At 66.4% G+C, this 57091-nt stretch carries 52 protein-coding genes, 1 tRNA gene and 1 pseudogene (2 of these 54 only partly in view); 20 read left to right on the top strand and 34 right to left on the bottom strand.

The window, feature by feature from the left end:
* Nucleotides 1–1119 carry the 5' portion of a histidinol dehydrogenase gene (gene hisD, locus LWE61_RS03055; RefSeq protein WP_234148522.1) on the bottom strand. It extends 180 nt beyond the left edge of the window, so 1119 of the gene's 1299 nt are visible here — the first part of the coding sequence; the start codon lies at nucleotides 1117–1119; its stop codon lies off the left edge, out of view.
* Nucleotides 1109–1783, bottom strand: a complete 675-nt coding sequence (gene hisG, locus LWE61_RS03050; protein WP_234148521.1) for an ATP phosphoribosyltransferase — start codon at nucleotides 1781–1783, stop codon at nucleotides 1109–1111. The genes hisD and hisG overlap by 11 nt, the downstream gene beginning before the upstream one ends.
* Here hisG and LWE61_RS03045 point away from each other — a divergent pair.
* Nucleotides 1782–1976: an ABC transporter permease gene (locus tag LWE61_RS03045; protein ID WP_234148520.1), complete on the top strand. Its 195-nt coding sequence runs from the start codon at nucleotides 1782–1784 to the stop codon at nucleotides 1974–1976. The genes hisG and LWE61_RS03045 overlap by 2 nt on opposite strands.
* Nucleotides 1977–2379: 403 nt before the next feature.
* The gene (locus LWE61_RS03040) at nucleotides 2380–4788 is read left to right on the top strand and encodes a ligase-associated DNA damage response DEXH box helicase (protein WP_326490595.1); all 2409 of its coding nucleotides are present in this window, start codon (nucleotides 2380–2382) and stop codon (nucleotides 4786–4788) included.
* A 40-nt stretch (nucleotides 4789–4828) separates the two neighbouring features.
* Here LWE61_RS03040 and LWE61_RS03035 read toward each other — a convergent pair whose 3' ends face one another.
* The 6 genes from LWE61_RS03035 to LWE61_RS03010 form a co-directional block, all read right to left on the bottom strand.
* The gene (locus tag LWE61_RS03035; protein ID WP_234148519.1) at nucleotides 4829–5356 is read right to left on the bottom strand and encodes a L,D-transpeptidase family protein; all 528 of its coding nucleotides are present in this window, start codon (nucleotides 5354–5356) and stop codon (nucleotides 4829–4831) included.
* Between the two features lie 2 nt (nucleotides 5357–5358).
* Entirely contained in the window at nucleotides 5359–6444 is a 1086-nt protein-coding gene (ribA, locus tag LWE61_RS03030) for a GTP cyclohydrolase II (RefSeq protein WP_234148518.1), read from the bottom strand.
* Nucleotides 6441–7247 carry an exodeoxyribonuclease III gene (locus LWE61_RS03025; protein ID WP_234148517.1) on the bottom strand — a complete coding sequence of 269 codons (807 nt, stop codon included), beginning with the start codon at nucleotides 7245–7247 and terminating at the stop codon, nucleotides 6441–6443. Before LWE61_RS03025 ends, ribA begins: the two co-directional genes overlap by 4 nt.
* Nucleotides 7248–7702: 455 nt before the next feature.
* Nucleotides 7703–9109, bottom strand: a complete 1407-nt coding sequence (gene pgmG / locus LWE61_RS03020; RefSeq protein ID WP_234148516.1) for a phosphoglucomutase/phosphomannomutase PgmG — start codon at nucleotides 9107–9109, stop codon at nucleotides 7703–7705.
* A 55-nt stretch (nucleotides 9110–9164) separates the two neighbouring features.
* Nucleotides 9165–9599, bottom strand: coding sequence for a J domain-containing protein (locus tag LWE61_RS03015; protein ID WP_234148515.1), 435 nt, complete (start codon nucleotides 9597–9599; stop codon nucleotides 9165–9167).
* A gap of 3 nt (nucleotides 9600–9602) precedes the next feature.
* Nucleotides 9603–10418 carry a division plane positioning ATPase MipZ gene (locus LWE61_RS03010; RefSeq protein ID WP_234148514.1) on the bottom strand — a complete coding sequence of 272 codons (816 nt, stop codon included), beginning with the start codon at nucleotides 10416–10418 and terminating at the stop codon, nucleotides 9603–9605.
* Nucleotides 10419–10534: 116 nt separating this feature from the next.
* Here LWE61_RS03010 and panC point away from each other — a divergent pair, with 116 nt between their 5' ends.
* Together panC and LWE61_RS03000 are read left to right on the top strand one after the other, a co-directional pair.
* The gene (gene panC, locus LWE61_RS03005; protein WP_234148513.1) at nucleotides 10535–11398 is read left to right on the top strand and encodes a pantoate--beta-alanine ligase; all 864 of its coding nucleotides are present in this window, start codon (nucleotides 10535–10537) and stop codon (nucleotides 11396–11398) included.
* Nucleotides 11399–11522: 124 nt separating this feature from the next.
* Nucleotides 11523–11819: an SEL1-like repeat protein gene (locus tag LWE61_RS03000; protein ID WP_234148512.1), complete on the top strand. Its 297-nt coding sequence runs from the start codon at nucleotides 11523–11525 to the stop codon at nucleotides 11817–11819.
* Between the two features lie 10 nt (nucleotides 11820–11829).
* Here the strand turns inward: LWE61_RS03000 and LWE61_RS02995 are convergent, their stop codons facing one another.
* From LWE61_RS02995 to LWE61_RS02975, 5 genes are all read right to left on the bottom strand, one after another.
* A complete protein-coding gene (locus LWE61_RS02995) occupies nucleotides 11830–12969 on the bottom strand; it encodes a GNAT family N-acetyltransferase (RefSeq protein ID WP_234148599.1) in 1140 nt (379 codons plus the stop codon).
* 171 nt (nucleotides 12970–13140) lie between these two features.
* The gene (locus LWE61_RS02990; RefSeq protein ID WP_234148511.1) at nucleotides 13141–13872 is read right to left on the bottom strand and encodes a glycerophosphodiester phosphodiesterase family protein; all 732 of its coding nucleotides are present in this window, start codon (nucleotides 13870–13872) and stop codon (nucleotides 13141–13143) included.
* A 441-nt stretch (nucleotides 13873–14313) separates the two neighbouring features.
* Nucleotides 14314–14781 (bottom strand): RidA family protein, encoded by a 468-nt coding sequence (locus tag LWE61_RS02985; protein ID WP_234148510.1) that lies wholly within the window; start codon nucleotides 14779–14781, stop codon nucleotides 14314–14316.
* Between the two features lie 82 nt (nucleotides 14782–14863).
* Nucleotides 14864–15478: an HAD family hydrolase gene (locus LWE61_RS02980; protein ID WP_234148509.1), complete on the bottom strand. Its 615-nt coding sequence runs from the start codon at nucleotides 15476–15478 to the stop codon at nucleotides 14864–14866.
* Nucleotides 15478–15750, bottom strand: coding sequence for a DUF3572 domain-containing protein (locus LWE61_RS02975; protein ID WP_234148508.1), 273 nt, complete (start codon nucleotides 15748–15750; stop codon nucleotides 15478–15480). Before LWE61_RS02975 ends, LWE61_RS02980 begins: the two co-directional genes overlap by 1 nt.
* A gap of 61 nt (nucleotides 15751–15811) precedes the next feature.
* Between LWE61_RS02975 and LWE61_RS02970 the strand changes: the two are divergent.
* Nucleotides 15812–16168, top strand: a pseudogene (locus tag LWE61_RS02970) (response regulator); the annotation flags it as partial.
* Nucleotides 16169–16436: 268 nt separating this feature from the next.
* On the opposite strand, the gene LWE61_RS02965 reads toward LWE61_RS02970, so the two are convergent.
* From LWE61_RS02965 to petA, 3 genes are read right to left on the bottom strand one after another with little or no spacing between them, the layout of a single operon-like run.
* The gene (locus LWE61_RS02965) at nucleotides 16437–17282 is read right to left on the bottom strand and encodes a cytochrome c1 (protein ID WP_234148507.1); all 846 of its coding nucleotides are present in this window, start codon (nucleotides 17280–17282) and stop codon (nucleotides 16437–16439) included.
* A 14-nt stretch (nucleotides 17283–17296) separates the two neighbouring features.
* Entirely contained in the window at nucleotides 17297–18571 is a 1275-nt protein-coding gene (locus LWE61_RS02960) for a cytochrome b (RefSeq protein WP_234148506.1), read from the bottom strand.
* A 10-nt stretch (nucleotides 18572–18581) separates the two neighbouring features.
* A complete protein-coding gene (petA, locus tag LWE61_RS02955; RefSeq protein WP_234148505.1) occupies nucleotides 18582–19151 on the bottom strand; it encodes a ubiquinol-cytochrome c reductase iron-sulfur subunit in 570 nt (189 codons plus the stop codon).
* Between the two features lie 236 nt (nucleotides 19152–19387).
* Between petA and LWE61_RS02950 the strand changes: the two genes are divergently transcribed.
* Both LWE61_RS02950 and hemF read left to right on the top strand, forming a co-directional pair.
* Nucleotides 19388–19864 carry a tRNA (cytidine(34)-2'-O)-methyltransferase gene (locus LWE61_RS02950; protein WP_234148504.1) on the top strand — a complete coding sequence of 159 codons (477 nt, stop codon included), beginning with the start codon at nucleotides 19388–19390 and terminating at the stop codon, nucleotides 19862–19864.
* Nucleotides 19861–20703 (top strand): oxygen-dependent coproporphyrinogen oxidase, encoded by an 843-nt coding sequence (gene hemF, locus LWE61_RS02945; RefSeq protein WP_234148503.1) that lies wholly within the window; start codon nucleotides 19861–19863, stop codon nucleotides 20701–20703. Before LWE61_RS02950 ends, hemF begins: the two co-directional genes overlap by 4 nt.
* Nucleotides 20704–20742: 39 nt before the next feature.
* Here the strand turns inward: hemF and LWE61_RS02940 are convergent, their stop codons facing one another.
* On the bottom strand, nucleotides 20743–21462 hold the full coding sequence (locus tag LWE61_RS02940; protein ID WP_234148502.1) for a hypothetical protein: 720 nt from the start codon (nucleotides 21460–21462) through the stop codon (nucleotides 20743–20745).
* A gap of 170 nt (nucleotides 21463–21632) precedes the next feature.
* Here LWE61_RS02940 and lipB point away from each other — a divergent pair, with 170 nt between their 5' ends.
* The 3 genes from lipB (at nucleotide 21633) to LWE61_RS02925 (ending at nucleotide 23537) form a co-directional block, all read left to right on the top strand.
* Nucleotides 21633–22364: a lipoyl(octanoyl) transferase LipB gene (gene lipB / locus LWE61_RS02935; RefSeq protein ID WP_407696178.1), complete on the top strand. Its 732-nt coding sequence runs from the start codon at nucleotides 21633–21635 to the stop codon at nucleotides 22362–22364.
* Between the two features lie 87 nt (nucleotides 22365–22451).
* Nucleotides 22452–22778, top strand: coding sequence for a hypothetical protein (locus tag LWE61_RS02930; protein ID WP_234148501.1), 327 nt, complete (start codon nucleotides 22452–22454; stop codon nucleotides 22776–22778).
* A 78-nt stretch (nucleotides 22779–22856) separates the two neighbouring features.
* Entirely contained in the window at nucleotides 22857–23537 is a 681-nt protein-coding gene (locus LWE61_RS02925) for a hypothetical protein (RefSeq protein ID WP_234148500.1), read from the top strand.
* Between the two features lie 33 nt (nucleotides 23538–23570).
* On the opposite strand, the gene queE is transcribed toward LWE61_RS02925, so the two are convergent.
* The 5 genes from queE to LWE61_RS02900 form a co-directional block, all read right to left on the bottom strand.
* A complete protein-coding gene (gene queE / locus LWE61_RS02920) occupies nucleotides 23571–24212 on the bottom strand; it encodes a 7-carboxy-7-deazaguanine synthase (protein ID WP_234148499.1) in 642 nt (213 codons plus the stop codon).
* A gap of 17 nt (nucleotides 24213–24229) precedes the next feature.
* Nucleotides 24230–24994 (bottom strand): 7-cyano-7-deazaguanine synthase QueC, encoded by a 765-nt coding sequence (gene queC / locus LWE61_RS02915; protein WP_234148498.1) that lies wholly within the window; start codon nucleotides 24992–24994, stop codon nucleotides 24230–24232.
* 329 nt (nucleotides 24995–25323) lie between these two features.
* Entirely contained in the window at nucleotides 25324–25653 is a 330-nt protein-coding gene (gene clpS, locus LWE61_RS02910) for an ATP-dependent Clp protease adapter ClpS (protein WP_234148597.1), read from the bottom strand.
* Between the two features lie 354 nt (nucleotides 25654–26007).
* The gene (gene phaP, locus LWE61_RS20725; RefSeq protein ID WP_234148497.1) at nucleotides 26008–26811 is read right to left on the bottom strand and encodes a phasin family protein; all 804 of its coding nucleotides are present in this window, start codon (nucleotides 26809–26811) and stop codon (nucleotides 26008–26010) included.
* A 285-nt stretch (nucleotides 26812–27096) separates the two neighbouring features.
* Nucleotides 27097–28830 (bottom strand): PHA/PHB synthase family protein, encoded by a 1734-nt coding sequence (locus LWE61_RS02900; RefSeq protein ID WP_234148496.1) that lies wholly within the window; start codon nucleotides 28828–28830, stop codon nucleotides 27097–27099.
* Nucleotides 28831–29049: 219 nt separating this feature from the next.
* Here LWE61_RS02900 and LWE61_RS02895 point away from each other — a divergent pair, with 219 nt between their 5' ends.
* Complete coding sequence (locus tag LWE61_RS02895; protein ID WP_234148495.1) at nucleotides 29050–30270, top strand: LL-diaminopimelate aminotransferase; 1221 nt, start codon at nucleotides 29050–29052, stop codon at nucleotides 30268–30270.
* Nucleotides 30271–30352: 82 nt separating this feature from the next.
* The gene (locus LWE61_RS02890; protein WP_234148494.1) at nucleotides 30353–30847 is read left to right on the top strand and encodes a DUF2721 domain-containing protein; all 495 of its coding nucleotides are present in this window, start codon (nucleotides 30353–30355) and stop codon (nucleotides 30845–30847) included.
* Between the two features lie 46 nt (nucleotides 30848–30893).
* On the opposite strand, the gene LWE61_RS02885 is transcribed toward LWE61_RS02890, so the two are convergent.
* A complete protein-coding gene (locus LWE61_RS02885) occupies nucleotides 30894–32492 on the bottom strand; it encodes a sensor histidine kinase (protein WP_234148493.1) in 1599 nt (532 codons plus the stop codon).
* Between the two features lie 8 nt (nucleotides 32493–32500).
* The gene (locus tag LWE61_RS02880) at nucleotides 32501–32824 is read right to left on the bottom strand and encodes a NepR family anti-sigma factor (protein WP_234148492.1); all 324 of its coding nucleotides are present in this window, start codon (nucleotides 32822–32824) and stop codon (nucleotides 32501–32503) included.
* 270 nt (nucleotides 32825–33094) lie between these two features.
* Here LWE61_RS02880 and LWE61_RS02875 point away from each other — a divergent pair, with 270 nt between their 5' ends.
* Nucleotides 33095–33889 carry a response regulator gene (locus LWE61_RS02875; RefSeq protein ID WP_234148491.1) on the top strand — a complete coding sequence of 265 codons (795 nt, stop codon included), beginning with the start codon at nucleotides 33095–33097 and terminating at the stop codon, nucleotides 33887–33889.
* A gap of 161 nt (nucleotides 33890–34050) precedes the next feature.
* Nucleotides 34051–35208 (top strand): DUF418 domain-containing protein, encoded by a 1158-nt coding sequence (locus LWE61_RS02870; protein ID WP_234148490.1) that lies wholly within the window; start codon nucleotides 34051–34053, stop codon nucleotides 35206–35208.
* A gap of 164 nt (nucleotides 35209–35372) precedes the next feature.
* On the opposite strand, the gene LWE61_RS02865 is transcribed toward LWE61_RS02870, so the two are convergent.
* The gene (locus LWE61_RS02865) at nucleotides 35373–35867 is read right to left on the bottom strand and encodes a DoxX family protein (protein ID WP_326490594.1); all 495 of its coding nucleotides are present in this window, start codon (nucleotides 35865–35867) and stop codon (nucleotides 35373–35375) included.
* 191 nt (nucleotides 35868–36058) lie between these two features.
* Between LWE61_RS02865 and LWE61_RS02860 the strand changes: the two genes are divergently transcribed.
* Together LWE61_RS02860 and LWE61_RS02855 are read left to right on the top strand one after the other, a co-directional pair.
* On the top strand, nucleotides 36059–37324 hold the full coding sequence (locus tag LWE61_RS02860; protein ID WP_234148489.1) for a glutamate-5-semialdehyde dehydrogenase: 1266 nt from the start codon (nucleotides 36059–36061) through the stop codon (nucleotides 37322–37324).
* On the top strand, nucleotides 37321–37875 hold the full coding sequence (locus tag LWE61_RS02855) for a hypothetical protein (protein WP_234148488.1): 555 nt from the start codon (nucleotides 37321–37323) through the stop codon (nucleotides 37873–37875). Before LWE61_RS02860 ends, LWE61_RS02855 begins: the two co-directional genes overlap by 4 nt.
* 614 nt (nucleotides 37876–38489) lie before the next feature.
* On the opposite strand, the gene LWE61_RS02850 is transcribed toward LWE61_RS02855, so the two are convergent.
* The 3 genes from LWE61_RS02850 to LWE61_RS02840 all read right to left on the bottom strand — a co-directional run bounded on the left by LWE61_RS02850 (nucleotide 38490) and on the right by LWE61_RS02840 (nucleotide 45433).
* On the bottom strand, nucleotides 38490–38939 hold the full coding sequence (locus LWE61_RS02850; protein WP_234148487.1) for a YiiD C-terminal domain-containing protein: 450 nt from the start codon (nucleotides 38937–38939) through the stop codon (nucleotides 38490–38492).
* A 319-nt stretch (nucleotides 38940–39258) separates the two neighbouring features.
* Nucleotides 39259–43935 carry an NAD-glutamate dehydrogenase domain-containing protein gene (locus tag LWE61_RS02845; protein WP_234148486.1) on the bottom strand — a complete coding sequence of 1559 codons (4677 nt, stop codon included), beginning with the start codon at nucleotides 43933–43935 and terminating at the stop codon, nucleotides 39259–39261.
* 139 nt (nucleotides 43936–44074) lie between these two features.
* Nucleotides 44075–45433, bottom strand: a complete 1359-nt coding sequence (locus LWE61_RS02840) for a PAS domain-containing protein (RefSeq protein WP_234148485.1) — start codon at nucleotides 45431–45433, stop codon at nucleotides 44075–44077.
* A 211-nt stretch (nucleotides 45434–45644) separates the two neighbouring features.
* Between LWE61_RS02840 and LWE61_RS02835 the strand changes: the two genes are divergently transcribed.
* The 3 genes from LWE61_RS02835 to LWE61_RS02825 all read left to right on the top strand — a co-directional run bounded on the left by LWE61_RS02835 (nucleotide 45645) and on the right by LWE61_RS02825 (nucleotide 47255).
* Nucleotides 45645–45720 (top strand) — tRNA-Thr (locus LWE61_RS02835).
* 576 nt (nucleotides 45721–46296) lie between these two features.
* A complete protein-coding gene (locus LWE61_RS02830) occupies nucleotides 46297–46947 on the top strand; it encodes a hypothetical protein (RefSeq protein WP_234148484.1) in 651 nt (216 codons plus the stop codon).
* The gene (locus LWE61_RS02825) at nucleotides 46944–47255 is read left to right on the top strand and encodes a hypothetical protein (RefSeq protein ID WP_234148483.1); all 312 of its coding nucleotides are present in this window, start codon (nucleotides 46944–46946) and stop codon (nucleotides 47253–47255) included. The genes LWE61_RS02830 and LWE61_RS02825 overlap by 4 nt, the downstream gene beginning before the upstream one ends.
* Before the next feature lie 218 nt (nucleotides 47256–47473).
* Here the strand turns inward: LWE61_RS02825 and LWE61_RS02820 are convergent, their stop codons facing one another.
* The 5 genes from LWE61_RS02820 to polA form a co-directional block, all read right to left on the bottom strand.
* The gene (locus LWE61_RS02820) at nucleotides 47474–48187 is read right to left on the bottom strand and encodes a hypothetical protein (RefSeq protein WP_234148482.1); all 714 of its coding nucleotides are present in this window, start codon (nucleotides 48185–48187) and stop codon (nucleotides 47474–47476) included.
* A 290-nt stretch (nucleotides 48188–48477) separates the two neighbouring features.
* Nucleotides 48478–49011, bottom strand: coding sequence for a translation initiation factor IF-3 (gene infC / locus LWE61_RS02815; protein ID WP_234148481.1), 534 nt, complete (start codon nucleotides 49009–49011; stop codon nucleotides 48478–48480).
* Between the two features lie 266 nt (nucleotides 49012–49277).
* Nucleotides 49278–51278: a threonine--tRNA ligase gene (gene thrS, locus LWE61_RS02810; RefSeq protein WP_234148480.1), complete on the bottom strand. Its 2001-nt coding sequence runs from the start codon at nucleotides 51276–51278 to the stop codon at nucleotides 49278–49280.
* 75 nt (nucleotides 51279–51353) lie between these two features.
* Complete coding sequence (locus LWE61_RS02805) at nucleotides 51354–52337, bottom strand: M23 family metallopeptidase (RefSeq protein WP_234148479.1); 984 nt, start codon at nucleotides 52335–52337, stop codon at nucleotides 51354–51356.
* A gap of 38 nt (nucleotides 52338–52375) precedes the next feature.
* Nucleotides 52376–55186, bottom strand: a complete 2811-nt coding sequence (gene polA / locus LWE61_RS02800) for a DNA polymerase I (RefSeq protein ID WP_234148595.1) — start codon at nucleotides 55184–55186, stop codon at nucleotides 52376–52378.
* 531 nt (nucleotides 55187–55717) lie between these two features.
* Between polA and LWE61_RS02795 the strand changes: the two genes are divergently transcribed.
* On the top strand, nucleotides 55718–56470 hold the full coding sequence (locus LWE61_RS02795) for a hypothetical protein (RefSeq protein WP_234148478.1): 753 nt from the start codon (nucleotides 55718–55720) through the stop codon (nucleotides 56468–56470).
* Nucleotides 56471–56589: 119 nt separating this feature from the next.
* Here LWE61_RS02795 and LWE61_RS02790 read toward each other — a convergent pair whose 3' ends face one another.
* Nucleotides 56590–57091, bottom strand: the end of a protein-coding gene (locus LWE61_RS02790; RefSeq protein ID WP_234148477.1) for an ABC transporter permease. Its footprint extends 707 nt past the window's final position; the window shows 502 of its 1209 coding nt (coding positions 708–1209); the start codon falls outside the window, past its right edge; the stop codon is at nucleotides 56590–56592.

The following is a 57091-nucleotide window of genomic DNA, read 5'->3' as shown; positions in this document are numbered from 1 at the left end:
CCCGGTGGGCAGCACATGGTTCGGCCCGGCGACATAATCGCCCACCGCCTCCGGCGTCATCCGGCCGAGGAACACCGACCCCGCATGACGCACTTTCCGGAAGATCGGTTCCGGGTCCGCCGTCGCAATCTCCAGATGCTCCGGTGCGAGACGGTCGACCAGCGGCAGCGAATCCATCAGGTCGGCCACCACGATGATCGCGCCAAAATCCTGCCAGCTCAGCCGCGCGCGCGCGCCGGTGGCGAGGACGTCCAGTTGCGCCTCCACCGCCGCCGCGACGGCATCGGCAAAGGCGGCATCGTCGGTGATGAGGATGGACTGGCTGGTCGGGTCATGCTCCGCCTGGCTCAGCAGGTCGGCGGCGGTCCATTGCGGGTCGTTCAGTCCGTCCGCGACCACGACGATCTCCGACGGGCCGGCGACCATGTCGATGCCGACGACGCCGTAGAGCTGGCGCTTGGCCTCCGCCACCCAGGCGTTTCCGGGGCCGACGATGACATCCACGGGGGCGAGCCGCCCGGTGCCATAGGCGAGCGCGGCAATCGCCTGCGCCCCGCCGACGCGCCAGATTTCCGCGACGCCCGCAATCTCCGCCGCCGCGAGGACGAGGGGATTGACGACGCCGTCCGGCGTCGGCGTGACCATGGCGATGCGCCCGACGCCCGCAACCTTCGCCGGGATGGCGTTCATCAGCACGCTGGACGGATAGGCCGCATTGCCGCCGGGGACGTAGAGGCCCGCCGCATCCACCGCACCCCAGCGCGCACCGAGGCGGACGCCCGCGCTGTCGGTCGTGTCGCTGTCCTGCGGCCGCTGCTTCTCATGATAGGTGGCGATGCGGTCGGCGGCCAGTTCCAGCGCGGCGCGCAATTCCGGCTCCAACCCCGCCAGCGCCGCGTTGCGCTCCGCCTGCGTCACCTGCCAGCCGGTGGTGTCGAGGTCATGACGGTCGAACCGCTGCGTGAAGTCGGCGAGCGCGGTGTCACCGTCCGCCCGGATGCGCTGGATGATGCCGCGCACCGTGTCGGCGACGTCCGAGTCGCTTTCCCGCCGGGCGTTGACCAGCGCATCGAAGGCGGTCGCGAAATCCGCGTCGCGCGCGTCGAGCCTAAGCGGCATCGCTCGTCTCCACGGCGGTGCGGAAGCGTTCGACCAGCGGCACCAGTTCGGCGGCGCGCATCTTCATCGCCGCCCGGTTGACGACGAGGCGGGAGGTGATCTCCATGATCCGCGCCGTCTCGACCAGCCCGTTAGCCTTCAGCGTCGCGCCGGACGAAACAAGGTCCACGATCCGCCGCGAGAGACCCAGCGACGGGGCCAATTCCATCGCGCCGTTCAGCTTCACGCACTCCGCCTGAACCCCCTGCGCCTCATAATATTGGCGGGTGAGGTGGGGATATTTGGTAGCGACGCGCACATGGCTCAGCCCGGCCTGATCCTCCGCGTCCAGCCCGACCGGCTCCGCGACCGACAGGCGGCAATAGCCGATGCCAAGGTCGACGGGCGCGTAGAGTTCCGAATAATCGAACTCCGCGATCACGTCCGACCCGACGATGCCGATCTGCGCCGCGCCATGCGCGACGAAGGTCGCGACGTCGAAGGCGCGCACGCGGATGATCGACAGGCCCGGCACATTGGTCGCGAATTTCAGGGCACGGCTGCTCTTGGCATGGAATTCCGCCTCCGGCTCGATCCCGGCCTTGGCGAGCAACGGCAGCGCCTCTTCGAGGATACGGCCCTTGGGGATGGCAAAGATCAGCGGCTGGGGCGCGGGGTGAGTCATGGCGCGCGATTTAGGGCCTGAACGCCCAAAGGGCAACGGCCCGTGCGCCCACGGAACCATGGCGCGTCCGAAACGTCTGATTCAGGCAGGTTGCACAACGAGGAGACGGATGATGGGCAAGGGTTTGTTATTGTGGCTGGTCGGCGTGCCGATCCCCGTCATCATCATCCTGTGGCTGATTTTCGGGCATTGAGGCGGGCATCAAAGGAAGTCTGCGGCAAGGTCGGATAATGTCCAGCGGCAGTGCTGGCGTCACCCCGGAAGTGATCCGGGGTTCCGCTTTTTCCTGTTCCTGAGTTATGGCCCGATTCTGTCGGCAGGGCGATGATCCGCTGCCGCCAACGTCGAAGGAAAGCGGGTGAATCCTTGAATGTCGAAGGGCTGTACTTCACTCTTGAAGCCACATTGAAGGGCAAGAACGGTCGTTGGGCTTCGCCCGCCCTTCGGTTCGACAAGCTCAGGACGAACGGAAGGCGGTTACATTTTCATAGGGTACAGTTTCCGACTTGATCCGAGGTGACGATAGACAGGGAGGCCTTTGTGGACGCGCTGCACCGGGCTTGGGCGTCCCGAACACGCCCCCTATATCCCCATCCGTGAACCCATCGCCGCTCCCCACCCCCGTCGCCGACTGGTTCGCCGCCCGTGCGTGGCGCGTGCGGACGCATCAGGCCGGGATGCTGGTGGCGGCGGAGGCAGGCCGCCATGCGCTGCTGGTCGCCCCCACCGGCGCGGGCAAGACGCTGGCGGGGTTCCTCCCCAGCATCGTCGATCTGGCGAACCATCCGCGCGAGGGGTTGCACAGCCTTTATGTCTCGCCCCTGAAGGCGCTGGCGGTGGACGTGCAGCGCAACCTGCTGACCCCGGTCGAGGAGATGGGCCTGCCCATCCGCATCGAGACGCGCACCGGCGACACCCCGTCGGACCGCAGGGCGCGGCAGCGGGCAAAGCCGCCGCAGATTCTGCTGACCACGCCCGAATCCCTCTCGTTGCTGCTGTCCTATCCTGACAGCTTCACCTTCTTCGCCACGCTCCAGACGATCATCGTCGACGAGGTGCATGCCTTTGCCTCCGAAAAACGCGGCGACCTGCTGGCGCTGAGCATGGCGCGGTTGCAGGCGATCAATCCGGGGCTGCGCCGCGTTGCCCTCTCCGCCACCGTGGCGGACGCCGACGCCTATCGCCGCTGGCTGGCTCCCGAGGGCCACATCGAGGATGTGACGCTGGTGGAGGGCGAGCCGGGCGCGCCGCCAGACCTGCGCATCCTGGCCCCGGAAGGGCGCGTGCCCTGGTCCGGCCATTCGGGCGTCTATGCCGCCGGGCAGGTGATGGAGGAGATACGGCGCAACCGCCTGACCCTGGTCTTTTGCAACACGCGCAGCCTGGCCGAGCTGACCTTTCAGGAAATCTGGTCCGCCAATGACGAGAATCTGCCCGTCGGCATCCATCATGGCAGCCTGAGCCGCGATGCCCGGCGCAAGGTGGAGGCGGCGATGGCGGACGGGCGGCTGCGCGGCCTCGTCGCCACGGCCAGCCTCGACCTCGGCATCGACTGGGGCGACGTGGACTGCGTGATCCAGATGGGCGCGCCCAAGGGGTCGTCGCGCCTGTTGCAGCGGATCGGCCGCGCCAACCACCGGCTGGACGAATCGAGCCGCGCCCTCATCATCCCCGGCAACCGCTTCGAATATCTGGAGGCGCAGGCGGCGCTGGACGCGGTGGAGGAAGGCGCGCGGGATGCCGACAATTTCCGCCCCGGCGCGCGCGACGTGCTGGCCCAGCATATCATGGCGATGGCCTGCGCCGAACCGCTGGACCCCGCCGCGCTGCTGGCGGAAATCCGCAGCGCCACCCCCTATGCGGATCTGGATGCGGAGGGGCTGGACGCGCAACTGCGCTTCATCGCCAACGGCGGCTATGCGCTGCGCGTCTATGACCGGTTCCAGCGGCTGACGGAGTTGCCGGACGGGACATGGCGCCTTTCCCACCCCAAATTCGCGAGCCAGCATCGGCTGAACGCAGGCATCATCGTGGACCAGCCCGCGCTCGACATCCGCTTTGCCAACGGGCGCAAGCTGGGGACGGTGGAGGAGGGATTCGCCGCTACCCTGGCGCCGGGCGACAGCTTCTTCTTCGCCGGCACCTCGCTGGAGGTGGTGCGGCAGAGCGAGAGCGACCTGATCGTGCGGGCGTCGAGCAAGTCCGCGCGCATCCCCAGCTGGGGCGGCACCCGCATGGCCATGTCCACCAACCTCGCCAACCGGGTGCGGCGGCTTCTGGCGTCGCCGCAGGACTGGCACCGCTTTCCCAAGGATGTGCATGAGTGGCTGGACATGCAGCAACTGCGCTCCCGCCTCCCCCGCCCGGACCAGTTGCTGGTCGAGACATTCCCGCACGACCGGCTGCACCATATGGTCATCTACAGCTTCGAGGGGTGGAACGCGCATCAGTCGCTGGGCATGTTGCTGACCCGGCGGATGGAGCATCTGGGGCTGATGCCGACCGGCTTCGTCTCCAACGACTATGCGCTGGCGGTCTATGGGCTGAAGCCGGTGACGGACCCGGCCGCGCTCTTTTCCGCCGACATTTTGGACCATGAGTTCATCGAATGGGTGGAGAGTTCGAGCCTGCTGAAACGCGCCTTTCGCGACGTGGCGGTCATCAGCGGCCTGATCGAGCGGCACCAGCCGGGCAAGAAGAAGACCGGACGGCAGGTGAGCTTCTCCACCGACCTGATCTATGATGTGCTGCGCCGGTATGAGCCGGACCATCTGCTGCTGAAGGCCGCATGGGCCGACGCGCGGGCGCGGATGACCGACGTGGGACGGCTGGGCGACCTGATCGACCGGGCGGCGGAGACCCTGCTGCATGTCGACCTGCCCCGTGTCAGCCCGCTGGCCGTGCCGCTGCTCATCATGATCGGCCGGGAGCATGTGGCGCAGGGCGAGGCGGAGGACAGCCTGCTGATCGAGGCGGAGGAACTGGCGCGGATCGCGATGGAATGAGGCCGGTACATTAGGGGCGGGGACATGCCGTCCGTCCCGTTCAGATAATTTCCACCACCATCCCGACCCGCAACAGCGGCAACACCGCCCGCATCGATTCCGGCGACACGGCGATGCAGCCCTCGGTAGGCTTGGGCTGGCCATCCGCGCCCGGCACCCATTGGTGGAAGAAGATTGCGCTCCCCAGCCCCGGCACCGGCGGCGCGTCATTATGGCCGAGGACGATAATCACGTCATAGGCCTGATCGTCCCGCCACAGACGCTCATGGGAGGGTCCATGGGGCAGCGACACCGGCCGGTTGTAGGCCGGGTCCGCGCCATCGTCCGACCAGCCGTCCCCCGGCCTGATCCAGCGCCACGGCACAGCGGGCGCCAGCGCCGAAACAACCCGGTCCGGGCGCAGCAGCACGGTGCGGATCGGCCATGTGCCCAGCGGGGTCGCGCCATCACCCTCCCGCTTGTCCGCCGCCGCCTTCACGCCACCCTTGCCGATGGTGCAGGGCAGGGTCAGGCCATCCAGCGTCACCGTGCCCGCCGCCGTATCGACCCGGATCACGCCGTCCGCCATCGTCAGAGCTGGTGGCCGGTGCGGTCCCGCTTGGTGGCGAGATAGCGTTCATTATGGGGGTTGGCGTCCACCGCATGGGGTACCCGCTCGATCACCTCTATGCCCTCCGCGGCGAGGCGCGCAACCTTTGCCGGGTTGTTGGTGAGCAGGCGCACCGCCGGGATGCCCAGCAGGCTGAGCATCCGCGACGCGACCGAGAAATCACGCGCGTCGATGGGAAAGCCCAGCCGCACATTGGCGTCGACCGTGTCGAATCCCTGATCCTGCAACTGGTAGGCGCGCAGCTTGTTGATGAGGCCGATCCCCCGCCCCTCCTGCCGCAGGTAGAGGAGGACGCCCCAGCGCGAACCGGCGATCTCGTGCAGGGCCGCATGGAGTTGCGGCCCGCAATCGCATTTCAGGCTGCCCAGCACGTCGCCGGTCAGACATTCGCTGTGCAGGCGTACGACGGGCGGCGTTTCGTCCGGCGTGCCCAAAATCAGGGCGACATGCTCGCGCGGGTCTTCGACGGAGCGAAAGGCGACGATCTCCGCGCGCGTATCCACCTCCACCGGCAGGAGCGCACGGGCCGCGATGACGAGGCGACCACTGTCCTCATAGGCGTCCACGGCCTCGACACTCACCTCGGTCGCGTCCACGCCATCATCGGCCCCAACGAAGAAGGCCGGGAGCAGTCCCGCATGGCGGGCCAGACGCAGCGCGGCGGCAGCGAGGTCAGGATGGGCCAGCGGCAGGGCGTGATATGGTCCCTTGAGCGGGGTCATCAGGTCGCGCACCGGATCGGCGGTGGCCATGGCGAGGGCCAGCGACGCCTCCGCACTGGCGTTGAGCGGGACGGGCCGCTCGACCAGCACGCCATGCTCCGGGTCGGCGGCGTCGCGCTGGTTGACCAGCTTCAGCGTCGCCGCCCGCGCGCCCGACAGCAGCAGCGGCGCGACACCCGCCGGATCGAAGGTGGCCAGATCGACTGTGCCGACGCCCTCCACCGGCAGGATCAGCAGCGCCTGTGCATCGCCGCCGCGCACGCGCACCGCCCAGCCACGCCGCAGCGCGTCAATGGCACGGGCAGCGGCGCGCGACTCGCTCAAAAGCGGAACTCGGTGATGAGGGGGGCATGGTCGGACGGCTTGTCCCAGCTGCGGCATCCCTCCAGCACATAATGGGCCGTCGCCTTCTCCGCGACCGCCGGGCTGGCCCACATATGGTCGAGGCGGCGACCGCGATCCGACGCCAGCCAGTCCTTCGCGCGATAGCTCCACCAGGTATAGAGCCGCTCCGGCGCGGGCACGAACTTGCGGCCCAGATCCACCCAGTCATGCGCCGCCTGCAACCGCGCCAGCAACTCGACCTCGACGGGCGTATGGCTGACCACGTTGATGAGCGCCTTGTGGCTCCACACATCGCACTCCAGCGGCGCGACGTTGAAGTCCCCGACCAGCAGGGTGGGAACGGTCAGCTTGGCCGACCATTCGATCATCCGCTCGTAGAAATCCAGTTTCTGCCCGAACTTGGGGTTGATCGTCCGGTCCGGCTCGTCCCCGCCGGCGGGCACATAGACATTCTCCAGCCGCAAGCCGTTGTCGAGCCGCACGCCGACATGCCGCGCCTCGCCATTGGCCTGCCAGTCGAGCCGGTCGTCCTCAGTGATCGGCACCTTGCTGACGATGGCGACGCCATGGTGCATGCGCTGGCCGTGCAGGATGATATGGTTATAGCCCAGCCGCCGGAACATGCTGTCCGGGAAGATATCGTTCATCACCTTCGTTTCCTGAAGGCACAGGATGTCCGGCGCGCTTTCCGTCAGGAAGCGTTCGACGATGTCGATCCGGGCGCGGACGCTGTTGATGTTCCAGGATGCGATCTTGAGCGTATCGGAAGAGGTCTGAGACATGGCCCGTCCCTAGGATGACTGTCACCGTTCCGCAATGGCCGGGACCAGGACGGGCGGAGGGTTGCGTTTCCTGCATGGCACAATGGTAGGCGACGGCGCGGAAAAGCGGGAAAACCGCTGCAATGCAGCCATAAGCCTTTGCCCCTGCGGCACGGGGCGGTGGGCGATCCCGGCGGCAGGTTGATCCGCGCGCCACGCCGGGCAGTTTCATGCCCCTTCCCCATTTCAGGCGGGACATGCGCCTTCGCCAGACAAAAAAAAGGCCGCCTCAATGAAGTGGCGGCCCTTACGAGTTTTAGGAGAGGATGCCTGAAAGGCCCGTTCCTTTTGCGCTGCAGCATGAAATCTTGCAACTGCGAATTGGGCCGCCTCGATTGCAGTTTTTGCAACCGTCCCAAAATTCGCAGTTTCCATAGGGTTACGGAGGGATGACAAAATTGCGGCACCCCCGCCGATCAATGCACCAGACCGCCGCCGCGCGAGGCCCCCGATTCGGCCAGTTGCGAATCAATCTGGTGCAGCAGCCGCGCCAGCCCGGCCGGGTCGCGCGCCTCCGCACGGGCGACCAGCATCTCCTGCGTGTTGGATGCGCGCAGCAACCACCACCCGTCCGCCGTGGTGACGCGCGCACCGTCGATGGCGTTGACCACCGCCCCCGCCGCGCGCAGCCGCGCCAGCACCTCCTCGATCACCGCGAACTTGCGGCTCTGCTCCACCGGAAAGCGCAGTTCCGGCGTGTTTATCATCGCGGGCATGGCGTCGCGCAGCGCCGTGACACCGCCCGCCACCCCGCTGGCCGCGCGAATCAGGCGGACGGCGGCATAGAGCGCATCATCGAAGCCATAGAAATCATGGCCGAAGAAGATGTGGCCGCTCATCTCCCCGGCGAGCGGACTGCCTGTTTCCTTCATTTTGGACTTCATATGGCTGTGGCCGCTCTTCCACATCAGCGGCGCCCCGCCCAGTTCGGCCACCCGGTCGAACAGCGACTGGCTGGCCTTCACATCCGCGATAATCGTGGCTCCGGGCAGGTCTTTGAGCACCGGCCCGGCCAGGATGGCGAGCAACTGGTCCCCCCACACCACGCGGCCCGTGCCGTCGACAACGCCGATCCGGTCGCCGTCGCCGTCGAAAGCCACTCCGAAATCGAGTGTCTTTTCCGCGACAAGCGCGCGCAGGTCAGCCAGATTCCGCTCCTCGGTAGGATCGGGATGATGATGCGGGAAATGGCCGTCGACATCGGTGAACAGCGTATGATGCTCACCCGGCAGCAACTGGACGAGCTTCTCCACCACGGGACCGGCCGCGCCATTGCCCGCGTCCCAGCCGATGCGGAAGGGCTGGCCGTCGAACCCCTGCATCAGCCGGGCGACATAGCGGTCGATAATGGCGACCGTCTCGCTGCCCGCAGGTGCACCGCCCTGCCCCCGCGAAACCGCCTCCACCCAGTCGCCCGCCGCTGCCATGCGCGCCAGACGCTGAATATCCTCGCCGAAAAAGGGGTGGTGCTGAAACACCATCTTGAAGCCATTATACTCGGCGGGATTATGGCTGCCGGTTATGTGGATGCCGCCCTCCACATCCAGCTCGGCTTCCGCATAATATAGCATCGGCGACGGGCCGAGGCCGATACGGACGGCGTGGATCCCCGATGCGTTCAGCCCCTCGACCAGCGCCGCCTCCAGCCGGGGCGAACTGAGCCGCCCGTCATAGCCCACGGCGACCCGGCTGCCCCCCGCCCGCGCCACCAGCGTACCGAAGGTGCGGCCGATGGCATGGGCATCCCGGTCCGACAATGTCTCGCCCACGACGCCGCGAATATCATAGTCGCGCAGCACGGTGGGATGGAACTGGTGGGACATGATGGCTCCCGCATGGAGGAAGGTCGGCGGCGCGCGCACGGAGTAAAGGAGAAGACTATTCGGGTGACGTCCCCGTGACCGGCAATCGCGCCAGCAGCGTGTCCCGCGCGGCGTTGATGCTGCGCGCCAACGCCTCCGTGCCCCCGGCGTCGGGATGGTTGCGCGCGATCAGGCGGCGATGCGCGTCGATCACGGCGGCCCGGTCCGCATCCGGGGAGAGGCCGAGCACGGCCAGGGCTTCGCGCGCCTGCGCGTCCGGAATGGGTGTGGCCGATGAGGGGGCCTTGGCCTTGCGCGGCTTGCGCGACAGCCATGCCAGCCCGGTCGCCGCCATCATGCCACCGGGGATGATGGCCCCTTTCGCCGCGATCGCCCCACCAGCGATGGCGAGGACGAGCGCCGCGATCTGGCTGTTACTGGGCCGCGCAATGCGCCCTTGCCAGACCAGCCAGCCCAGCCAGCCACCAACCAGAAGCGCAAGCAGGCCCATGGCTCAGGCGGCGTTCCGCTCCGCCGCGGCCCGCTCCTGCGCCCCGCGCGGCCCGAACGGCAGGGCGAGGCCGCCCACCATCTCACGCAGTTCCTGCCGGGCGGCGACATGGCTGATGCCCAGATCGCCCAGATGCCCCTTGTCGAGCAGGGTCAGGCCCGACGGGAAGAGTTCGCGGAAGATGACCCGCTCCGACAGGCCGGGAATGACGCGAAAGCCGACGCGCTTGGACAGCTCGGTCAGCGCCTCGCCCACGCGCTTCTGGTTGCGCGCCTCCATGTGGTGCAGGCGGTTGCGCAGGACGACCCAGTCGATGGACACGCCATCAGCCTTGGCGCGGGTCTTGCGCGTTTCCCACATCAGTTCGGCGTAGAAGCTGAGCCGCTTGACCTTGAAATTCTCCGGGTCGACCTGCCCGATCAGGTCGAAGTCGACGAAGCTGTCGTTGATCGGCGTGACCAGCGTGTGCGCCTTCGTCGCGGCGTGGCGCGCCAGCGGATCGTCGCGGCCCGGCGTGTCGATCACGATGACCTGGCAGGTTTCCCGCAACCGCTCGATCACGGCGTCGAGCGCGGCGACCTCCGTCCCCTCGAACACCTCATAGGCCGGGATCGGCAGGCTGATGTCGCGGCGACGCATCGTCTCCGTCCGGTTATCGAGATAGCGGGTCACGGTGCGCTGGCGATGATCCAGGTCGATGACGCCGACTGTCAGATCCTGCGCCGTCAGCGCCACGGCGGTGTGCACGCAGGTCGTCGACTTGCCGGTGCCGCCCTTCTCGTTGGCGAATACGATGCAGTGTGCCGCGTTAGTGGCCATGAAGTCCATCCCCAGTTGCTGCGGACCATGAAAAGTGAGCGGAGGCCAGTCTTGACCGGCATCGTGCCGGACGCCAGAACCCCCTTCCAGCGAGCCTTAACGGAGCCATGAAGCGCGTGCAAATCATCCGGGACTTATCCACACTTTATGACGCGCTGGACGTGACCCGCACCGCCGGGGACCGTGTCGCGCTGGTCCCGACCATGGGCGCGCTGCACGACGGCCATATGTCGCTGGTCCGGGAAGGACGCCGCCATGCGGACCGGGTGGTCGTCTCCATCTTCGTCAATCCCACCCAGTTCGGCCCCAATGAGGATTTCGACGCCTATCCCCGCACGGAGGAGGCGGACGTCGCGCTGCTGGCGGCGGAGCGCGTGGACATTCTCTGGGCGCCGACCGTGCCGGAAATGTACCCCGCCGGTTTCGCCACCACGGTCAGCCTGTCGGGCATCAGCGAGGTTCTGGACGGTGCGGCGCGGCCCGGCCATTTCGACGGGGTGGCGACGGTGGTATCCAAGCTGCTGGGACAGGTGCGGCCCGATGTCGCCCTGTTCGGGGAGAAGGATTATCAGCAACTGGCGGTGATCCGCCGCCTCGTCATCGACCTCAACCTGCGCACGACGATCATCGGCGTGCCGACCGCGCGCGCGGCGGACGGCCTCGCCCTCTCCTCCCGCAACGCCTATCTGACGGCGCCGGAACGCGCCGCCGCCCTAGCCCTGCCGCGCGCGCTGAACGATGCCGCACAAGCGATCCGCGCCGGGGCGCCAGTGGCGGCCGCCCTGGACGCCGCGCGGGCCGCCATCCGGGACGCGGGTTTCACCAGCATCGACTATGTTACATTATGTGACACGGCGACTCTGCAACCCCTCGAATCGCTCGATCGTGCGGGGCGATTGCTGGCCGCGGCGAGAATCGGGCTGGACCGGACAAATGATTTCACCACTCGTCTCATCGACAACATCGCCGTTAACCCCTGAAAGGCGCAGAATTACGCCATTCCCCAACAAACATCGACCAAGGTCGGATATTCGCCGTTAACCTTGTTTTAAATCCACACTGCTTTGTTGCTGCCTGGGACATGCCTGAACGAAGGAAATTGTCGTGGGTAACAGTATTCAAAGTGCACGGTTTCTGATCGAGAGCCGACTACGCGATGCCGCACGTGGTGACATGCAGGCTCTTTACGATCTGGGCGTGGCCTATAGCTGCGGCGTCAGCGGCGTCGATATCGACCTGATCGAAGCGCATAAATGGTTCAACCTGTCCGCGGTCGCCGGGTCGGAAGAAGCCCAGGCCTGCCGCGCCGAAATCTCCGAAGAAATGACCGCCCGCGAAATCGCCGAGGCGCAGCGCCAAGCCCGCGCATGGCTGTCCCTGAACCGCCGCGCCGCCGCCTGATCCCGCGCCCCTACTCCCCCTTGCGAAAGGGACCGCGCGCGTCGAGATAGTCGCGGTCATGCCGGACCGCCTCGCCCTCGCGTCGCAGGAAATCGGCGACCGCCCGCCGAAAGCCCGGATCGGGCAGGAAATGGGCGGACCATGTCGGCACGGGCCGATAGCCCCGCGCCAGCTTGTGCGATCCTTGCGCGCCCGCCTCGACACGGGACAGGCCCCGCGCGATGGCCGCGTCGATGGCCTGATAATAGCATAGTTCGAAATGCAGGCAGGGCACGTCCTCGCTGCATCCCCAATAGCGCCCGTAGAGCGTATCCGCGCCGACCAAGTTGAGCGCGCCCGCAATCGGCACGCCGCCGCGCATCGCCAGCATCAATATCACCCGATCCCCCATCCGCTCGCCCAGCAGCGAGAAGAAGCTGCGCGTCAGATAGGGCTGCCCCCATTTGCGCGCGCCGGTATCCTGATAGAAATCCCAGAAGGCGTCCCAATGCGCCTCGCCGATCTCAGCGCCGGTCAGGTGGACGATCTCCAGCCCTTCATTGGCCCGCTCCCGCTCCTTGCGGATGTCCTTGCGCTTGCGGCTGGAAAGCTGGGCAAGGAAATCGTCGAAACTGGCATAGCCGTCATTGGTCCAGTGGAACTGGCTGTCCTGCCGGATCAGCCATCCCGCCGCCTCGAACAACGGTATCTGCACTTCCTCCACGAAGGTCGCATGGGCCGACGACAGGCCGTTTGAACGCACCACCGCCTCCAGCCCCGCGATCAGCGCGGGCGCGGCCTGTGCATCGCGCAGCAGCAGGCGCGGGCCGGGGACGGGGGAGAAGGGCGCCGCGATCTGGATTTTGGGATAATAGCGCCCGCCCGCCCGCTCCCACGCATCGGCCCAGCCATGGTCAAAGACATATTCGCCCTGGCTGTGCGACTTGGCATAGACAGGCGCGGCAGCGGCGATGGAGCCGTCGGCATCCTCTACCACCAGCGGCAGCGGCTGCCAGCCCGTGCCTTCCCCGACGCTGCCCGATTCTTCGAGAATGGACAGGAAGGCATGGGAGACGAAGGGATTGGCGTCACCCGCGCAGGCATCCCACGCGGCGGCGGGAATGGCGGCAATACTGTCGTGGATGCGGACCGTCGTTTCGTTGTCGCTCATCGCCCCCGGCTGCTCCTGCCCGCCCTCGTCATGCCCGTCACCGCTCATCCCTGTCTCCGTTCGGCTATCGGCACGTGTGGAACGTGAACGGCGCCCGACAGCGTGCCCCTGAAATGGCTCCCGTGCCGCGACAAGCGGCCAGCCCGCCACTCCCATGGTCCATCGCCTGCCTCAGCCATGACCCTCCGCACCCCCGCGCCGTTCGAAGATGGTCTGCCCCTGCCCCGCCCGCGCGCGGCAACGGTCACTGCCGGAACGGACCGTCCAAAACAGGGTAGGCAAGACGCATCGGGCGGCGCGGGTCGGGCGGAAGGTCTGGTCGCGAATGTCACAGGCGAGGAAATGGGGGCGCGCCCGCGCAATTGCCAGTGCATGGCGGCGCTCGACGGCAAAGGCGGGATGGCCACGGCTGCTGAGGACGAGGCCACGCGGCAGGCCGCGGCGATGACTGGCGAACCAGCCCGATACGCGCGGATCGAAACTCATCACCGCGACCGGGCCGTCATAGCCATCGAGCACGGCGGCGATGGACCGACAGAGCCGATGGATGGGCGTTCGCCCGCTCTTGACCTCCACCAGTATCGGCACGCGCCCGCCCACGCATTCCAGCATCGCACGCAGGCTGGGCACCCCGGTGCCGTCCCGCAGGCGCAGCGCCGCCGCACCCACGCTGTCCAGCCGGTCGAAGACGCCCGCCACGCTGGTCAGCCGCTCCAGACTGGCGTCATGAAAGACGTGCGGCACATCGTCCGCGGCGCGGCGTACGTCACATTCGATCCCAAACCCCGCCGCGACCGCCCGGCGAAAGGCGCCAAGACTGTTCTCCGGCACGATGCCGCCGTCCGGCCCGACGCCATGCAAGCCCCGATGGGCGTAGGGCTGCGCCAGAAGCCAGCGAGGCATAGGACAGGAACCATTGCGGGCGCGGGCGGGTGAAGTGAGTCTGTGGCGGTTTGGCCGATACCGGCCCGGACTCCCCACGCTCACCCGAACACGCCCGATCATGTCAGGCGGCTTACGCCCGACCCATCGAATCCACGCCAGTGCGAACCGCCCCCGCACGGCCCATCCTGCCGCAGAAGCCGGTGCAACTCCCATCGCCTTACATGGCGAGGGCGCGGAATCACTGGGACTGGGGCACTCTTGCTCAGGCCGCCCGCCGGTGCGCCATCCCAGCCCAAGGGATCATGATTCAAGCCCACCAAGCCCGCGCAAAGGGTAAAGGTCTCAATACCCGAACGACGGGCCATAACCGACAGCACCGTCATCCAGCCATCTGCGCTCCGGCCCGCCGTACCCAGGCCCGCCCGGCCAAAGCGAAGCAGGCCCGGCCGGTCCATGGGATCAGTCCCGGATCGCGACGACTGCGTCCACTTCGACCACCACGCCCAGTGGCAGGACGGGCACGCCCACGGCGGAGCGCGCATGTTTGCCCGCCTCTCCAAAAACGCGGACCATCAGGTCCGACGCGCCATTGGCCACCTGCGGCTGTTGGATGAACGTGCTATCGCTGGCCACGAACACGCCCAGCTTCACGATCCGCTCGACCCGGTCGAGGCTACCCAGTGCAGCCTTGAGCTGCGCGAGGATCATCAGGCCGCACCGCTCCGCCGCGCGCTGGCCAAAGGCGACGTCGGGCCCGCCATCGAGGCCCATGCACCCCAGCATCAGCGCGCCATCCGCGTTGAAGGGGATTTGCCCACTGACATGGGCCAGCCCGCCATGGATCACCACGGGCACATAGGATGCCACCGGGGCCGCCGGTTCGGGCAGGACGATGCCGCTGTCGCTCAGATGCTGTTCGATGCTCATGACCATCTGTCAGCACGCCCGCCGGTTCGGGTCAAGGGGTGTGAACCCGGCGCGCGCCTGCACAGCGTCCCGTTCGCGCCCGTCAGGCCGCGTCCGCGATCCGCGCCACTATCCAGCGTTCCGCCTCCACCCAATCATCGATGCGCGTATGGGCAGTGGGCGCCGTGGGAATATGCGGCGCGAGTTCCGCCTCCCCCACCATATGCAGCCGCCAGACCTGCGGCACATGCTCGGCAAGGCTGCGATGATTATTCTCGATATCGTCGACGAACAGGGTCACGCTCGGCCGATAATGGGCGATGATGCGCGCCGCGGCCGGCCCCTTGCCGCCGCGATTGCAATGGACCGGCACATGGAGGCCATGGCTCGCCAGTTGCGCCGCGCGCGCCGGTTGCCGATGATCCTCCAGATTGGTGAGCACCACGATGTCCGCGACGGTCGACAGGCGCGCAATCGCCTCAAAGGCGCCCTTAATGGGATATTGGCGGTGCATCTCGGTTTCGAAGAAGGCACCGAGCAGCGACCAGACGATGCTGCGCTCCACCGGGTCGCGACTGTCCTTGCGGCGAAAGGCCTCCTCAAACGGCGTGCCAAAGCTGAAGTGGATACCATGCACCTCGTCCAGCCAGCCACGGAACGGGACCAGCATGTGCAGCAGCACTTCATCGCAATCGGTGATGATGAGCGGGCGTGCCATCAGCCGATCTCCGCACGGGCCGCGACGATGGCCGCCGGGCTTTCCCCGATCGCATCGGCGCAGGCGAGCAGGTCCGGCTCATGGCTGAGCAGAAAGTCGATGGCCGCGCCCAGCACCGCTGCATCGCCCAGCCCACCGCGCAGCTGATCGGAATCCATGCCGGTCAGCGTCAGAAAACGCTCTACACGCCCCGGTTCAGCAACAATCCAGCCGATGACAAGCAAGGCAATGGTATGCCCATCGCCACTCTTGCTATAGAGTGGCTTTATCATGGCATGATGGCTCGGTTCGATGGGGCTGGGTTCATGGCATGGTCCATATCATGGAGTGCTGGTGACAAAACGGATATTCGTTGTCGAGGACAATGCGCTCAACCTGCGGCTCTTCTGCGATCTGCTGGCGGCGCACGGTCATGAGACATGTGCCGTGCGCGACGGGCGGGAGGCGTTTGCCAAGGCCCGCGAATATCGCCCGGACCTGATCATCACCGACATCCAGTTGCCCTATGTCTCCGGGTTCGACCTGATCCACCAGTTCCGACAGGAGTCGACGCTGGTCGACGTGCCGATCATGGCCGTCACCGCCTATGCCGGGCCAGGGGACGAGGAGCGCATCCGCGCGGCGGGGGCGAACATCTATGTGTCCAAGCCGATTTCGGTGGTGAAGTTCATCGCGGTGGTCAACGACCTGTTTGTGCTGGCCGAGAATGCGGTGGCCGGGGCGACCGACCTCGCCGCGCAGGCCGATGCCGCAGGACAGGCCGCCAGCGCCTCCTGACCGCACAGGAGACCTGACTACACTGGGGGCCTCCACGCCGCGCTGCCAGAGCACCGTTACAGGATAACCAACCGAAACACTGTTTTATAAACGGCTGTCCTGGCGGCGCCATAGTCCAACGCAGAAAGGGCGGACCCACCGGGTCCGCCCTTTTCCATATCCAACATGTTGGATGCGAGGCTCAGTGCTTCTTGTCGGCCCAGATCGTCTGGTAGGACAGATAGGCCAGGACCGTCGCAACCAGCAGGAAGAAGACCACCGCGATGCCGGCGCTCTTGCGGTTTTCCAGCTTCGGCTCAGCCGTCCAGGTCAGGAAGGCGGAGACGTCCTGCGCCATCTGGTCGACCGTCGGCTTGGGCTGGCCCGGACCGTAGGTCACCTGACCTTCGGCGGTCAGCGGCGGCGCCATCGCGAGGTTGAGGTTCGCGAAATAGCGGTTGTAGTGCAGGCCGTTCGGCGTCTTCGCATCCGGGAACTCTTCCAACAGCTTCTTGGGCTGAGGACCGAAACCGGTGAGCAGCGAGTGCACATAGTTGCTGCCGTCATGACGCGACTTGGTCATGAGCGAGAGGTCTGGCGGGATCGCATTGTTGTTCGCCGCCTGCGCCGCCACATTGTTGGCGAACGGCAGCGGGAAGTGATCGGCCGGCACCGGGGCGCGGGTCGACGGCTCACCCGTCTTGGGGTCGATGTCGGGTGCCTTGATCGCCCAGTTCTTGGCGATCGCCTTCACCTCGGCCTCGTTATAGCCCAGATCCTTCAGGTCGCGGAAGGCGACGAGACGGAGCGAGTGACAGGCGGAGCAGACCTCCTTGTACACCTGGAAACCGCGCTGGAGCTGCTGCTTGTCATAATGACCCAGCGGACCATCGAAGCTCCATGCGATCTGCCGGGGATGCTCGTGGAACTCATGCTCCACGGTCGGCACCGGCGGCTCGCTGATATAGGCGACGGCACCAGACCCGAAGGAATAGAGCAGCATGCCCGAGAAGAAGATGCCGACCAGCGCGGCGAGAAGACGAACCATTGGTCTATGCCCCCTTATTCAGCCGCGACCGCAGCGGGTTCGTGACCCAGCACCGCCTCGGTGATCGAGTTCGGCAGCGGAAGCGGCCGCTCGATCTTCGACACGATCGGCAGGATGATGAGGAAATGTGCGAAGTAGTAGGCCGCCGCAATCTGCGAGATCATGACGTAGGGTTCGGCCGCCGGCGCACCGCCGCAATAACCGAGGATCGCCACGTCAACGAGCAGCAGATAGAAGAACTTGCGGAACAGCGGACGATAGCGACCCGAACGCACCGGCGACGTGTCCAGCCAGGGCAGGACGAACAGCAGCAGGATCGACGCGAACATCGCGAGGACGCCGAGCAGCTTTGCAGGCACGAAGAAGAAGTCGAAGGTGAAGGCGCGCAGGATCGCGTAGAACGGCCAGAAGTACCATTCGGGAACGATGTGCGCCGGCGTCGACATCGGATTCGCCGGGATATAGTTATCCGGATGACCCAGCATGTTGGGGCCGAAGAACAGCACCAGCGCATAGATAATCAGGAACACGCCCAGGCCGAAGCCGTCCTTGGCGGTGTAATAGGGGTGGAACGGCACCGTGTCCTGCGGACCCTTCACGTCCACGCCCGTCGGGTTCGACGAACCGGGGATGTGCAACGCCCAGATGTGCAGGATGACCACCGCCGCAATGACGAACGGCAGCAGATAGTGCAGCGAGAAGAAGCGGTTCAGCGCGGCGTTGCCGGGGGCAAAGCCACCGAGCAGCCAGGTCTGGATCGGCTCGCCCACCACGGGGATCGCGCCGAACAGGCCGGTGATGACCTTCGCGCCCCAGAAGCTCATCTGGCCCCAGGGAAGCACATAGCCCATGAAGGCGGTCGCCATCATGAGAAGGAAGATCACGAGGCCCAGCAGCCAGACCATCTCTCGCGGCGCCTTGTAGGAACCGAAGAAGAGGCCGCGGAAAATGTGGATATAGACCACGATGAAGAAGAAGCTCGCGCCATTGGCGTGCGCGTAGCGCAGCAGCCAGCCACCGTTCACGTCGCGCATGATATGCTCGACGCTGTCGAAGGCGACACCGGCGTTGGCGCCATAATGCATGGCGAGGATGATGCCGGTCACAAGCTGGAGAACCAGTGCGAAGCCCGACAGGACGCCGAAGTTCCACCAATAGTTCAGGTTGCGCGGCACGGCATAGCCAGCACCGACGGCATTATAGACGAAACGCGGAAGCGGCAGACGGTCGTCGACCCACTTCATCAGCGGGTTTACCGGCGTATATTGCTCAGCCCAGGGAAAACTCATCTTTTCTTCCTCAGCCTACGAGAATGGCGGTGTCGGAGGTGAACTTATACTCAGGCACCTCCAGGTTCTTGGGCGCCGGGCCTTTGATGATACGGGCAGCCGTATCATAGGACGAACCGTGGCACGGGCAGAAATAACCGCCGAACTCGCCACGAACCTCTCCCTCGCCCGCGCCCAGAGGCACGCAGCCGAGGTGGGTGCAGACACCCATCGTCACCAGCCACTGCTTCTTGCCAGGCTGCGTCCGCTCCTCCAGCGACTGCGGATCGCGCAGGGAGGCGACGGGGCGCGCATCGGCCTCCGCAATCTCCTTGGGCGTCAACTGGCGCACGAACAGGGGCTGCGAGCGGAAGACCGCCTTGATCGCCTGTCCCGGCTTGATCGCGGAGAGATCGACTTCCGTCGTCGCCGCCGCGAGCACGTCCGCGCTGGGGTTCATCTGGTTGATGAGGGTCGGCAGGACGGCGACAGCGCCCACGCCCGCAAAGGCGACAGCCGCGACATTGATGAAGTCGCGGCGACGTACGCCCTCGCCTTCCGCCGCGGACACCGCAGTTTCACTCGTTTCGACCGTTGCCATGCACCGTCCCTTGTCTCGTCCCGATCAGTCTTCTTTATATGGATCCGCCGGGTTCCCCCGACCCCCACACCGCCTCAGAAGCAGGCGGCGCAGCGGCGCACAATGGAGGCGACAAAATCCACCCGCGCTTGGTCCCCCGGCGCGGTTCGCGGGCCTGATAGCGCCGTTGCGCCCCTTTTGCCAACAGCAATTTGCCCCCTCTATGACAAAGGCTTGAATAGGACTATGCGCCCCCCATGAGACTTGCCCTCTTTCAGCCCGACATTGCGGGAAATGTTGGCGCCATCATGCGCCTTGCCGCCTGCTGGCAAACCCCGCTGGACATCATCTTGCCGTGCGGCTTTGCCCTGTCCGACAAGCAGTTGAAGCGTGCCGCCATGGATTATGGCGCGGCGGCCGACGTCAGCCGCCATGCGGATTTTGCGGCGTTCGAGGCGGAAAGACTGAGCAAGGCGGAAAGACTGGGCGGCGGCGCGCGGCTGATCGCGCTGACCAGCGGCGGCGACACGATGCTGCACGATGTCACCTTCGCGCCCGGCGACATATTGCTGCTGGGCCAGGAAAGCGCCGGATTGCCTGGCTTCGTGCAGGATCGCGCGGAGGTGCGCGTGCGGATTCCGATGGCGACGGGATTTCGATCCTTGAACCTGGGCATGGCCGCTGGCATCGCGCTGGGCGAGGCGCTCCGACAGACAAAAGGCTTTCCGGCATGATCCAGCTCGACACACAGCAACAGGCCGCGCGCCAGTGGTTCGAATCGCTGCGCGACCGGATTTGCGCGGAATTCGAGGCTATCGAGCGGGAGGCGGGCAGCGACGCCGCCTTCGGCTATACCGCGTGGAACCGGGAGGACGACCCGGAAGCCCGCGGCGGCGGCGGCGTGCGCGGCGTGATGAAGGGCAAGGTGTTCGAAAAGGTGGGCGTCAACGTCTCCACCGTCGGCGGCGACCTGAACGGCGATTTCGCCAAGACCATCCATGGCGCGGCGGAGAATCCCGCCTTTGTCGCGACGGGCATCAGCCTGGTCGCGCACATGGCCAACCCGCATGTGCCCGCCGTGCATATGAACACGCGCTTCCTGACCACCACGAAACGCTGGTTCGGCGGCGGGGCGGACCTCAATCCGCCGCTGCCCTATGCGGAGGATACGGACGCCTTCCACGCGGCGTTCAAGGGGGCGTGCGACGCGCATGACCCGGACTATCATCCCCGTTTCCAGAAATGGGCGGACGAGTATTTCTTCATCCCCCATCGCGGCGTCCATCGCGGCGTGGGCGGCATCTTCTACGACCATCTGGAGGGCGATTTCGACGCGAACTTCGCCTTCACCCGCGCGGTGGGCGAAGCGTTTCTGGCCGCCTTCCCGCCCATCGTGCGCAAGCGGATGACGCGGCCTTTCTCCGATGCGGAGGAGCAGCAGATGCTGGAGTGGCGCGGCCGCTACGCCGAGTTCAACCTGGTCCATGACCGGGGCACCTTGTTCGGCCTGAAGACCGGCGGCAATATCGACGCCATCTTGATGAGCCTGCCGCCGCGCGCGATCTGGCCCTGAACGATCCAGGCCTGACGCGACAGATTCAGGACGGCAGGGTCAGGTGGCGGGGGCGATCTGGCGGTAGAGGGCGGCGCTGACCAGCGTCACCGTCACCGCCAGCCCCGTCTCGACCAGCGACCCGACCAGCAGGTTGACGAAACGGGCGATGTCCGGCGGCAGCAGCAAGGCGCCGATAATCGCGAAGATCGTGCCCAGCACCGTCGACAGGACGACCGCGACCAGCACCACCACCGCCATCAGCAGGATGATTCGCCAGCCCCTGCCCTGCGTCAGCTGAAAACTGCGCGCGATGATCGCCAGCGGCCGCCGGTTGCCCTCCGCCACCGCGACCGGCGCGATGCAGATGAAACGGGAGACGAGATAGACGCCCGGCAGGATGAACAGCATCAGGCCGCCCGCGACCACCAACGTCTGGATCGCGCTGGCCACCATGTAGAAAGGCAGTATCCGCAGGGCCAGCCGCATCGCATCGGCCACGGTGGGACGCCGCCGGTCGAGCAGCAGGCACAGCAGCACCAGCGACCCGAAGGCCACGATCACGGCGCTGGCGAGCAGAAACGGCCAGTTGGCGCTGATATAGGCCGCGTTGGCGTTGAGCACGTCGGCGGCGGTCGCCTTGTCATCCGGCAGCGCCCGTGCGGGCAGCAGCCAGCCGGACACCAGCCCCGGCAACAGGATGAACATGCCCGCAATCGCGGAGATGGCATCCAGGTTCGCCCGCGTCATGGCGACCACGTCCGCCCATGTCCGGGTCAAGTCCAACCGCATTACCGACACCCCAGATCAAGCTCCTGTGCTGGCCCGCGCGGACCGTCCCCGCGTGCAAGCCATGTGGCAGCGCCCTTGTCAATTGCGCGTTGTGCCACCATCGAGGGTATATGAGCACGCATCTTCCGTCCGACGCCCCCCAGGCGCCAACCCAGGCCATGGCCCAGGCCCCAACCCAGGCTATGGCCCTGTCCGATCCGCTGCCCGATCCGGAGTGGCGCGTCGATAGCCAGCCGGTCGATTATCCCGCCGCCCTGACCGACATGGAGGAACGATCCACCGCCATCGCCGCAGGCGAAGCGGGCGAACGGCTGTGGCTGCTGGAGCATCCGCCCCTCTATACGGCGGGGACGAGCGCCGACCCGGCCGAAATGCTGGACGCCCGATTCCCCGTCCACCGCGCCGGACGGGGCGGGCGCTATACCTATCATGGGCCGGGGCAACGGGTCGTCTATTGCAACATCGACCTGGGCCAGCGGGGACGCGACGTCCGCAATTTCGTCCATCGGCTGGAAGGATGGGTGATCGCGGCGCTGGGCGACCTGAACGTGGAGGCGTTCCGCGCCGAGGGGCGGATCGGCATCTGGACGCTCGACGCACAGGGGCGGGAGGCCAAGATCGGCGCGATCGGCGTGCGGGTGCGGCGCTGGGTCACGCTGCACGGCGCGGCGATCAACGTCGATCCCGACCTGTCGCATTTCACCGGCATCGTGCCGTGCGGGATCAGCGATTATGGCGTCGCCAGCCTGGCCAGCCTGGGCAATGGGGCGCGCATGGCGGAACTGGATGCGGCGCTGGCCCGGCACCGGCACGCCTTTCTGGACGGGATCAGTCGCTGTTCGTCCGGAAGTGACGGGGCTGAAGCGCCCGGCCTGAACGGATCGGCCTGAACCGGGGCGCCTGAACCGGACGCCCCGATTCCCCGCCGACCGCATCGGCTCTTGAGGCGGGAGCGCGGGCGCTCTACACCCCGCGTCATGACGCGCATCCTCCTGACGCCCCTGCTGCTTGCCACGATCCTGCCCGGCCTGACCGGATGCGGCGATTCCAGACCCGCCGGTGGCGGCAATGTGACCATGCGCGACATGGAGGTGGTGGACGGCACCGCCAATGATTCCATGGCCGACCTGGACAATGCCACCAGCGACGGCACGCCGCTGTCCAACGCCGGGCTGCCCAATGGCGGCTCAGCGCCCGTTCAGGGAACGGAAAGCGCGCCCGTGGGTAACAGTGCGGATGCCACCACGCCCAGCCGCAAGCCCACCGCCGGGGACGCGGGCAGCAACAGCAGCGCCGCCCGATAGAACCGCCCCTTTTCACATTGTGGCCGCCCGTGCCGCCGGCGCACAACGCCCCCCTTTTTCGCGGAAGAGAGATTGCCCATGACCCTGCCCACCGCCTTTCGCCCGCTGTCCGCCCTGATCGCGGGCGCCGTGCTGGCCGTCGCCCAGCCGGCGGGCGCGCAACTGTTCTGGCAACCCGCCGACCTGTCCACCCCGCCCGTGACCGGCGCGGAACCGACCAGCGGGATCAACCTGCCCGGCGCCACCCCGGCGGAACTGCGCGCCGGGCTGCTGTGGCATCTGCGCGCGTCCCTGAACGTCGCGGCGCTCCAGTGCGATTTCGAACCGACGCTGCTGACCGTCAGCAACTACAACGCCATGCTGGCCCATCATGATGCGGAACTGGGCAATGCGTTCAAGGTGCTGGGCGACTATTTCAAGCGCACCCATGGCGCAGGCCCCGGCCAGAAGCAGTTCGACCAATATGGTACGCGCACCTATTCCTCCTACTCCACCGTGCAGGCGCAGACGAGCTTCTGCCAGGTGGCGGGCAAGATCGGACGCGAAGCGATCTTCGCGCCGCGCGGGTCGCTCTATATCGTCGCGCAGAACCGGCTGGGCGAATTGCGGAACTCGCTCGTCGCGCAGGTGGAGCGGGTCTATGGCAACCCCGGCTATGGCTTTGTCGCCAGCGTGCCGCCACTGGACAAGAAATGCTGGAAGAAGGGCGTGCTGGTCGCCAAATGCGCCGCGACATGGGAAAAGACGCGCGGCCAGTAAGGTGAGGGGCGGCCTTGCGGGGCCGCTCCTGCGCTATCGCAGGCCGAGCAGCTTGTGCGTCTGGAGCGACAGCCGCCAGACCGGGCGGGCCATGACAAGGTCCATCGCCGCCGCCATCGCGCCGCGATTCGGCTCGTCCGATCCCAGGTCCATCGGCTGGACGAGACGGTGGGCGAAGTCCCAGCCTTCGAGGTCGCCGGGGTCGATCCCCGCCTGCGGCCACACCAGCTTGAGTTCATCGCCGCGCGTCTGGACGACCTGGCTCCCCGCCTTCGGGCTGATGCACACCCAGTCGATGGCGGGATGCGCGGCGATGGTGCCATTGCTCTCCATCGCGACGGTGAAGCCCGCGTCATGCAGCGCGGCCAGCAGGGCGGTGTCGATCTGGAGCATCGGCTCACCCCCGGTCAGCACGACGAAACGGTCGCCCCGCCCCGCGCCCCACAGCCGCTCCACCGCGTCGGTCAGCGCCGGTCCGTCGGCGAAGCGGCCACCGCCGTCGCCATCGGTGCCGACGAAATCCGTGTCGCAAAACTGGCAGACGGCGCTCGCCCGGTCCTGTTCCCGCCCAGACCACAGGTTGCAGCCCGCAAAGCGCACGAACACCGCCCGGCGTCCGCTGTTCACGCCCTCGCCCTGAAGGGTCAGGAACATCTCCTTGACGGCATAGCCCATCGGTCAGCGTCCCATCGTCAGCGCGACGTGTCGGGGGTGACGGCATAGCCGGTCGGGTCGGGCAGCCCCGCCTCGACAAAGCCGCGCGCGCGCAGGCGGCAACTGTCGCATTCGCCGCAATGAAGCAGCACGGGCGACATATAGCCCGCCGGGGCGGGATCGTAGCAGGACCAGCTCATCCCCGCGTCGAGGCCGAGCCGCGCCGCCTCCCGCGCGATGTCCGCCTTGCTCATATGTTGCAGCGGGGTGCGGATGCGGAAGGGCCGGCCCTCCACCCCTTCGCGCGTGGCAAGGGTCGCCATCGCCTCGAACGCGGCGATGAATTCCGGGCGGCAGTCGGGATAGCCCGAATAATCGAGCGCGTTGACGCCGATATAGATGTCATGCGCGCCGCTCGTCTCCGCCAGGCCCAGCGTCAGGGCGAGGAAGATGGCGTTGCGCGCGGGGACATAGGTGACGGGGATGCCGTCGGGCTGCACGCCATCCTTGGGCACGTCGATGTCGGTGGCGGTCAGCGCCGATCCGCCAAAGGCGCTGAGATCGAGGGGCAGGACGACATGCCGCTTTACCCCCAGCATCGCCGCGATGGCGCGGGCGCGCTCCAGCTCGACCCGGTGTCGCTGGTTATAGTCGATGGTCAGCGCGACCAGCTCATGCCCCGCCTCCCGCGCGAGGGCCGCCGCGACCATCGAATCGAGACCGCCGGAGATCAGGATGACGGCGATGGATGGCTGGCCGGGAGCGGCGTGTTCGGAAGGCTGGGTGGAAATCGCGTTGGACATGGCGGCTGGCTCATCTGGATCGTGCGGGCGGCGGAACCATGATCGCGGCGGGGTGCGCCCTCCATGGTCGATCATGCGCCGGAGACAGGATCGGCTCCTCCCGCTGGCGATGGCAGGATAGCCGAAGGGGCGGTCGGGTTACAGCCTGTCTGACGGCGGGCTGGCCGGGTGTGCGGCGGAAACAGCGTCCGGGCTATCCACAGAACGGTCCTGGCCACAGAACGGTCTTGGCCACAGAACGGTCCTGGCCACAGAACGCTCCTGGCAGGCGCCGCTGGCGAACGGGGCGGAGCCTGTGCCGTGGGGCCGCAGGACCGGGCGTCCGTGGATCAGGCATGCTCCAGCGTCAGTTGCAGCGGATGCTGGTTCTGGCGGGCGAAATCCATCACCTGATTGACCTTCGTCTCCGCCACTTCATAGCTGAACACGCCGCAGATGCCGACGCCGCGCTGATGCACATGCAGCATCACCCGCGTCGCCTCCTCCATGTCCATGCGGAAAAACCGCTGAAGGACATGCACGACGAATTCCATCGGCGTATAATCGTCGTTCAGCATCAACACCTTGTAGGGTGTCGGCTTCTTGGTCCGGGTGCGCGCGCGCGTCGCGACGCCGAGGCCCGGCCCGCCGGGACCGTCCTCATCGCTCTTGCCCGCCATAGACGTGATGCTGGTGCTGGAAATGGAGATCATGATGGCCCAGAATATGGCATGCGCGGACGGCAAGGCAAGGGGGCGATGCGCGGCACCGCCAAGAAGCCGCCCACTTTACCCCCGTTCGGCACAGCCAGCGGCGCGGGAAAGCGGGCAAAACACACGCGGCAGATGAGGCGGATCGGGAGGCTGATCGGTGCACTGAACGGCACGGGCCGGGGCGAACCGGGACGGGCCGGAGCGGACAACAGACAGGGGAGCGGGACCATGGCCCCACCCCCCTGCGTTTCGTAGCTGTGCTTCAATCGCTATCGTCGGCGGCGGATCGGCAGTCTGCGCCGACCCCACCCCCGTGCAGCATCAGGCCGCGAGCGACTTCAGCTTGTCCGACACGATGGCGGCGCGGTTGCTGATCGGCTGGGCGATTTCGCCGGCCAGCTTGAGCAGCGCTTCGCTGGTCTTGGCGGTTTCGGCGGCCAGCGTGTCGAAGGCCGAGGTGACGAGTTCGCTCTGAAGCTGGAAGAATTCGACCGGCGACTTCACCGAGGCAAAGCTCTTGAAGGTGGCGCTGGTCTTCTCGAAGGACGCGCGGCCATATTCGGCGGCGTTCTGGCCCAGAGCCTCGACGCCCTTGGCGGCGATCTTGGACGATTCGACCAGAGCCTCGACATTGCCCTTGGTGAGGTCAGTCAGTTCCTCGACGGTCTTGGAGGACTTCTCGACGGCGACCTTCGCCTTCTCGTTGAAATCGCCGACAATCGACTGGAGACGAACCTTGGCGTCTTCTGCGAACTTCTTGCCGGTTTCGATGGCTTCATTCATGATATGATGTCCTTCCAGAGCATGCGGCACTTGCCAGTCGGCAGCCGTTTCCTTCGCAGCGACGAGGGATTCGACGACGACCGGCTGCGGCGGTGTCGGCGCTACAATATCAGCAGGGGCAAGTTCGGCCGGGGCTTCCAGCACAGGTTGCGCGGGAACGGGCTGTTCCTGTGCGACCGGTTCCGGTTCTGGCGTCACCACGGGCACGTTCGGCACCGACGCGGCCTTAGGCGAAACCTCCGGGGCCGAAACTTTCAGCGCGGGCGGAGTTCCGCCCACCGCCGTCGGAAAAGCGGCATCGTTATGATCGACGAAGGCCGAGAGGCCACCCGATTCGATCACGAAGGGCGCAGGTTCCCGGACCGGAGTCGCGGGCTTCGCGCGGCCTTTGCTTGCCGGAACCACGGCAGACGTCCCTTTTTTCGGGACAGCCCGAAACGATGGGGTTTTGGGTGGTGTAGCCATAACAGACCTCTTCCCGTTTGCTGCGGTGCACAATAAGTCGACTTCTCAAAAAAATCAACCAATTTTTTGCACCGCAACATAGAGAAATATGGCCTATAGATTACAGGAAATCAGTAGTTTACGAAAACTTTTCAACTGTTCAGGGCTAAATGCAGTCCTATTCTAACGCATCAGCACATAACGGCCCGGCGCATCCTCCAGCGCGGGCAGGCGCCCCTTGCCGGGCTTGCGCGCCTTGGCGGAGGGCACCTGAACCGGGTCCAGCCCGGCGATCCATGCCGCCCAGTCGGGCCACCAGCTCCCCTTCGTCTCCGTCGCGCGGGCGCGGAATTCGTCGAAGGTGCCGACCGGCTCGTCATGGGTCCAATATTGATATTTCTGCTTCACCGGCGGGTTGACCACCCCCGCGATATGGCCGGACCCCGCCAGCACGAAACGGGACGGGCCGGACAGATGGCCGCGCAGCTTCCACACCGAGCGGGCGGGCGCGATATGATCCTCCACCCCCGCCTGGATATAGGCGGGCACCGTGACCCGGCGCAGGTCGATGGGCGTGCCGCCGACCGACAGGCTGCCCGCCTGCACCAGCCGGTTGTCGCGGTACAGATCCTCCAGATAGGAACGCAGCCAGCGCGCGGGCAGGTTCGTCGTGTCGCCGTTCCAGAACAGCAGGTCGAAGGGCGAATAATCGTCCGCCAGCAGATAATTGTTCACGACATAGGACCAGATCAGGTCGTTGCCGCGCAGCAGGTTGAAGGTGGCGGCCAGATAGCGCCCGTCGAGGAATCCGTCCGTCACCAGCCGGTCGATCATCTGGATCTGCTGGCTGTCCACGAAGAGCCGGAGGTCGCCCGAATCGGCGAAATCGACCTGCGCGGTGAAGAAGGTCGCGCTCTTGACGATGTCCTGCCGCCCATGCGCGTCCAGCCAGGCGAGCGTCGCGGCCAGCGTGGTGCCCGCCACGCAATAGCCGATGGCATGGACCGATTCGACGTCCAGCAGGCCGCGCACCGTGTCGATGGCGTCGACCTGCGCGCCGACATAATCGTCCCACACCGTATCCGCCATCGCGGCATCGGCGGATTTCCAGGAGACCATGAAGACGGTCAGCCCCTGATCCACCGCCCAGCGCACGAAGCTCTTCTCCGGCGAGAGGTCGAGGATGTAGAAACGGTTGATCCACGGCGGGAAGATGATGACCGGCGTTTCCTGCACGGTCTTCGTCGTCGGGCTGTACTGGATCAACTGGTAGAGCGGCGTCTCATGGATGACCTTGCCCGGCGTGACCGCGATATTCTCCCCCACCGTGAAGGCGTTGAGGTCGGTCTGCTGGAGCTGGCCGCGGCCCAGATCCGCCATCATCCGCTCCAGCCCGACGAGCAGGTTGTTGCCGTTCGTCTCGATCGTGCGCTGCACGACCTGCGGATTGGTGAAGGGGAAATTGGCCGGGCTGGTCGCGTCGATCAGGCCCTGCATCGCGAAACGCGCCCGTTCGCGCTGCTGCCAATCGAGGCCCTCGATGCTGTCGACCGACCGCAGCAACGATTCGGACAGGAGCAGGTAGGACTGGCGCAGCACGGAATAGACGGGATGGTCCGACCATGCCGGATCGCGGAACCGCCGGTCGGGGGATGCGGGCGCGGCATCGCCGGCGGCGGGGCTATTGACGGGCCGGCCCTGCGCGAGGTCGGCCAGCAGATTCTGCCAGAGGGCCAGCCCCTTTTGCGTGCTCTCCGTCTGGATCTCCGCGATTTTCTCCAGCGTGCCGTTGAGCGGCGGCGCGCCATGCCCCCCGGTCATGGCGGCGGCGCGCTCCAATATCGTCTGCTGCGCGAGGCCGACGATCCGGGTCCAGTGCTGCAACTGGCCCAGCGACGGCGTCACCCCGTCCAGCACCGTGGCCCCGGCCGGATCCGCTTTTCCATCCTGTGCGATGATTCGTCTCCCTGTCAGGCTGCTCTTTCACTGGAACGGCTCGGCCTGCCGGTATATAGCCATAGGCACCGTCAGCCGCGCAACGCCTTTATCAGGCCGCAGAAAACGGCGGGCGGATTATGAAACGGCGCTGTGCGCCACGGGAGCCACGCGGCTTCCCCAATCGAAAGCAAGAGGTCAATGTCCGAAGAATTCTACCGCATGAAGCGTCTCCCCCCCTATGTCATCGCCGAAGTGAATGCGATGCGGGCGGCGGCGCGAGCGGCGGGTGAGGACATCATCGACCTGGGCATGGGCAATCCCGACCTGCCGCCGCCCGACCATGTCATCGCGAAACTGGTCGAGGTCGCGCAGAAGCCGGACGCCCATGGCTATAGCCAGTCCAAGGGCATTCCCGGCCTGCGCCGCGCACAGGCCAATTATTATGCGCGCCGGTTCGGCGTGGACGTGGACCCGGAGACGGAAGTCGTCGTGACCATGGGGTCGAAGGAGGGGCTGGCCAGCCTCGCCACCGCGATCACCGCGCCGGGTGACGTGGTGCTGGCGCCCAACCCCAGTTACCCGATCCACACATTCGGCTTCATCATCGCGGGGGCGACCATCCGATCCGTGCCGACGACCCCGAACGAGGATTATTTCCGCGCGCTGGACAAGGCGATGGCGTTCACCGTGCCGCGGCCGTCGATCCTGGTCGTCAACTATCCGTCCAACCCGACGGCGGAGACGGTCGAGCTGCCCTTCTACGAGCGGCTGGTGGCGTGGGCGAAGGAGAACAAGGTCTGGATCCTGTCCGACCTCGCCTATTCCGAGCTTTATTATGACGGCAACCCGACCCCCTCCATCCTTCAGGTGCCGGGCGCGAAGGATGTGGCGATCGAGTTCACGTCGCTGTCGAAGACCTATTCGATGGCGGGCTGGCGCATGGGCTTTGCGGTCGGCAATCCCAAGCTGATCGCGGCGATGACGCGGGTGAAGAGCTATCTCGACTATGGCGCGTTCACGCCGATTCAGGCGGCGGCCTGCGCGGCGCTCAACGGTCCGCAGGACATTGTCGAGCGTAACCGCGAACTCTACCACAAGCGCCGCGACGTGCTGGTCGAGAGCTTTGGCCGGGCGGGCTGGGACATTCCCCCGGCGCGCGCGTCCATGTTCTGCTGGGCGCCGTTGCCGCCCGCGCTCAAGGAGATGGGCAGCCTCGAATTCTCCAAGCAATTGCTGACGCAGGCGAAGGTCGCGGTCGCACCCGGCGTCGGCTATGGCGAGGATGGCGAGGGTTTCGTGCGCATCGCCATGGTGGAGAATGAGCAGCGACTGCGGCAGGCCGCGCGCAGCATCCGCAAATATCTCCAGAGCATGGGCGTCAATGCGCCGCCCGCCAATGCCAGCAAGGGCGCGGCCTGAGCCTCGTCAAAGCCATAGTCCGTGTCAGGCTTCGGGATCGCGCGCGCGATGACCGACGCTTTGACATGACGGGCGGTCGCCCATGACCAGCGGCCTGCCGATCCCGCCCGTCACGGATGTCGCGCATATCATCCAGCTCGCGCTGGCGCCGGTGTTTCTGCTCACCGGCGTCGGCGCGTTCCTGAATGTCTGCACCGGGCGTCTGGCGCGGATCGTCGACCGGGCGCGGGTCATCTCGCCCCTGATCCTGTCGGAAAAGGGACGGGAGCATGACCGGCTGGTCGAGGAACTGCGCGTCCTCGACCGGCGCATGGGCATCGTCGATGTCGCGATCCTGCTGAGCGTCATCAGCGCGGGCCTCGTCTGTCTGGTCGTCGTGCTGCTGTTCGCGGCGGAGGTGATCGGGCGGCCGCTGGGCACGGTCATCGCGCTGTTCTTCATCGCGTCCATGCTGTGCCAGGCGGCGGCCTTCGCCAGCTTCATCGTGGAGATCAGGCTATCCGCCCGCATCATCCGCATCAACGACGAACTGCTGTTCCACCGCGCGGAGGATGGGACGGAGGACGGCCGGGCCTGACCCCGACGCGACCGGCCGGATCAGGCCGAATATCAGCCGGGACGGATCAACGCACGGCCAGCCTGATCGAATAACGCCCCTCCCCCGGCACATATTCCAGCGGGGCGCGCAATTGCCGCGACAGGCCGGTGAGCACGCGCCCGAACCGCTCCTCCAGCAATTGCTCCACATCGGGATCGGGCCGGAGCGAGTCCGACGCGATGGACAATTCGCCCTTGTCCGGCTCCTCGCTGTCCCGGCGCAACGCCACCAGAACGGGGCTGGACCGGCCACTGAGGATCGCCAGTTCGACCAGCTCCGTAATGAGGAACGCGGTGGGAACCGCCGTGTCCTGGCTGAGATGGAGGTGGTCGGCGGCGACTTTGATCGCCAGTTGCCTGCCCGGCGCGCTGCCCCGCAGCCCGCTGGCCAGTTCGCTGATGAGCGCCTGCGCGTCGATGCCGGCGCTGTATTCCGCCGATGCATAATGGTTGCGATGCACCACCGACAGCGCATCGACGCGCCGCTGGATGGAGGCATAGGCTTCCGCCGCCGCCGGATCGGGACTGGCGCGGCTGTGCAGATTGATGAGGCTGGCGATGATCTGGAGGTTGTTCTTGACGCGATGATGCACTTCGCGCGTCAGGGCGCGCTGATGCACCAGCGCGTCGGCCAGTTGCCCCTCATGCTCCACCACATCTTCGGAGATTTCGCGGAACGTCTCGCCCAGCGTCCGGATCTCCTGCGCCAGCGTGGCGTCGTCGGGCAAGGGGCCGAGCATCGTGCCGGGCTGATAGGCGGCGACATAGCGGTTGAGGCCGATGAGCGGGCGGATGAGATAGCGGTTCACCACCCACCAGCCGACCGCCGCCGCCGCGAACCACATGACGATGGGCAATATGGTCGCGGCAAACCGCAGCAGGTCCACCGGGGGCCGCTGCGTGGTCATCGCCAGTTGCAACCCGCCCAGATTGAGCGGGGCGACCGCCCGGTCCACATCCGCCGGGTCGGGCCGGGCGCCATCGGTGGTCAGCGGCAGGCGCAAATGACCGCGATGGAGTGTCAGGCTGACAAAGCCGGGATCATGGTCGCGCAGGCCCGTACGCTCCCCCAGTTCCTGCGGGCCATAGCTGATGAGGCCACGAATGGCGCCGTTCATGCTGTTGACCCGGACGAGCAGGTGGCGCGCCCCTTCGACGATCGTCGCCTGCTGGTCGAACAGGGTCGCACCGCCCGCGTCATACACGCGGGGGACTGTCCCGAAATGGCACAGGGGTCGCCCATCACCATCGAACATCGCGAAACCGAAATCGCGGTCATGGCCGCGCAACTGGTTGCTGGCCCGCTGACAGATGGCGGTGCTGCGCGGATGGGCGGCGAGATCGTTGGCGACCAGCCGCATGGTCGAACGGTCAGCGTTGATCTCACCCAGCAGGCGGCTGGCCCCTTCCGCGGCGGCCAGGTTCAACCCGGCCACCCGCTCCATCTCCACGGTGCGGATCGTCTGCACGGTGCCGATGACCGCCACCACACCCAGCGGCAGCAATGCCAGCATCAGAGCCACGAATAACTTGAAGCCGGTGGTGGAATGGCCTGCGCCAAGGCGGCCGGTCGATGCCAGTTGGGCGGCTATGCGGGCGCGCGTGAAACGCCGCTTCACGCTCATTTCATCTGTCATTCCAACTTGTTAAGAAGATCCATGAGGTCATCGGGGATCGCTTCGTCGACTGTCTGGCGATAGGCGCCCCGTAATAACTGGCCGACATCGCCCGGCGCGCGTGGAGCCTTGGGCGACCTGACGGCGGATGGCTTGCGAGAGGAGGTTGTCGCCTGAGCAGACGATTTGCGCGCCCGCACCGGCTTGCCTTCCAGGGATGTTTCGGCCGGATCGGTTCGCACACGCACCTCCCCTCCTGTCGCATCCCCCTGCGCGTCGCCTGCCTCTCGACGCAGGGCATCGACCGGGGATCCATCACTGGTTGCGACCTTGCGATTCAAAGCATTGCCCCCGACATATCTCTCTTGTGGATCACTTGGCCCTCATGATGCAATGCCTGCCTTAATCATCCGTACCAGCCGCTTAAAGCATAAAAACATTGTTATCGCGCCCGCAATGAAACCATTATGCCCTGTGTTGGTTCCATCATTTGTCGAACCGGCGCTTCTTCGTCGGAAGGCTTGGTCAATCGGGCGGTGGGTGTGGTCCGTTGGGGGGGTATCCCGGCGAAAATTCCAGCCTCGCCACGCCCGGCGGGAGAAAGTATCAGAATGTCGCTTGGTCAACAGTTGCAACCCCATTTGCCGTTCCTTCGCCGTTATGCGCGCGCCCTGACCGGCAACCAGACCGACGGCGACGCCTATGTGCGCGCCACGCTGGAAGCGATCATCGCGGCCCCGCAGGAATTTCCCGCAGACGTCGGTCCCCGGCTGGGCCTGTACCGGACCTTCCACGCCATCTGGGACAGCGCGGGCAAGGCGCTGACCGACGATCATGGCGGCGAATCGGACCAGGAATCCATCGCCAACGCCCGGCTGGCCGCCATCCCCTCGCAATCGCGGCAGGCCCTGCTGCTCAGCGCGATGGAGGGCTTCGCCAATAATGAGGTCGCCTATCTCATCAACGAGGATGAGGAACGGGTCGAGGCGCTGGTCGACCAGGCCATGGCCGAGATCGAGGCGCAGACCCGCACCCGCGTCCTCATCATCGAGGACGAGCCGATCATCGCGATGGATATCGAAACCATCGTGCGCGATCTGGGCCATGACGTGACCGGCATTGCCGTCACCCGTGACGAGGCGGTGCGCGAGGCGATGGCCGTCCGCCCCGGACTGGTGCTGGCCGACATCCAACTGGCCGACGACAGCAGCGGCATCGACGCGGTGCGTGACATATTGGCGGAGTTCCCGGTGCCGGTGATCTTCATCACCGCCTTCCCCGAACGGCTGCTGACCGGCGAGCGCCCGGAGCCGACCTTCCTGATTACCAAGCCGTTCCAGCGCGCGACGGTGAAGGCCGCCATTTCGCAGGCGCTGTTCTTCAACAGCGAGACGGCCCCCGCCTGATCGCCCGGACCGGCGGTCGCGATTCCCGCGATCCCGGCCGCCATGGTCCCATCATCGACCGCCAGCACCCATCGCCATCATGGCCGGACCGTCCCGGACGATCCGGCCATGATGGAATCCGGGGCTGGACCTCCACCCCGATGCGGCTATGAACCCTGTTCATGACCGAGGCCGAAGATCGCATAGCCCCCCTGGACGTCGCGCGCGGCGCGGCCATCATCGGCGTCGTGCTGATGAATGTCGCGGCCATCGCCCTGCCCCGCTCGCTCAACATCCTGCCCACGGCGGGCAATGGCGGCGTGGCCGATGCCCTCGTCTGGCTGGCCGGGTTCATCCTGGTCGATGGCAAGGCGCGCGCGCTGCTCGCCATGCTGTTCGGCGCGTCGACCCTGCTGGTGATCGACCGGGCGGAGATGGACGGGCGCGACGGCGTGGCCGCGCAGCGCCAGCGGCTGCTCTGGCTGCTACCCATCGGCATCGCCCATTATGCGCTGGTCTGGTCCGGCGACATATTGATGCTGCTGGCGGTCGGCGGGCTGATCGCGCTGCGCTTTGTCGGCCATGAGCCGATGGAGCTGGTGAAGGCGGCCTTCCTCTTCTTCGCCGCCCAGCTTCTCATCGTCCTCTTCTTCACCGTCACCGCCTATTGGGCGTCCTCCCCGGCGGACTATCATGGGCTGTTGCAGCGCGAGATGGTGCTGGACATCGCCCTCCATCGCGACGGCTATGGCGCGATCGCACTGGAGCGGATCAAGGATTTTCCGCAGGCGGCCAGCCTGCTGTCGCTCCATGCCCTGCCGGAAACCCTGGGCTTCATGATGCTGGGCATGGCGATGGCCAAGGGCGGATTTTTCTTTGGCCAATGGACGGTGGAACAGTATCGCCAGACAGCGCGCCGCGCCTATCTGGTCGGCATCCCGCCCATGCTGGCGCTGGGCCTGTGGGCCATGGCGACCGACGATCCGCGCACCATCGACATGATCGGCTATGCCGCCGCCTTTCCGTTTCGCATCCCGCTGACCATCGGCCATGCCGCCCTGCTGGTCGTGGCGGCTCAGGCGGCGGTCAGCGCGCCCCTCGCCCGCGTCGCGGCGGTCGGGCGGCTGGCCCTGTCCAACTATCTGCTGTGCAGCCTTGTGATGACCGGCATCGCCTATGGCTATGGCGCGGGCCTCTACGCCCATATCGGACGGCTGGGCCTGCTCGCCCTGTCGGCGGGGCTGCTGATCGCCATGCTGCTATGGTCGCCGCTGTGGCTGGCGAAGTTCGGGCAGGGACCGGCGGAGCGACTGTGGCGAACCATGCAGCGGCGGGGATGAAGGGTGCGCGCCATCGGCCGGGAGCGGGTGGCGTGGTGCCACGGTTTCGCCGTCGCGGGCAGTGGCTCGAACGGGTAGTGACTCGAGCGAGAGAGGCGGATAATGCGGTGGCGGTGGCGGACTTCACCCCAGTTCGATGACGCCCGGCCATAACGCCCCACAGATCATCTCTTACCCGTACCAGCGCGGCGAAACGGCCAGTCCACCAGTCCCACCGCCCAGAGCGGCGCCCAGATGATGAGCGGTTGCAGGGCCAGACGCGGCCCATGATACCACCAGCCCAGACGCACCCCGCCGATAGCGATATTATCGACGGCATGATGGATGTTGGCGGGCCAGACACACAGCGCATAAAGCGCCAGACCAAGGGCCGCGGCGACCCGGACGGGCCGGAGCCGCACGGTCGGGAGCAACAGGCCGATGGCGCCCGCAATCTCGCACCAGCCCGTCACCCGCACCACCAACGCCGCATCGGGCACCCAGCCGGGCGTGATGGCGATGAAGCCCGCCGGGGCCTCCAGATGCTTGTACCCCGCAAAGCCATAGGCCAGCGCCAGTAACCAGCGGACCAGAGTGCGCGCGCCCTTCCTGCGGATCGACGGACTTTGCCCTTCCCCGCTCCTCTGCGTGTGGCCGTCCCTGTCCATCGCCCTGTCCATTATCTTGTCCTCGCCTTGTCCCGGCCCCATCTTCTACTCCGGTGCCGGGAAGGCAAAGGATAGTGGGCGCGGCTGGTCGCAAATGGTCGGCGCACCGATCGGGCTGGCTGTCGATTCCACAGGCTCCGCACCCTATCGCCCGCGCGGCGAACCCGTGATAAGAGCGCCGCTCGCAGGAAGAAGGCTTGCCCATGAACGACCTTACCCAGACGCCCGAAATGCTGATCGGCACGATGGCCGCCCGCGCGCGCAAGGCGACCGCGATATTGGCCGACGCCAGCGATGCGGCCAAGGCGACCGCTCTGCGCGCCGCCGCCGCCGCCCTGCGCGAGGCGACAGACGCGATCCTGCGCGCCAACGCCGCCGATATGGAGCGGGGTGCGGCCAACGGCCTGACCAGCGCCATGCTCGACCGGCTGCGGCTGGACGAGGGGCGTATCGCGGCCATCGCCGATGCGGTGGACCAAGTCGCGGCGCTGCCCGATAGCGTGGGGCAACTGGTGGACGAGACGGTGCGGCCCAATGGTCTTGTCCTGCAACGGGTGCGCGTGCCGCTGGGCGTCGTCGGCATCATCTACGAAAGCCGCCCCAATGTGACCGCCGACGCGGCCGCGCTGTGCCTGCGGTCGGGCAACGCCGTGATCCTGCGCGGCGGGTCGGAGGCACTGGAGAGCAACCGCGCCATCCACGCCGCCATGGCGGAGGGCATCGCCTCGACCGGCCTGCCGGTGGATGCGGTGCAGCTGGTGCCCACGGCGGACCGGGCGGCGGTCGGCGCGATGCTGCGCGCGGCGGGGCTGATCGACATCATCGTGCCGCGCGGGGGCAAGAGCCTGGTCGCGCGGGTGCAGGAGGAGGCGCGGGTGCCCGTGCTCGCCCATCTCGACGGCATCAACCACAGCTATATTCACGCCTCCGCCGACCCGGAGATGGCGCGGACCGTGGCGGTCAACGCCAAGATGCGCCGGACCGGCATCTGCGGCGCGATGGAGACGTTGCTGATCGACCGCGCCTTCCCGGCGGCGGGTGAGGTCATCTCCGCCCTGCTCGACGCCCGTTGCGAAGTGCGCGGCGATGCGGACGTGCGCGCGCTCGACCCCCGCGTCGAAGCGGTGGAGGAGGATGACTGGGACACGGAATATCTGGAGGCGATCCTGTCCGCCCGCTTCGTGGACGGGGTGGACGCGGCGCTGGACCATATCGCGGCCCATGGCAGCCACCATACCGACGCGATCATCGCCGAGGATGCGGCGGTGGCCGAAACCTTCCTGCGCCGGTGCGACAGCGCCATCGTGATGTGGAACGCATCGAGCCAGTTCGCCGATGGCGGCGAGTTCGGGCTGGGCGCGGAGATCGGCATTTCGACGGGACGCTTGCATGCGCGCGGGCCGGTCGCGCTGGAGGGGCTGACCACCTATAAATGGCTGGTGCGCGGCACAGGTCAGACGCGCCCATGACGGTGGCGCCTGCGGGTTTCCGGGCGACGGCCGCTATTGCCCTCGCCCCCTTGTTGCTGGCCGGTTGCGCGACCGTGGTGCCGGAACCGGGAGGCCATCGCCCGACGCCGACTCCCCCGCCCGCACCCCCGGCGCCGCTGCCGACCCCGGCGAGCACGGACTGGCAGGACTGGCCGCTGACGCCGGGCAACTGGACCTATGCCCGGTCCGGCTCCTCCACGCTGGCGCGCTTTGCGTCCGGGGGGACGGTCCACGCCTGGGTCCGCTGCGACCTGACGACGCGGGTGGTGGCGATCGGGCGTTCGGCCCCTGCCGCCGACATCAGCAGCATGATGACCGTCCGCACCAGCTTCGGCACGGCGGAATGGCCCGCCCGCGCCGTGGGCGGGGCGACGCCGGGCGTGGAGGCGGTGCGCAGCGCCAGCGACCCCGGCCTCGACCAGATCGCCTTCACGCGCGGACGCTTCGCCCTGATGCTGCGCGACCGGCCGCCGGTCATCGCGCCAAGCTGGGCGGAACCGGTGCGGGTGGTCGAGGATTGTAGGGGATAGATGAGGACAGGGCGTCCCGCATCGGGCTGGCAAGTATGATTCGAAAAAAGAATAATACAAGGCTTGATCGTAAGCGGTGAATGATTCACTTTCCTCTTCAGAGGACGGGAAAACGGCTTCCAGCCACCCCGCTCTCTGCCGGTTTTAACAGCGCGAAAGGAGGTGATCCGATGTCTCATGGTTCAGCAATGGGGTCGGACAAGTCCATTCGGAGTACCCGCCGCTAATCCAGTGGCGTGGCCGCGCGAGGCCCAGCGGACGATGTCCGGCGGGCTGACGCAGCGGAGAGGCTCCGAAGGCGGCACTTTCGGCCGCTGACCATGTTTGATGGGCCGTCGAGGTATATCTGCCTCGGCGGCCCCTCTCATGTTCGGCATATGCCTCTCCTATGGAGCATAGTGGGATTTGCGCGCGGGCCGGTTTGCGCGGGTTGCTGCGGCGGGCGTGGCCGGCGCGATCTTTCCCCTTCTACTGTATCTTTTTTCTCCTCTTTCGCCGGATGGGCGATCTCTCCCGCGTGGCCGAAAGGTAGCCCTCTACCGAGAGGCTCCCTAAAGCGGGTGACAGGGCGTGGACCGGGTCGATCCGACGCCATCACATTCCGGGGCTGTCCCCTATGCGTCGCGCAGGAAGGCGACAAAGCGGCCCTTCAGACGACCGGCCACCGCATTCCCATAGGTCAGGGTCGACTGCACCTCGATCCGGGCGAGCCGTTTGCGGCGGAGCATCTTCAGGAAAGGCGGCCAGTCGCCCTCCTCGACCAGCGACGATGTGGCGGTGAAACGGCCGAGAATAGGGCGTTCATAGTCCATCGCATTGGACTGGATGACCACTTCGCACGCCAGCCCCGCCTCCACCAGCCGCAGGTGCAGGACCGACCAGGCGGAGAGGATCGCGACAGCGGAGGCGCTGCCGCCGAACACCGTGCTCTTGTGGTTGATATTGGGTTCCAGCGGGGCGGAGAGGACGACCGATTGCGCCGTGCCCGACAGCACATCCACCCGCATCGCCGCCGACAGGGGGATTTGCCGGTGCAGATAGTCTTCGAGGTCGGCCCGCTCCATCCCGCTTCCCCTGTCGTTCCCGTGACGGACGGCATGTCTGGAAAAGCGGCGAATGGCCAGCCCTGTTTGGCGATGCGGCTGGAATGGAGCGGGGCAGGGCCGTTCGCTCGCCCGTCCTGCGATCGGTGCCGCTGGTGACGCCTTCCTCCCGCCTCGCCATGGCCAACCGCATGGCGCAGCGGGTGGAAGGAGGAAGGGGCCGCCAGAGCCTACGCCACCCTAGAGCAGCCGATCCGATTGCATCGGACCGGCTGCTCTCAGTTTTTGGCTTGGCGCGTTTTCCGAGTCAGCAGGTGATGCCACCTGCTTGGAAAACGCTCTAAGCCCGATGCAGCAGCGCCCGTGCGCGCGCCACGACCTCCGCCAGCATCGCCGCGCTGGGGCTGCCCGCGCGGGCGCGGGTCAGGAGTATCCGATATTGGGTGAGCGCGGCCTCATGCCGTTCCAGCCATTGGCCAACATGGTCGCGCAACCCGCCCTTGTCCGCGCGGGCCAGGAACAGCAGCCGCATCTCCTGTATGTCCCGCTCCACGCCGGCGATCAGCAGCCGCTCCCACGGATCGACCGGGGCGAGATGCGACGCCGCCAGTTGCAGCCAGTCGAGGCCCAGGGCGGTGCTGACATCCTGCGCCGCATCCGCGACCGCGACCGCATCGTCACCGCGCCGCCGCGCCAGTTCCGCGATGCCCGCCGCACCCATCGCCTGCTCCAGCCGGGCCAGCGCCGCCGCTAGATCGGCGGGGACGCCCTGTTCGACCAGCGCGGCCTCTGCCTCCGGCGCGGTGGCGCGGGGCAGCAGCTTGGCGACGCCGGGCCGCACCATGTCCAGCGTCTCGCTGGGCGAGAGCGTGCCCGCGCTCAACCGGCACAGTTCGCGGATATGGTCCGTCACCGCGTCGGACAGGCGACGGAAATAGGCGATTCGCACCGTTTCCGGCATCTGCGCCGTGTCGGCGCTGGCCCAGATGGCGGGCAGGTCGAACAGGGTTTCCGCGACGATGAAGGCCGCCGCGACATCCGAGAGGGTAAAGCCCTCATCCTCCCCCAGCATCAGCGGCGGGATGATGCCGATGCGGTTGACGATGCGGTTGGCCACTTCGGTCGCGACGATCTCCCGCCGCAACTGATGCTGTTCGATCGCCGCCTTGTGCTTCTTCTGCATTTCGGGCGGGAAGGCATTGAACAGGTCGGGCCGGGTGATGGGATCGTCGGGCAGATGATTATGTTCGATCGCATCCTGAAGGCTGAGCTTGGCGGTGGCCAGCAGCACGGCCAGTTCCGGTCGGGTCAGGCCATGCCCCTCCTGCGCGCGGCGCATCAGTTCGGGGTCGCCGGGCAGACCCTCCACCTTGCGGTCCAGCCGCCCGCTGCGAACGAGGCCGTCGATCAGGCGGACATAGGCGGGAATATCCGCTGCGCCGCCCGCCTCCGCAATGGAGAGGCCGAGCGCCTGAAGCCGGTTGTCCTCCAGCACCAGACGGGCGACGCTGTCGGTCATCTTCGCCAGCAGCTTGTTGCGCGCGTCCGGCGTCAGGCTGCCGTCCGTCACGTCGCGGGCCAGCGCGATCTTGATGTTCACCTCATTATCGGAACAATCGACGCCCGCGCTGTTGTCGATGAAGTCGGTGTTGATGCGGCCGCCGCCCAGCGCATAGGCGATGCGCGCGGCCTGGGTGACGCCCATATTGGCGCCCTCCCCGATCACCTTGGCGCGGATCGACTCCGCATCGACGCGCACCCGGTCGTTGGCGGTGTCGCCGACCTCCGCATTACTTTGCGCCACGGCCTTGATATAGGTGCCGATCCCGCCGAACCAGATCAGATCGACATCGGCGGTCAGCAACGCGGAGATGAGCGCCGCCGGGTCCATGGCGACGGCGGCGGTGCCGATGATCGCCTGCATTTCCGGCGACAGGGGGATGGATTTCAGCGTGCGGGGAAAGACGCCGCCGCCCTTTGAAATCAGCGCCTTGTCATAATCGTCCCAGCTCGACCGGGGCAGGGCGAACAGGCGGGCGCGCTCCGCATGCGCCTTTGCCGTGTCAGGATCGGGGTCGATGAAGATGTGGCGATGGTCGAACGCCGCGACGAGGCGGATGGCTTTCGACAGCAACATGCCATTGCCGAACACATCGCCCGACATGTCGCCCACGCCCACGACGGATACGGGGTCCGCCTGCACGTCCACGCCCATTTCGAGGAAATGCCGCTGGACGGAGAGCCACCCGCCGCGCGCGGTGATGCCCATCGCCTTATGGTCATAGCCGTTGGAACCGCCGCTGGCGAAGGCGTCGCCCAGCCAGAAACCATGTTCCAGCGCGATGGAATTGGCGATGTCGGAGAAGCTGGCGGTGCCCTTGTCCGCCGCGACCACGAAATAGGGGTCGTCGCCGTCGCGGATCACCATGCCGCGCGGATGCTTCACCTTGCCCTTCACCACATTGTCGGTAACGGACAGCAGCGCGCGGATGAAAATGCGATAGCTTTCGGTGCCCTCCGCCAGCCAGGCGTCGCGGTTCGCGGCCGGGTCAGGCAGTTGCTTGGGGAGGAAGCCGCCCTTTGCGCCCGTGGGTACGATGACGGCGTTCTTGACCCGCTGCGCCTTCATCAGGCCGAGCACTTCGGTGCGGAAATCGTCGCGACGGTCGGACCAGCGCAGGCCACCGCGCGCGATGGGACCGGCGCGCAGGTGGATGCCCTCGACGCGGGGGCTGTACACCCAGATTTCCCGCCATGGCACGGGGCTGGGCAGGCCGGGGACCAGTGCGCTGTCGATCTTGAAGGCCAGCGCGCCCTGACCGGCGGGGGTGAAGGCGTTGGTGCGCAGGACGGCCTGCATGACCGACCGGATCAGGCGCAGGATGCGGTCGTCGTCGATGGCGGCGACGGCGGCCAGCGCCTCCTCGATCCGGGTTTCGATACGGGCGGCGAGGCCGTCCGCCTTCTTGCCCCGTTCCAGCGCCGGATCGTGCAGCGCGGCGAACAGCGCCACCAGATCGCCGGTGATTTTCGGCGCGCGGCGCAGCGCGGCGACCACGGTGGACAGGCCATAGGCGCTGCCCGTCTGGCGCAGGTAGCGGAAGATGGCGCGCAGCAGGATGACGCCGTCCGGCTCCAGCCCCGCGCTGAGCAACAGGTCGTTGAACCTGTCATTCTCGCCATGCCCTTCCAGCACGGACGCGATCACCCGCTCGATGGTGTCCGCGCGCTTCAGCACCGCCTTGGCCAGCGCCTCGCTGTCCAGCGCCAGCACCAGCTTCTGGATATGGCCCAGCTCGCCACCCTCGCCCAGCGAGGTGATGAGCTCCTCGATCACCCGAAAGCCGAAATTCTCCAGCGCGGGCACCGCGTCGGACAGGGTGATGGAATCGAGGCTGTAGAGCTTGAGCCGCAGATGGCCTTCCGTATCGCCGGGGTTGCGATAGAGGCGGGCATCGCGCGCGCCGACTTTGGGCAGGCGGTGGAGGCGCAATATGTCGGTCGCGGCCTGCTCTGCGCCCGCCCCCTCGCGATAGCCCATCGGAAAGCCATGGGCATAGCGCCGGGCCAGCACAGCGGCGCGCCGGGCCTCCACCGTCACCGCCAGCGCGGCCTCGACGGCGGGCGTCCAGCCGCGCACCATTTCGGCCAGCCGGGCGTCCAGCGCCGTGTCGTCGGGAATGACGCCCTCGTCGCGCAGGTCGATGACGAAGCGCAGCAGCGCAAGGCCACTCTCGTCCAGCGCCATCGACCAGCTCAGCACCGGCGCATTGGACGCGGTGGACAGCATCTGCCCGATCGCCTCGCGACGGGCGGTCGTCATCTCGTCGCGCGGCAACCAGACGAAGCCGAAGAGATGGCGTTGCAACGCGCCGGCGGCCAGTTCCACCTCCGCACGCGGACGGTCGCCCAGCGACAGCGCGGTGAAGGCCAGGTGCTCCCGATCCGCGGGCGACAGGCCCAGCAATATGTCATGCGGCAGATAGGTGAGCGCATGGACCAGCCCCTTGCCCGCATGGCCCACCGGATCGAAGCCGAAGCGGGTCATCAGCCGGTCGAGCGTCGTGCGCAGGATCGGCACGTCGGATGGCGCAGCGGCCAGCGCCGCGCTGGTCCACAGCCCCGCATGGATGGACAGGGCGGTGACGGCCTCGCCATCCTTGTCCTTCGTCTTGCTTTTACCCTTCACCGACCCGCGCACGGGCACGATGAAGACATCCACCAGCACCTGCCGATGGATGCGCGAACAGCGGTTGGATTTCAGGATCAGCGGCCCGGCGTTGCCCGCGTCGAACCAGTCGAAGGCCGCGTCCAGCGTGGCCGGAGCGAGCAGCGGCTCGTCGGCGGTGCGGCAGATGCCCAGCGGCCCCTGCACCTTGCCAGCGCGGGTGCGCCGCTCATGGCCGAGCTGGGTCAGGTTGCCCTTCAGGAACCAGCGCAGCAGGTCGCCCTCATCGCCCTCGCCCAACGTATTGGCGTCGTCCAGCATCGCCGCGATCATCGGGCGCCAGTCGGTGACGGCGGCGCGGAGCTGGTCGAGCGTCTGGTGCAGAGACGCCTCCACCGCATGGCGGCTGCGCGCGTCGGCATGGTCCGCCTCGATATAGATGATCGATTCGCGGTGCGCCTTCTCCCCCTCACCGATGGCGATCAGGTGGCCCGCGTCGGTGCGCCGCACCGGCAGCACGGGATGGACGATGATATGGACCGCCAGCCCCGCCGCGACGATGCAGCCGGAAATGCTGTCGACCAGAAAGGGCATGTCGTCGTTGATGATGGCGAAGCGCATCCGCCGCGCCGCATCGGGTCCGGGCTGGTCCTCCGCCTCCCCGCCCGTGTCGACCTGGATGATCGGCTGGCCGGGACGGCGGTCCCGCATCGCCTCACCCAGGAACAGGCTGGCCGCCTTTAGCCGGGCGCCGTTCAGCAGCCCCGGCTCCGTGCGGGCCAGCGAATCCTCGATGGCGGTGGCAAGGGCGGCGCTGACCGCGCGGCTGCTATCGTGACGGGCGTCCATGGCCTCTCCCTTTGTCGGGGCTGGCGGCCGGGGGCGGTCGCCGCCCTTGAATTAGTGCCCTATTGTGTCGGGCTTGTTAACCCTGTGAAACGGTGATCGGCGGCATATCGAGCGCGCAAATCGGCCGGTCCGCAGTCGATTACCCCTGCGTGGCGACGGCCTGCAATATCTGTCCCGCGCGCTTGTCATCGGCCGCGACACCGCCCAGCGACTCAAAGCCGCCGTCCGCCAGTCGCCGGACGACGACCACCGCCAGCCCGTCGCCATCGGTCGCGATGCTGTCGAGAGAGATCGCCGCCGCCGTGCCGAGGCGGGCGCGGGCGACCGCCGTCTTGTCGGGCTTTGTCGGGGCCGGGCCGCGCTTTGCCGCACGGGCATCGCGCACATAATTTTTGAGGCCACCGTCATAGCGGGTGAGACGTTCGGCAAGGGCGCCGGGTTCCAGCGCCTCCGCCAGAGCATATTCGATAGCGGACGCAAATTCGGACAGGCGCGTCTTGTCATAATGGGTGCCGAAGACCAGCTTGACGAGCGCGGTCATCGGGCTGCGGGGCTGCGCCTTGATCTCTGCATCAGCAAGCAGGGCGGCATAATCCTGCGGCTCCACCCGTGCCAGCAGGGCAAAGCTGTGGGCCAAGCCGATGGCCCGGTACAGCGCCTGCCGCGTGCGCCCCTCGGACGAGATGGCATCGGCCGCCGCGCCCTGTGCATCGGCCAGCGACTGGCACAGCGTGTCGGACAGATAATCTTCGTCGGACTCGATGGCTGTGGTCGGGGTTTCGAGGGTGTCGGCAACTTGCGCATCCGACGTTTCGATCGCGACCGCTTCCGGGGTTTCGATGGCGTCGACCGGCGCGGCGAAATCCGCACTCGACGGGCCATCGGCCCAGACCGGCGCGGGTCCGACGGGGACGGAGAGGCTGTTGCGGCTCAGCTCCATCTCCAGATCGCGCATCGCCCGCTCAATATCCTCGGTCAGGGCGGGAGCCGCGACCTCCTTCCAGTTGATGACGCCATAGACAAAGTCGATGGTGTCGTCGTCGGATGAGAAGGGCATCATGATGCCGCGATAGAGAATCTCCGCGTTGCGCTGGTTGGTGAATTCCGCCTCGAAGCCGATGGGCGCCTGATTGGCGACGATCTGGAGATAATGGTCGGTCAGCCGCGACAGCAAAGTGCGCGACGGCACTTCGCTGATTCGGGTGATCGACCCGTCCAGCCCACATTCGCGCAGCAAGGCGGAACCGAGGAAGGCGATGGAGGGATCGTCGATGCCGCCAGTAAAGTCGATCAGGACGCTGTGCGACCCGAAATCCTCGATATCGCCGGGATTCAGATCCTCGATGCTGGGGAAACTGCGGTCGCCCAGCAACGACGCCCAGTAATTATAGGCGCGCACATGCATGCGCCGCTCATCGAAGCGCACCATGGGGGGCGCTTCCATCGCGACGTCCGGCTCATTGTCGAGCGTTTGCTGTTGCGGTCCTGATCCGTCCATGCACCCGGCCTTCTGCCTGAAATTTCTTGATGCACTCTGCGCCAAACAGGTAAATTTCCTGTAAACCATGTCGCGGATCGGCGCCGGCGCGGACGAATAGGGCCGATGGGAGGGGACAAGATTACGCGAAAGGCTTGCGCGGATGAAACGGGCCTGATAAGCGCCCGCAGCGCAAGGGGCATCATGCCCCGCGCCGACCATCATGGTCCGTGCCGCCTTAGCTCAGTTGGTAGAGCATCGCATTCGTAATGCGGGGGTCGTAGGTTCGAATCCTATAGGCGGCACCATTTTCTGAAATCCGCAGAAATGCCATGGTTGGCCATGCGCGAAGCCGGTGTTGCGCTACGTCTGCCGGACCGCTGAGCCAGAACCCACACCGTTCCAGCTTGACGTGTTGGAAAAGCTTTCTGAAATGTTCTCGGCCCCAGACAGGGGGGATGCGGCATGACCGAACTATCAGACGACGAATGGCGGCGCGCTTTGCCGAAATGGTTGCGCACAGGACGCCCCCCTCCTCCGCGAGGGATGATGCGGTCGAGTGCAAGTTCAACCCCTGGCATGATCCGTCCGACGGTCGCTTTACCTTTGCCGGGTCGGGAAACTATCATGACGCGGGCGAAACCGCACGGGCCGACCGCGCACCCGGCACCCTCCGTCGCGGCCATCCCTGGAAACGACGGATCGCGACAGGGCCGAAGGCGGACAGGTCTCGCACGGCGCGGTCGGCGGGACATAGCGAGAAAACGGGAGGTCGCGGGACGACCGGGGCGCGGCCAAGGTCCGCTGCATTACCGTCTTCGGGGCAACGCAATCAGGCTGTCGAATTTGTCGGCGGTGTCGGTGAGGGGCTGCGCGATGTTACAGTGGAGACGATCGCGGGGATACGGACGAATCCAGTCACCACCCTTCACAACGCCGGTCACAGGATCGCCAGCACGATCGATACGGCGATAGCCGCGGAAGATACGCCCGCCCGCATCCAGGTATCACGGGCGGCCGGTGCGGTCGCCAATGCCTCTCCGCGCGAGATCGGCCGGGCGGCCGGATCGGTCGTCGGCAACGCCGCACTGGCCGCCGCGCCGGGCGCGGCGCTTGGCAAGATTTCCACGTTGCGCCGCGTTCGTGAGGCCACTCCTCCCATAAATTATGATCCGCCGCAGGTCGGCTGGGTGAAGGAGAATCTCGGTCCCGAAAAAGCGTGGACGCGATACAATGATGCCGCGACCGGGGCGCGGCCCGGTCAGGCGCCGACGCTGATGCGAACGATGCCGGACGGCTCGAAACGACCGGTGAAGTTTGATGGCCTATTAGATGATTATATGATCGACCGAAAATTTACGGTTGTGAACCGCCCCAGAGCACAAGCCCAGCTATTGCGACAGTCCGAGGTTCTGGCACAACATCGCCTAATCGGCACATGGGAAGTTCCCAACGAAAAACAAAAGATCGCCGCTCTAAAGATGCTGAAGCAGATGAATGTCAACAACATCAAGGTCAGGATCATGAAGCCATGATTGTCACACAAATTGCGCGAATTATTGCAGACTTTATATTGTTCCTGGACCTTACCGACGATGAAATCCTCGACGCTGATGCAGCCGTCGAGATGATGGAGTGGGTAGGCCATAGACTTGAAACCCTAGACAAGGATTTCCTTCGGCAACTGGTTGATGCTTTCGCGGTGATCGCTCCAGAATATAGTGGCGATTCGCAAAAATTGGTGCGCGACATACCCTATAGCTTCTATCTCGAAGAAGAGCTGGCCGCCGACGATCCCGTGAGACTGGCCGAGTTGGAGGCGCTACGCGACGCGAGGGATTGAACGCCGGGAGTGGGCGGGGCTGCTATGGAAAAGCCGTGCAGCCCTAATGCCGTCGCCTCCTCGTCACGGGCGATCAATAGGAATTGTCGAATGATTGGAACACCCACTTTCGTCTCCCATCGGGCTACCTAGAGATAGGGAACCCGCCTGTGGCAGGGCTACACTACGGCATGCGCCCAAGCCTTTCATGCAACGCTTCAAATGCCACACCGCCCCCTTCAGCCCGGCAGGTCTATCTTCGGCCAGACCGTACGAGACCAGCACAGTCGGCGGCGGCCGCCGATCGTGCATTGCAGGCCACCGATCCGTATAACACCGACCTGCCCGACCACCGTAGCACCCAGACGGCGATGCGCGGCAATCGACGCGGCATTATAGTCCGCGATGCTGCTGAACGTCTGCGCCAGCCCCTGCGCCTCCAGCCAATCGCGTACCCCGGCCCAGAGCGCCTGAAAGGCGCGGGTCATGCGCCGTTCCTCGTCGATCCACAGCCCCCCGTCCCACGCCGCGCCGGGCGGCAGGCCAAAGCCTATGCGCAGCACCGTCTCCCGATGATGGCCCGTCCCCAGCCAGGTGACGCCGAGCAGCCTGCCATGCCGATCAAACGCGCCGATACAGGTCATGCCCATGGCAAAGCGGTCCGCCTGCACCCGCGCATCGGCATCGATGCGATGACGCGCCAGTTCCTCCGCCGAGACGATGCGCGCGTCATAACCGCGCGGCATGCGCGGCATCGCCTCCACCGGCATGGCCACCAGAATATGCCGGATATAGTCGATGCCCAGCAACCGCCCGCACAATCTGCCGAACAGGTAGGATAAGCGTCCTGACCGACCGATGATGCTATGCGGAGAGGACCGTCCGGCGGGCGAGAGAAGGCCGGACTGGCCGGGCAGGCAATACGCCGCGAAAGTCCGAGCGATCCCGACCACCCTTTCCCGGAGACGCCGATGCCATCCCTGTCGCCCCTCGTCAGGCGACGGGCCGGATGTGCCTGACCCCGATGCGTCTGACAATGAACGCGGCAAAAAACTCCCCCGCATCCCCCTGGATGCGCGGACAAGACTATGGCGGCGAAATTTGCGGCTGGTGTCGCGACTGTGTGAAAATATTGCCGGGCGCAAAGGCCCGGCACCTATTCTGGGGGTTCAGCAAAGCCCTGTCGGGCGGCCGGCGCAGTCGAAACCCCGGCTCCCGCCCATACCCCTTTATCCGTCGCCGCTTACTTGGGCGACAGGACCATCAGCATCTGGCGGCCTTCCATGCGCGGATAGGCTTCCACCTTGGCGACCTCCTGCACATTCTCCGCCACGCGCTGCAGCAAGGCCATGCCGAGCTGCTGGTGGCTGAGTTCGCGGCCACGGAAGCGCAGGGTGATCTTCACCTTGTCGCCTTCGCCAATGAAGTCATGGACCTTCTTCATCTTCGTATCATAGTCATGATCGTCGATGTTCGGACGCATTTTGATCTCCTTGATCTCCTGCGTCTTCTGGGTCTTGCGGGCAAGATTGGCCTTTTTCTGGGCCTCATATTTGAACTTGCCGATGTCGAGGAACTTGCAGACCGGCGGGTCAGCGTTGGGCGACACCTCGACGAGGTCAAGACCGACCTCGGCTGCCTGCTCCATCGCTTCGCGCGTGTACAATACGCCCAGATTTTCGCCATTCTCATCGATCACGCGCACCTTGGGCACGGAGATGAACTCGTTATACCGAGGACCGTTCGTCGGGGGCGGCGCCAAGGGCCGGCGCATCATTGGGGGACGTATGGCAATTTCTCCTGGTCGTTACGGACAATCTGGTGCGCGATACTACCCGGATCGGAAGATCCGGGAAAGAGCCGACGCGCGAGTCGGTTCACGCTGCGATATGGGCCTGCGCGCTGCCGGGCGCAAGAGTTATGGTGGGACGGCGTCCGAAGTCCGTCCATCCTGAACCTGCCGAGGGATCATCCTTCCGGCTTTAGCGCCGGAAGACAGAAAACACGGGCCTTCGACAGGCTCAGGACAAACGGGTCAGGGCGTTATCCGGCCGCCAGATCGGGCGCCAGGGCCTCGTCCTTCAGCATCGCGACCACCTCGTCCAGCGTCATCACCTTCTGATGCTGGTCGGAGCCGAGGCGGCGCAGGGCGACGGTGCCCTCCTCCGCCTCGCGCTTGCCGACGACGAAGAGGTTGGGCACCTTCGCCAGGCTGTGCTCGCGCACCTTATAGTTGATCTTCTCGTTGCGCAGGTCCGTCTCGACACGGATGCCCGCCGCCTTCAGCCGCTCGGCCACCTCGACGGCATAGCCGTCGGCGTCGGAGACGATGGTCGCGACCACCGCCTGCACCGGCGCCAGCCACAACGGCATCTTGCCCGCATAATGCTCGATCAGGATGCCGATGAACCGCTCATAGCTGCCAAAGATGGCGCGGTGAAGCATGACCGGGCGATGCTTGTCGCCGTCCTCCGCCACATAATTGGCGTCGAGCCGTTCGGGCAGAACCCGGTCGGACTGGATGGTGCCGACCTGCCATGTCCGGCCGATGGCGTCGGTCAGATGCCATTCCAGCTTGGGCGCGTAGAAGGCCCCCTCGCCCGGCAGTTCCTCCCAGCCATATTCGGGCGTGTTCAGCCCCGCTGCGGCGACCGCATTGCGCAGTTCGTCCTCAGCCTGATCCCACATCGCCTCCGTCCCGAACCGCTTTTCGGGGCGCAGCGCCAACTTGATGGAATAGGTAAAGCCGAAATGGGCGTAGATACGGTCGGCCAGCGCACAGAAAGCGCGAACCTCCTCCACAATCTGGTCCTCACGGCAGAAGATATGCGCGTCGTCCTGCGTGAACTGGCGCACGCGCATCAGGCCGTGGAGCGCGCCGTGCGGCTCGTTGCGGTGGCAACAGCCATTTTCGTAGATGCGCAGCGGCAGGTCGCGATAGCTTTTGATGCCCTGACGAAAGATCAGCACATGCGCCGGGCAGTTCATGGGTTTCAGCGCCATCCAGTCGGCCTCGCCGCTGATGACCGGGCCTTCATCCTCGACGTTGGGCACCTCGTCGGGGATCACGAACATATTCTCGCGATATTTGCCCCAATGGCCGGACTGCTCCCACTGGCGCGCGTCCATCACCTGCGGCGTCTTCACCTCGCGATAGCCCGCCCCGTCGATGGCGCGGCGCATATAGGCCTCCAGCTCGCGCCAGATGATATAGCCCTTGGGATGCCAGAAGACGCTGCCATGCGCCTCCGCCTGAAGATGGAACAGGTCCATCTCCTGCCCCAGCTTGCGATGGTCGCGCTTGGCGGCTTCCTCCAGCTTGAAGAGGTGCGCGTCGAGCTGCTTCTTGTTCAGCCAGCCCGTGCCATAGACGCGTGACAGCATCGCATTCTTCTGGTCGCCGCGCCAATAGGCGCCGGACACGCGCGTCAGCTTGAACGCATTGGGGTCCAGCTTGCCCGTGGACGCCAGATGCGGTCCCCGGCACATGTCGTACCAGTCCGACCCCGAATGATAGACGGTCAGTTCCTCACCCTGCGGCAGTTCGGCGGCCCATTCGGCCTTGAACGTCTCACCCGCCGCCGCCCATTGGGCGATCAGCGTGTCGCGGTCGATCACCTCCCGCTTCAGCGCCTTGTCGGCGGCGATGATGCGGCGCATTTCCGCCTCGATGGCGGGGAGGTCTTCCTCGGTGAACGGGCGATCCTTTGGCGCGAAGTCATAATAGAAGCCATCGTCCGTGGACGGGCCGAAGGTGATCTGCGTACCGGGGAACAGGGACTGCACCGCCTCCGCCAGCACATGCGCGAAATCGTGCCGCGCCAGGTCCAGCGCGTCCGCCTCGTCCTTTGCCGTCACCAGCGCAAGAGCGACGTCCCGGTCGATAGGGCGACCGATGTCATAGAGTTCGCCGTCGACCCGCGCGGCGATGGCGGCCTTGGCGAGGCCCGGCCCGATAGCCGCCGCGATCTCGCCTGCGGTAGTGCCGGGCGCGACTTCACGCACGGAACCGTCGGGCAATGTGATCTTGATGATGGCGGACACGGGGATATTTCCAGTCTGTTGGTGAACGTACCGCCCTTAATTAGCGACGCCCCGCTGTCAATGCCACAGGCGGCGTCAGGGCAGGCTGATGCTCTCGCTGGCGTTGGCCACCGCACTGCCGCCGCGCGTCACGGTGACGCGCGCGCCATAGCGGCCCTTCGGCCATCCGGCCACCGGTCGGCGCTTGCCCCCGAACAGCATATATTGCGCCTTGTTCGCGGTGATCGGCGTCCCATTCTCCGCCAATACGGCCCCGTCCGGCCCGGTGAGCGCCACCTGCATCCGGTCGCCCGCACGCAGGCCGATGGCCCGGCCATAGACGACGATCGCGCCCGATGCGGCGGTGGGGACGCGCATCCCCTGCGCCTCTATCCCGTCCATGTCGACCGGCCCGTCCGCAAAGCCGATGTTGATGACCTCCGTCGTGCGATAGGCCAGCGCCGCCGCCGCCGCGCGCGACCAGAGCGTGCGTCCGCCCGTCGCGGCACAACGGCCCGGCGTGGCATCGGGCGCAAAGGGATCGACCTCCCGCGCGCCCTGCCGGACGGTCAGGTGGACATGGGGGAATTGCGTATCGCCCGACAGGCCGACGAGGCCCAGCTTCGCGCCCGCCTTCACCTCCTGCCCCTTCGCGACAGCGATGGAACCGCGCGCCATATGGCAATATTGGGTCTGCCAGCCGTTGGCATGGGTGACGAGCACGCCGTTGCCGCACTCCCGCCCCCTGATCGCCGCCCGGTCGGCGTCGGTGACGAGGATGCGGTCCTCCACCCCGTCGCGCGCACCCGTCACCACCCCGTCCGCCGACGCCAGCACGGCGACGCCGCGCCGTTGCGCCGCGACGCTGGGCAGGCGGATGTCCACCCCGTCATGCCCGTCATAGACGCGGCTGCCGCAGCGATAATCCTTGGCCCCCGGCCCCGGATCATGGTCGAAATATTGCTGCACGAAGCAGTTCTTGCCCGGCGTGCAGGCGATGGGGAGGTCGAGACTCGGCGGCGGCGGCGCGGAAGCGGATGGCCCCGCGCCGGTCAGGAGGAAAGGCATTGCGGCGATCATGGCTATCCGTCTCACACCCATTCTCCCGTTTCGTTCGATCAGTGCGCGGCGCCCCAACTTGGCCCGGTGCCGATCTCCACGCCCAGTGGCACGGACAGCGACACCAGAGGTTCCGCCGCCGTCGCCATCACCCGCTCGATCACCGGCTTCGCGGCAGCGACATCGCCCTCCGGCAGTTCGAACACCAGTTCGTCATGCACCTGGAGCAGCATCTTCACCCGGTCCAGCCCGGCCTCGGCCAGCGCCGGTCCCATGCGGACCATCGCGCGCTTGATGATGTCCGCGCTGGTGCCCTGAATGGGCGCGTTGATCGCGGCGCGCTCCGCCCCCTGCCGGACATGCTGGATCGGGGCGGTGATCTGCGGGAACCACACTTTCCGGCCGAACAGGGTTTCGGTGAAGCCCTTGCTCCGTGCCTTTTCCAGCGTCTCGTTCATATAGACGCTGATGCCGGGGAAGCGTTCATAATAACGGCTGATCATTGCCTGCGCCTCGTCCGCGCCAATCTCCAGCCGGGAGGCGAGGCCCCAGCGGCTGATGCCGTAGAGGATGGCGAAGTTGATCGTCTTGGCCCGGCCGCGCGTGTCGCGGTTCACCTCCCCGAACAGTTCGCGCGCGGTGGTGGCGTGAATATCCTCACCCGCGATGAAGGCGTCGCGCAGCGCGGGCACGTCCGCCATATGCGCCGCCAGCCGCAATTCGATCTGCGAGTAATCCGCCGCGAGGATGACATTGCCCTCCTCCGCCACGAAGGCGTCGCGAATCTGCCGCCCCGCCTCGGTGCGGATCGGGATGTTCTGAAGGTTGGGATCGGTCGAGGACAGGCGGCCCGTCTGCGCACCGGTGAGGCTGTAGCTCGTGTGGACGCGGCCCGTATTCGGGTTGATCTGCGCCTGCAAGGCGTCCGTATAGGTGGATTTGAGCTTCGCCACCTGCCGCCATTCGAGGATGAGGCCGGAGAGTTCAGACCCCTCCGCCTTCAACTTCTCCAGCACGGTGACGTCGGTGGAATAAGCGCCCGACTTGCCCTTCTTGCCCCCTTTGAGGCCCTTTTCCTCGAACAGGATCGCGCCCAGCTGCTGCGGCGAGCCGATGGTGAAGCTGCGTCCGGCATCGGCGTAGATCGCCTCCTCCAGCCGCGCCATCTCCTGCGTGAACTGGCTGGACAGGCGGGAGAGGACGGCGCGGTCCACCTTGATCCCCGCCCGCTCCATGCCCGCGACCACGGGGATCAGGGGCCGGTCGACCAGCTCATAGACGCGGGTTGCGCCCTCATGCGCGATGCGCGGTTTCAGCGTGGCCCACAGACGGAAGGTGACGTCGGCATCCTCCGCCGCATAGGCCGTCGCGCGATCCAGTGGCACATGGGCAAAGCTGATCTGCTTCTTGCCCGTGCCCGCCACATCCTTGAAGCTCATGCACGTATGGGCAAGGTGGGTGGTCGCCGCCACATCCATGCCATGCCCACCCAGCGTCTTGCCACTGTCGAGATCGAAGCTGATAATCATGCTGTCGTCATGCGGGGTGATGACGATGCCGTGGCGGCCCAGCACGTTCATGTCATATTTGATATTATGCCCGATCTTCAGCACCGACGGGTCGCCCAGCACGGGGCGCAGCCGGTCGATCACCTCGCCCAGAGCAAGCTGCGGCGGCTTCTCCCCGAACATGTCGTCGCTGCTGACATGGCCCAGCGGGATATAGGCGGCGCGGCCCGGCGCGGTGGCGAGGCTGATGCCGACGAGGCCGGAGGCGACACTGTCCAGCGAGTCCGTCTCCGTATCGACGGCCAGCAGGCCACCCGCATAGGCTTCCGCGATGATCGCATCCAAGGCCTCGATGGTCGTGATCGCCGGATAAGCCGCGCAATCGATGGGCGGCATCGGCGGCAGTTCGGGCAGGCCCGTGCTGCTCTCGATCCGTTCGGACGCCGTGGAGGCACCGCCGGGCGCGGTCCCTGCCACCGCCGCCGGGGCGACGCCGGAAATGCGGGCGAGAAGAGTCTTGAACCCCTGATCCTCCAGAAAATCGCGCAGCGGTTCGGGCGGGATGCCGTCCAGTTTCAGCGAGTCCAGCGACTGCGGCAACTCCATCTCGCAATGGAGCGCGACCAGCCGACGGGAGAGGCGCGCCATCTCCGCATTGGCGATCAGATTCTCCTGCATCTTGGACTTTTTCATGCCGGGCGCGGCGGTCAGCACGGTTTCCAGATCGCCATATTCGGTGATGAGCTTCGACGCCGTCTTCGGCCCGATACCCGGCACGCCCGGCACATTGTCGACGCTGTCCCCCATCAGGGCCAGCACATCGCCCAGTTGCTCCGGCTGCACGCCGAACTTGCCGACGACATAGTCCGCGCCGCGCCGCTCATTCTTCATCGTGTCGAGCATGTCGACGCCCGGCTGGATGAGCTGCATCAGATCCTTGTCGGACGAGACGATGGTGACGTTCCACCCCGCCTCCACCGCGCGACAGGTGTAGGTGGCGATGATGTCGTCCGCCTCGAACCCCGATTCCTCGATGCAGGGAAGCGAGAAAGCGCGGGTCGCGGTGCGGATCAACGGGAATTGCGGGACCAGGTCTTCGGGCGCGGGCGGGCGGTGCGCCTTATACTGGTCGTACATGTCGTTGCGGAACGTGTGCGACCCCTTGTCCAGCACCACCGCCAGATGGGTCGGCCCGTCCGCCTTGTTCAGCGCATCGGCCAGCTTCCACAGCATCGCCGTATAGCCATAGACCGCGCCCACGTTCAGGCCGTGGCGATTGGTCAGCGGGGGAAGCTGGTGATAGGCGCGGAAGATATATCCGCTGCCATCGACGAGGTAGAGATGATTCTGCGTATCGGCCATGCGCGGGGCATAGCGCAGGAGAGGCAGCGGGGAAACCGGGTGCGCGCGCGGCATGGCCAGTCCAGGAAATGGGCCAGTCCAGGAAATGGGCTTGTCTGGGAGTAGGGACGACAGCGCCAGTCAGTGACAGGGGCAAGGCAAGCACAAGGCGGGTAGAGGACGGCGCTGATCAAGGACGGGGCCAGTCCGGCGACAGGTGCAATCCGAAGCGGGGATCGGACCACCCATCCCGCGCCAACGGCATCCGGGCGGACCTCCGCCCGCCTTTCATATCAGGTTCATCTTGCCCGCGCCGAAACGGGGCGATCGCGGTTCCGGCAATGGACGCGCGCCCTGCCGGGCAGGGCCGGTGCGGCCAGACCGGACCGCCAAACCGGGGCGCCAGATCGGGACGAAGGCCGGAACGAACGCCGGGACGAATGAGGGGAAATGACCATGCGGCTTGCCCGCCACCTGTTAGCGCCAGTTTCGATGGTCCCGACCCGGAGGGGGCGTAGCGCGACTCCCCGGATGGGCCATGGCGTGATGGCCATGGCGCTGCTGCTCGCGGGCTGCGCGAAGCCGCCGCCGCCCGCGCCGGTTCCCCTGCCCGTGCTGCCCCTCACCAAGCCGCTGCCGCCGATGGGCGCCGCGGAGAATCTGGTGCTGCCGGATGTCGATACGCAGGGTGTCTATATCACGCCGAACCGGGGCATGACCGGGCAACAGGCGCTGTGGCATGTCCGCATGGCGCTGAACGTCGCCGCGCTGGGCTGTCGCGACGCGGGCGATGTGATGGGGGTGGAGTATAACCGGATGCTGCGCCTCCATGCGCCGACGCTGGCGCGGGCCAATGCGGCGGCGGATGCCGTCTACGCCGGGAAATATGGCGCGACCGCGATGGCGACGCGGGACAGCCTTTATACGGTCGTCTATAATTTCTTTGCGCTGCCCCCGGCGCAGAAGGCCTTTTGCCCCACGGCGCGGGCGGTGGTGACGACGATCAACGGCCTGACGCCCGACGCACTCGTCGCCTACGCCCCGGAGGCGCTGGCCCTGCTGGAGAAGCCGTTTCAGGATTTCTGGACCGCCTATGCGGACTATCTGCGGCGGCTGGCGGAATGGCGGCGGCTCTATCGCCAGCCGGTGGTGGAGGTGCTGCCCTGCCCCGCCGCCGACCCGACCTGCTCCGGCGATGCGCCGCCGGTCAGCCCGCCTGCCCCCGCGCCCCCGCCCGCACTGTCCACCGGAACGCCCGCTTTGGCGCCGCCACGGCTGCCCTCGGACGAGAGTATCTTTCGCTAGGGCGAATGGGCCGGGAAAAGGCGTTTGTCGCCATTTTCGGACAGGGCGGCCCTGCACCACGAATAAGGTGAACGGGGAGGGAGGCCTCATCACCGCCCCGTCCGTCCCGACCCACAGCCCTATTCGTGCCGCAGGGCGTCGATCGGGTTCAGCCCCGCCGCACGCCGCGCCGGGAAGTAGCCGAACACCACCCCGATCACCGCCGATATGACGAAGGCGAACAGGTTGATGTTGGCGTCGAACGTCCAGGGCACCGCCATCAGCGGCGTCGCAACCGCGATCACCAGCTGGGCGAGGATCAGGCCGATGATGCCGCCGATGCAGGACAGCACGATGGCCTCCACCAGAAACTGCATCAGCACCTCGTTCGCGACCGCCCCGATGGCGAGGCGGATGCCGATCTCCCGCGTGCGCTCCGTCACCGACACCAGCATGATGTTCATGATGCCGATGCCGCCGACGACCAGCGAAATCGCCGCCACCGCCGCGACGATCCGCGTCAGCAACTGCGTGGTGCCGGTCAGCGTGTCGCTGATCTGCTTAGTGTCGAAGATGTTGAAATTATCGTCCTTCCCCGCCGTGATCTGCCGCCGTTCGCGCAGCAGGTCGGTCAGCGACGCC

Origin of the sequence: Sphingobium sufflavum, assembly GCF_021403115.1 — a bacterium.
Lineage (GTDB): Bacteria > Pseudomonadota > Alphaproteobacteria > Sphingomonadales > Sphingomonadaceae > Sphingobium > Sphingobium sufflavum.
The sequence above is the reverse complement of the archived record's forward strand: the minus strand, read 5'-3'. Positions and strand labels throughout refer to the sequence as shown.

Coding starts and splice junctions, on each gene's coding strand:
- hisG (WP_234148521.1), bottom strand. CDS start 1,783: ATGACTCACCCCGCGCCCCAGCCGCTGATCTTTGCCATCCCCAAGGGC.
- LWE61_RS02855 (WP_234148488.1), top strand. CDS start 37,321: ATGACGGTGGCGCCTGCGGGTTTCCGGGCGACGGCCGCTATTGCCCTC.
- LWE61_RS02925 (WP_234148500.1), top strand. CDS start 22,857: ATGACCCTGCCCACCGCCTTTCGCCCGCTGTCCGCCCTGATCGCGGGC.
- LWE61_RS02960 (WP_234148506.1), bottom strand. CDS start 18,571: ATGAGTTTTCCCTGGGCTGAGCAATATACGCCGGTAAACCCGCTGATG.
- LWE61_RS02845 (WP_234148486.1), bottom strand. CDS start 43,935: ATGGACGCCCGTCACGATAGCAGCCGCGCGGTCAGCGCCGCCCTTGCC.
- lipB (WP_407696178.1), top strand. CDS start 21,633: ATGGCCCAGGCCCCAACCCAGGCTATGGCCCTGTCCGATCCGCTGCCC.
- LWE61_RS02895 (WP_234148495.1), top strand. CDS start 29,050: ATGTCCGAAGAATTCTACCGCATGAAGCGTCTCCCCCCCTATGTCATC.
- LWE61_RS02825 (WP_234148483.1), top strand. CDS start 46,944: ATGATTGTCACACAAATTGCGCGAATTATTGCAGACTTTATATTGTTC.
- LWE61_RS03010 (WP_234148514.1), bottom strand. CDS start 10,418: ATGGCCACTAACGCGGCACACTGCATCGTATTCGCCAACGAGAAGGGC.
- LWE61_RS02840 (WP_234148485.1), bottom strand. CDS start 45,433: ATGGACGGATCAGGACCGCAACAGCAAACGCTCGACAATGAGCCGGAC.
- LWE61_RS02965 (WP_234148507.1), bottom strand. CDS start 17,282: ATGGTTCGTCTTCTCGCCGCGCTGGTCGGCATCTTCTTCTCGGGCATG.
- LWE61_RS03025 (WP_234148517.1), bottom strand. CDS start 7,247: ATGTCTCAGACCTCTTCCGATACGCTCAAGATCGCATCCTGGAACATC.
- polA (WP_234148595.1), bottom strand. CDS start 55,186: ATGGCCGATACGCAGAATCATCTCTACCTCGTCGATGGCAGCGGATAT.
- LWE61_RS02860 (WP_234148489.1), top strand. CDS start 36,059: ATGAACGACCTTACCCAGACGCCCGAAATGCTGATCGGCACGATGGCC.
- LWE61_RS02885 (WP_234148493.1), bottom strand. CDS start 32,492: ATGAGCGTGAAGCGGCGTTTCACGCGCGCCCGCATAGCCGCCCAACTG.
- LWE61_RS02990 (WP_234148511.1), bottom strand. CDS start 13,872: ATGCCTCGCTGGCTTCTGGCGCAGCCCTACGCCCATCGGGGCTTGCAT.
- LWE61_RS03035 (WP_234148519.1), bottom strand. CDS start 5,356: ATGGCGGACGGCGTGATCCGGGTCGATACGGCGGCGGGCACGGTGACG.
- queC (WP_234148498.1), bottom strand. CDS start 24,994: ATGTCCAACGCGATTTCCACCCAGCCTTCCGAACACGCCGCTCCCGGC.
- LWE61_RS02950 (WP_234148504.1), top strand. CDS start 19,388: ATGAGACTTGCCCTCTTTCAGCCCGACATTGCGGGAAATGTTGGCGCC.
- LWE61_RS02805 (WP_234148479.1), bottom strand. CDS start 52,337: ATGATCGCCGCAATGCCTTTCCTCCTGACCGGCGCGGGGCCATCCGCT.
- LWE61_RS02865 (WP_326490594.1), bottom strand. CDS start 35,867: ATGGACAGGGCGATGGACAGGGACGGCCACACGCAGAGGAGCGGGGAA.
- LWE61_RS02975 (WP_234148508.1), bottom strand. CDS start 15,750: ATGATAAAGCCACTCTATAGCAAGAGTGGCGATGGGCATACCATTGCC.
- infC (WP_234148481.1), bottom strand. CDS start 49,011: ATGATGCGCCGGCCCTTGGCGCCGCCCCCGACGAACGGTCCTCGGTAT.
- LWE61_RS02985 (WP_234148510.1), bottom strand. CDS start 14,781: ATGAGCATCGAACAGCATCTGAGCGACAGCGGCATCGTCCTGCCCGAA.
- queE (WP_234148499.1), bottom strand. CDS start 24,212: ATGGGCTATGCCGTCAAGGAGATGTTCCTGACCCTTCAGGGCGAGGGC.
- LWE61_RS02875 (WP_234148491.1), top strand. CDS start 33,095: ATGTCGCTTGGTCAACAGTTGCAACCCCATTTGCCGTTCCTTCGCCGT.
- LWE61_RS03015 (WP_234148515.1), bottom strand. CDS start 9,599: ATGGGCCTGCTTGCGCTTCTGGTTGGTGGCTGGCTGGGCTGGCTGGTC.
- LWE61_RS02980 (WP_234148509.1), bottom strand. CDS start 15,478: ATGGCACGCCCGCTCATCATCACCGATTGCGATGAAGTGCTGCTGCAC.
- LWE61_RS03045 (WP_234148520.1), top strand. CDS start 1,782: ATGGCGCGCGATTTAGGGCCTGAACGCCCAAAGGGCAACGGCCCGTGC.
- clpS (WP_234148597.1), bottom strand. CDS start 25,653: ATGGCGGGCAAGAGCGATGAGGACGGTCCCGGCGGGCCGGGCCTCGGC.
- LWE61_RS02795 (WP_234148478.1), top strand. CDS start 55,718: ATGGCGCTGCTGCTCGCGGGCTGCGCGAAGCCGCCGCCGCCCGCGCCG.
- LWE61_RS02995 (WP_234148599.1), bottom strand. CDS start 12,969: ATGAGCGACAACGAAACGACGGTCCGCATCCACGACAGTATTGCCGCC.
- LWE61_RS02890 (WP_234148494.1), top strand. CDS start 30,353: ATGACCAGCGGCCTGCCGATCCCGCCCGTCACGGATGTCGCGCATATC.
- LWE61_RS02850 (WP_234148487.1), bottom strand. CDS start 38,939: ATGGAGCGGGCCGACCTCGAAGACTATCTGCACCGGCAAATCCCCCTG.
- LWE61_RS02870 (WP_234148490.1), top strand. CDS start 34,051: ATGACCGAGGCCGAAGATCGCATAGCCCCCCTGGACGTCGCGCGCGGC.
- LWE61_RS02930 (WP_234148501.1), top strand. CDS start 22,452: ATGACGCGCATCCTCCTGACGCCCCTGCTGCTTGCCACGATCCTGCCC.
- petA (WP_234148505.1), bottom strand. CDS start 19,151: ATGGCAACGGTCGAAACGAGTGAAACTGCGGTGTCCGCGGCGGAAGGC.
- pgmG (WP_234148516.1), bottom strand. CDS start 9,109: ATGTCCCACCAGTTCCATCCCACCGTGCTGCGCGACTATGATATTCGC.
- hemF (WP_234148503.1), top strand. CDS start 19,861: ATGATCCAGCTCGACACACAGCAACAGGCCGCGCGCCAGTGGTTCGAA.